Origin of the sequence: Leptotrichia hongkongensis, from assembly GCF_041538065.1 — a bacterium.
Classification (GTDB): domain Bacteria; phylum Fusobacteriota; class Fusobacteriia; order Fusobacteriales; family Leptotrichiaceae; genus Leptotrichia; species Leptotrichia hongkongensis.
This window is the reverse complement of record NZ_JBGORW010000007.1, coordinates 1-57,671: the sequence shown is the minus strand read 5'-3', so window position 1 is coordinate 57,671 and position 57,671 is coordinate 1. Positions and strand designations below refer to the sequence as shown.

Genomic DNA, 57,671 nt, shown 5'->3' with positions numbered 1-57,671 from the left:
ACTTTTATTCATTTTTCCTCCCTGTATTTAAATTTATGATAATTTTTATCACAGTTCAAATTATAACATAATTTCTAATTTTTTCAAAGTCAAAAAATTAAATTATTTGTTTAAGAAAAAGATTTTAAATTATACTCAAACCTACTTAAAATTAAACTACTAAAAATTATATAAATTTAGGGTTTGAGTAAAATAGTCATAACTTTTGAGTTTAGTTTTAAAGTAGTTTTACTATATATCTAAAATTCATCAACAATCTTCATTCCTCTCTCCCTCAGTTCTCCAGCATACTCCTGTGCCGTCCTGTAATCTGTAATAATCACAAGCTGATTCCCACTCTGAATCAATGTATCTCCTCGTGCGATACTGTCCTTCCCAGCTTTACGCACACTCACGATTAACAGATTTTCTGGTAATTTAAGCTCTTTTACCATCTTATTGTCAAATTCGGAATTTGCTCCGACAGGAATTAAAAGTGTTACTATCTTGTCTTTTACATTTTTTCCGTCTGGCTTTATACCAATTTCGATTTTTTTATTTTTCCACCATTTTTCCAATATTTCCAATCTTTTAGCACGTTTCTGTATTCTTCTCTTTTCCTTGTCTTCTTCTAAAATTTGCTTATGAAACATATTAAAATAAAGTCTTTCATAAATTGGCTCCATTTTAAGCAATTCTGTAAAAATATAAGTTATTGTACAGACAATTATTAGCATATAAAGATATGAAAAGTTACCTGTCATTTCCAAAATTAATGTAATCCCAGTTATTGGAGCTCTGACAACTGCTGTAAAATATGCAGCCATTCCAAGCAGCATAAAATGTACAATTATTTCATTTGGAACTGAAAAATAATTATTTAATATCTCACCATAAACTTTTCCTATCAAAGCTCCTACTACAAGCATTGGCAGGAAAATTCCTCCTGGTGCTCCTGTTGCATAACAAAACATTGTATAAAAGAATTTAAGAAGTAAAATTATAACGATTGTTTTTAACATTACATTTTTTCCAAACATTTCCTCTATAAGTTCATGTCCTCCGCCTGTAATATCTCTAAAAAATACTGCTACAATATACGCCATTATCATAAATATTGATATTTTTATATATTTATTCAATTTCAGATTTCTATAATGTTTTTGCGTTAAAAGCAGAAAATAGCTAAATGCTTTTCCAGTAACTGTAATTATAATGCAAAAAACAACTGTTATAATTGCAAATATATAATACGGTATACCTTCTGGAAGCACAAAATTGTATTGAAAAGAAGTTTGTGAGCCTAAAATCATTCTTGAAACATAATTTGAAGTTCCACTTGCTACAAGAGTACAGATTAATAGTAATGGCGAGAAAAATTTGTGAAGTTCCTCAAGAGAAAAAATCACTCCTGCAAGCGGTGCATTAAATGTTGAGGAAATTCCAGCACTTGCTCCACATGTTACCAAATACTTTTCTTCCACTTCAGAGCGTTTCGTAAGTTCCTTCACCCCAGAACCAACCAAAGATCCCAAATGCACTGAAGGCCCTTCACGGCCCATAGACATTCCTGCCCCTATTGCTAATATTCCTCCTACAAATTTTGTAATAAGTTCCCCAAACCATCTAAACTTTACCTTTTTCGTAAGCAGTCCGCTAACTTGCGGAATTCCACTTCCGCTAATTAATGGATATTTTGTAAGCATAAATTGTATAGCTAATCCCATAATAATAAAGATTGCTATTCCAATAGCTATTTTATAAAATTCTAGATTTGTTGTAAAAAATTCTCTAAAAATTGACATCTTTTTTAATATTAATGTATATGTCCCCACGATAATTCCAGAAAAAATTCCTACTAGAAAACACAGGAATATTAGTATTACATTATTTCTCCTTGACTTTAACGAATTTATATCTCTTAGCTCATGTAAAACATCTTTTGCCATTTTATTTCCTTCTTCCTTTTTTATTTTCCACAAAAATATTTTTCCATATTAAAATAAAATATCTTTCCTATATTATTAATCAAAAATCCTGAAATATCCATCTCTTTAGATAGTTTTTCCATAATTTCATAAAATTTTTGTGGTGTCTGATTATATAGTCCTGTCGAAATAATATCTCCAAAAAAAGCACTTTTTGTAATTACTCCAACTTGTTTATTTTGAGATGGAAATCCAGTTTTAGGACTTATAATGTGTCCGTATTTTTCGTTATTTATCAAAAGATATGTATTTTTCTGATTAGATGTGGAATAACTTGTATCTTTTATCTTTATTTCAAATAAATCATTATCTTTATTTTCTTTATTACATTCATATTTTGTTATTCTTACAGGCATTCCATTTATATTTCTTAATATTTCCTTCTCATCTTCAGGATTTTCAGCAATAATCCCCCATTCATTAATTGCAATAATACTGCTTCCGCCAGCATTTACAATTGCGTCCTTTATCCCGATTTTTTTCATTTCCTGAGCCATTTTTTCTATCGCATACGCCTTTATAAATGAACCTGTTATAATTTCCTGATTCTTTTCAATTTTTACCCGCTTTTTCTTTTTGTCAATAATTATCTTTTTATAATCCACAAGCCTTTTCGCTTTTTTTATTTTATCAAAAGATGGCAAAATGGGGGTTTGTTTATAAAAACCCCACAGTCTTATAAGAGGCATTATTGTAATGTCGTACTCTCCACCAATAATTTTTGATAAATGAATAATTTTATTCAAAATACTTATAGTTTCATTATTTACTTTTACAAAATGCCCACTATTTTTATTTATTTTATCAATATAAGAATTTTCAGCATAAGAATTATACTTTTCATTCACATCTTCTAAAATTCCAAATAACCTGTCAAAAACAGAATCATCATAGCTTTCAGGTATTTTAATTTTTATATCCGAATGAAATAAAAAACGTACTTGAACCTTATACATCATGTTTTCACCTAATTTCCACCTGATAAAGTTGCTTTTTCACTTGATTTACTTTCTTTCTTAGTTTTAGTCTCTTCTTTATTTTTTGTATTAAGCTTGTATTGGCTTTCTACATTTTTATTTGTTTTTAGACTATTATCCTCAGTTAATTTTTTATTATTTTTTAAATTTTGGTTTTTCCTATCTTGAGACGAATTTTCAGTTTTATCTTTGCTGATATTTTTCTCTCTGTCCTTTGTTTCTGAATTTTTATCAGATTTATTGTTTTTGGTATCATCTGTATTATTTTGAACTGCAGTTTTAGCTGGCTGAGGCTGCGGTACTGATTTTATTTCAGCCATAACTTCTGTATTCTGAACCTTTTGCGTTGGATTATTTCCTGCAGATAAAGTTGCTTTTTCACTGCTTTTACCTTCTTTATCCGCTTTACTTGACGAAGAAGACGCTTTCTCGCTAGATTTTCCTTCTACAACTGTTTTTTGCTTACTATTTTTTACAAATTGCTTATAATTTCCAAAAGCAATTAAAGAAACAGCACCTAAAAATAGCGCTATTTTTTTCTTATTATTCATAAATACTCCTTATTTTAATTATTTCCTTCACTTGATAAAATTTCAATCATACAACACACTAAACTTAATATTCTCTTCGGAATTTCCTTTAGTTTTAACAGTTTTATATCCTGACTTTCCAATGTTTTTTCATATTGAACTACTGGACTTCCTTTAAAGAATACTATTTTTTCGATTCTTAATTTTTTTGTATAATCTCCTGAAAAAAACGAATTTGTTAAAATGACAGCTGTTATATCTGTGTTTTTATCAATGTAATGAATTCCATATCCTTTTCCGTCATTTCCATAATTTATCTCAAAATCAAGTTTTGGACTTTCTTTCCGTAATGTCTTTACTAGAAACTCTTTTTCATTATAATCTAAAATTTCTATTTTTTCCTTTTTTTCTTCTGTAAGTTTGTAAAAAGGAATGTTTATTTGATTTATTGGCTGAAGTATTTTTTTATTATTAAAATACATTTTCCAGTATTCCCTCTCTTCTTCTTTTAATTCGGGAAAATATACAAGATTTACAAATTTATTTTGATTCAATTGATATTCCTTTTCATTAATTGATTCAAAAATATTATTTTCTGTATATCTAAAAGTACTTACAGTGTTATTTTTCTCATCTATTTCTTTCCAAAGAAGAAATATTGCAAATTTTTGCATAATTGGATTTTTTATAAAAATTTCCTTCCATTTTTCTGCTTTCCATTTTCTTTGTGTAAATAATGCCTTTAATAAATTATTTCTCTGAACTGATGATATTTCTTTCAACTGTTTTTTTATATACTTCAATTCTCTTTTATATTCTTCCAATATTTCATTGTCAATATTTCTTTTTTTACTCACTTTTGGAAATGATTTTATTTCTTTATTATTATTTTCATCATAAAGAATAACTTTCTGAGGAATTTTTGCAATATCAAGCTCAATTTTTATTCTCTTATCCCCATAAGTAAATATTTTTGTCCTATCCATCTCAAAGTTAAAATCTGGAACTAAAATGTCATTTAATTCATCACGTGTCATTCCTTGTTTTTGCGAAATCAGTTCCAATGCCTCGTTAGCCGCCATTTTTATTCTTTTATCTTTATAGTTTAATATGAAGCTGTTTAATAATATCCCCACTTGCTTAACTTCTTCACGTAACGATAAAACTCTTATTCCATAAGCTGCAACTGCAATCTTATTATACTCGCTCACAAGCATATCTACTATCTCTGTAACTTCATCAAGCTGTTTTACGCTAGCAGTTTTTATTAACGGTATAAAGATATTTTTATACTTTGGATTAAACATATGAACTTTCCATCTGTCAAAAATCTTTTTAACAAATTTTCTCAAATCTTTTTTCTGTACTATTTCCTCAATTTTATTACAAACTTCAATACTTCTGATATCTTTTGCGAGTATATATTCTGATACATAAAATTTCATTAATTTTGCAGGAATTTTTTTATCACTGTCCTTTATTCTTATCATTCCGTAATCTACTTCTCCACTAAATACTGCATTTTCCTCATGTTTTTCAAGGCAGATGCTATCAGCATATTCAAAGATTTCTTTTGAATCCATTAAATTTCTTAATCCCTTTTGAGCTTCCATATTATCCCAATATTTTACTAATCTTTCTGCAATATGTGAAGCAGGAAAAATTTGTTTTTCAATAATTTTTTCTATTTCATTTTTTGTGTCAAGCCTTCTTCTTAAAATTTTTTCAATCTGATGTCCTACATATTCATTTGCATTCAACAGTAATTTAGGTAATTCTGAATAATCAAATCCATTATCTTTTAAATATAAAATATTTACATAATTTTCGATTTCTTTTGATATTTCTACCCCTTTTTCAAAAATTTTATATAATTCTTTTTCATGCTCACGCAAAAATTCCATCCAAATTTTATTATTTTTATTATCAAAACCTTTTCTCTCAACATATTCAAAATACTTTCTGTTTATAAAATCTAATCTTAGCCCATAATTCCACATTTCATTTAATATATTTCTTAAGTCAGATATTCCATAAATTACATCGTATCTTAAAAATATATCTTTAAATAAATCAATCTTTTTTGTGCTATTTATAAGAAATTGAAAAACTTTTTTATATTTATCAGAATATTTAAAAAGCGAAAATATTATTTTATCCTTTTCTGCTAAAATATTTACTGGCTTATATCCCAAACATTCGACGGTAATACTTTCCCAGTCAATATTCTCTTTTTCCAAAAATCCAAGATTTCTAAATTTACTTGGATGCCATTTCCAGGCTTTTTCTTCAAACAGTTCTTTTAAATCTTTGATTAATATCTCTTCAGACATTGCTAATAATTTTTGCTGATCTTTTTTATTAATTAAATTTTCTCTTATAAAAAAATGTAGCAAAAATGAATATTCTAATTTATTTTCTTCAAGATTGTCATTTAAAAATTCTTTTGCACTTTCTAAATCTTCCTTTATTGTATCCAAAAATAAATAATACATCTTTTTAGAACGCTCAAAATTATTAAAAATAACATTAAGTCCATAGTTTACAAGTAAATAAAGTCTTTGCTTTTGTGAGAAATTATATTTTTTAAAATTTTTTTCCAATTTTTCAAACATTTTATTTCGATAATAATAATTGTTATTTGTTGAAGAAAATTCAATTTCAGAAAACATAATAAACAGTTCCATTCCTTCAGAAACAACTTCTGAAATCGCTTTATTTTCGCTCAAAATTTCAAAAAAACTTTTTTCCATGTATTTTCTTACTTTTTCAATATTTAAAATTTTCATATTTTGAAAATATCTTTTAAAATTTTTATTGTCGAGATGTTTTGAAAATATTTTATTAATTTTATATTTTTCAATTTTATCTGCAATATATCTTATAAAGATATTATCAAGTTTTTGTATTTCTTCTATATTTTCAGACTTTTTCTCACATTTTAATATAACATTTTTAACAGTTATCAAAATTCCTAATTTTATCAAAAAATTATCTGAATATGAATCGTAGTTTTTAATATAACTATCTGCCAAATTCTCAAAATATTTCAAAAAATACTTGCAATTATTCCAAAAAATATTCTTATTTTTAGTTTCCGAATTATTTTCAAAATCCTTTTTTACAAATTCATCTGAAAAACCTAAAAATTTATATATTTTGTATTTTAAAGGAAAATTTGAAAATTGATAACTAAGTTCATCAGGAAAATTATTATACATATACTCAAAATACTTTAATAATGTCTTCCCTGCCTCACTTTCCAAGAAGTCATCCCTTTTTATAAATTCTTTCATCTCAAAATTATTAATATATCGTAAATTCCTTTTATAAACATTATTAATCTTTTCTGTCTTTCCATTTAGGAAGTCTACTATTTCATTGTAAACAGACTTTATTTCTATTTTATCTGTAAGACTTTTTATTACTTCATTTTTAGTCATTTTACAAACCTCCTTTTATTTAGGCTTATCTTAAAAAACTATATTTAACCCCATTCGTTTAATTTCAAAATGATTCTATCATACAGTCTAGCTTAAAACAAAGTAAATGGATAAGTTCTCTACTAATCCAGTTCTTTTTACATATTTTTCTTGAGTTTTTAAGTGAACTAATTATAAATATATTTTCAATACATTTGACTATACATTTATATTATACAACATTTTTTATGTTTTTTCATTCATTAATTAAAAAAAATTTATTAAATTTATTCAATAAAAAAAGAGCTACTTCATTTATTGTGAAATAACTCTTTCTTAAAATATACTTTTTGTTTACAGATTTATGAATAAGAAATATAGATTAGTAGATTGCTCTAAATCCGATTCCACCTCTCACATTTTCACCTTTTGTATCATAACCTGCGTTTATTGTTACACCAAATCTTGTATTTTCAATTCCAAGGTTCAAATCAGCTTTTCCGTTTCCACGTCTGTCATCCTTTTCACCTCTTATATTAAACCAGTCAGCAGTTGTATAACGAACTCTTGCTTTATTGCTCACATCTCCAACCTTTCCTAGTTCATTTTCATAAGCAAGTCCCAACTTAGCAACAAATGTTGTTTTTACTGCCATTGGCTGTTTATATTTGAATTCCACTCCAACCTCAGGTTTTATAGAATAATAGTCATTCGCTTTTACTTCTAAACGCATTTGCCCAGTATCCTCTTTTATTCCATCAAATTTTCCATATTCAAATTTTAAACTTCCATAAGGTGAGATACTTGTTCTTTCACTTGTTCTGATGTTTTTTCTAAGTTCATTTTTCAATCCAAATCCATATGAACGGTACTCAGATTTTGCTTCAAATATATCATCAACAACAAGGAATTTTCTCTTCATTTCACCAGTTCCTACAAATCCTTCTGCTGAAATAGTCCAGTTCAAGCTATTGTTATGATCTTTTCCTATTGGCATTGATTTAAATACACCTGCTTTTACAATACTCTGATCTTCTTTAGATCTACCTATATCGCTAAAATCAAATCTATTTCTTACTGCCCCTGCATACCATCCTGTCGATTCTCCAAGTTTTACAGTTTCATTTTCATTCAAATATGCAAATCCATAGGCTTTATTTTTATAATCAATGATTCCCGCTGTATCTGTCTTGTATTCACCTTGCATTCCAAAGGCTTTTATTTTATTTGAATTTTTAGACTTCGTATCCCATTCATTTCTTAAATATGTAAATTCTTTATTCAGCAAGTTACCTGTTTCAAAAATTCTTTGTTGAACATTTGCATACTGATGTCCCATCATTTCATCAATTGCTTGAGCCAATAACGCTTCTTCACTATTTCCAATTGTATTCAATTTATTAAATATTTCTTTTTCTCTTGAATCTAAGCTATTAACGTCATATCTTTGTTCCAATCCATCAGTAAAATTGTATTCATTTGTTGTTTTATCTACAAAGGCTGTATAAGGAATCTTTGTCATAAGTACACGTGTAATCTGCTGTGTAGATGGGTCAACTTCAGGTGTTGCCATCCAAGTTAGCGAAGCAGAATACGGAGTAAAGTTAAATATTCCAGAATTTATCTGATTTAAGAACGGCTGTAATATTTGTTTCCCAATAATTACATTTTTTGCATTTGTAAGTACTGAAAATTCTGTTCCGATTAATAAATCACTGTTAATTCCAAGAGAATTTGCTCCATTTATGTTAATTGGACGTGTTCTTCCCAATGTATCCACATATACTCCAAAGTTTGAGAAAGCATAGTTTGTGTAAGGCGTAGTATAATCAATTGTCTGAACTTGACTGTCATCTAGTGTTACACCATTTCTCTGAATTGCAAGCCGTCCATTTGGCAATTGAACAATTCCCACTCCTCCAACAGTTTTACTTGGATCTGTTGGCGCATAATAATCTTTTGCTCCATTTCCAGAAGTAATGCTTCCCGCTCCAGAATTTAATGCTGGTAATACATTTCCAGGAGTTGCATTAGATGCTATTGGCAAATCTCCAGATACTCCTTGAGAATTTACATCATATCTTACTCCATAAGTTTTATAACCATTTATGTTGATTTCTCCATAATTTTTAATTATTGATTTATTATTTGCTGTACCTTTTATTAACACTCCATAACTGTTGTCTGCATCAATATTTATTGTTCCATAATTTTCCAAAGTACTTCCATTTAATACAGCAACTCCGACAATACCTTGAACATTGTCATTTCCACGATAAGAGCCAGCTGTAGTAATATTTCCAGTATTTACAAATTTTGCTCCATTATTTACAAATACTCCCATCATTGTTTGAATTTTATCAGAAGATGTTGCACTTGAAGCATCCAAGTATATATTTCCAGAGTTTCTTAATGTCGTCCCTCTGTCATCTCCGTACATTCCAATGCTTAGATGTCCTGAAACATAAATATCTCTTTCATTTGAAATATTTGCTCCTCCTACGGCTGCCATACCGATTCCATAAACAATGTTATTTGGATCAGATTTATCAGTTTTTCCGATTTTGATTGTTCCTCTGTTTACAGCATTAGATGCTCCTGTTACAAGAATTCCTTGATTTCCGATTCCTTGTGACAGATCAATTATTCCATTATTTACAATATTTGCTCCATCTTTTCCATAGATTGCAATAATTTTTTCATTTGTTCCAGATGTAATTGTTGCATTATTTGTTACTGATGATGCTCCTTCTGTATAAATGAAAGTCGACTCTTTTCCTAAAGTTACATTTGATGAAGCAGAATTTGAATAAACATTTGTTCTGCTCATACCTGGATTTGATAAAATTACCCCGTAAGACTTATCTCCAACAGTAAAGTTAGATGTAGTATCGTTAATTGAAACTCCACTTGTTCCATAAACTCCAACAGGTTCACTATTAGCATCTGTCGCAATATGATTGGCAACATTTATTGTTCCACCTAAGTTAACATTTCCACCTTTTTTATACACACCGATAGCCTTGTCTGCAACATTGATTACAGAACTTCCTGTTGTCTCCACATTTCCGTTTTCACTAAGCGAATAAACTCCAAATGAAGCCTCTCCAACATTTATTGTTCCACTATTTTTGATATTAATTGTTGATCCATTTTGTGCATAAATTCCAACAGTAGAGTCGTTTTTAACAGCGGTTGCAGTTTTATCTACATTTATTGTTCCGCTATTTTCAAATGTCTGATCCGATGTTCCTTCCAGATATGCTGCAATTGAACGTTTTCCAGTAATATCAATATTTCCACTATTTAAAATTGATTTTGCCACACCTGATTTATTTTGTGAGAAAATTCCAATTGAATCATCACTAGAAAACTTCATATCCGCTTTATTCGTAACATTTGAATTTATTGAAACAATTCCTTTTGCCTTGTCAGATGTACCTGTTATTTTCTTGCCATCTATCGTAGCATTTGAATTGTCTACATAAATTCCTGTAGAACCATTATTTAAAGTCATATTGTTCCATCCACCAAAAGAAGATGTTCCTGTCATATAAATTCCAGTTCCTTTTGAAGATACAATGATGTCATTATTATTCGTTTGTGCTTTACTATCCACAATATATAACATCGGCTCCGAAGAAGTTGTCAATGTTCCAGCATTATTATAATTTAACACTGCGTTATTTTCCAAGTATGCCAAACTTCCGTTATTTGCAAAATTGTAATTCCCTCCAGTTACGGTCAATGTAGAATCATTTCCATACAGTGCAAATCCTTTATTTCCAACTGTTATATCTCCAGAAGTAGTCAAGTTTGTTTTGTTTTTTACAAATATTCCAACTGAAGTAGATTCAACACTTCCACTAGGATTAAATGTAGAATCTCCAATTGTTATATTTCCACTATTTACAACTGTCGCATTTGAAGCATTCGAAGTTTCTGGTGCAATATAAATTCCTGCTGACCCTTTTCCTAAAGTGATGTTTCCTTCATTTACAACATCTATCACTTTACTGCTTGCAGCTGTATTTTTAGCATAGATTCCAACAGATTTATCTTTACCAGTTATTTCTCCCTTATTTTCAACTTTATCAAATCCAATTGCATAAATAGCAGAAGATTCATCTCCAACTGTTATTTTAGAACCAGCTGTTGTTGTAATTATACCTTTATTTTCAGTTCCTGCTGGTGCATTGCTATAAACTGGTGTTGAAGTTTTATAAATTCCATAAATTCCAGTTGATTTATTTCCTACAAGAATATCTTGTGAATTAAGTCCTCTTGATGATTCAAGATACATTGCTGTACTTGTTTTGGCATTTGATAAATCCAAAGTTCCTTTGTTTTCAGCATCATATCCAGCAGTTCCAGCCCAAGTTAATGCAGGATTGCTATTTCCATCTGCCATAAGTCCAATAATATTCTTAGTTGACGGTTTTGCCTCGACTGTTACTCCTGTTTGTATAATAGCTTCCCCATTTATAACGTGAGAAAGTATATTTCCAGTATCTAATGCATTTCCAAGTGCTACAGTTAGATTTTTTGAAGTTATGGAACTTCCTTCAGTAACTCTGGTTCTTTCTACAGAGTACCCATTAGTAACTAATGTTCCACCATTATCTACAATGTATCCTCCTTTTTGAGCAAAAATACCTACTCCATCTCCACCAAATTCAATTTTTGCACCACTTTCAAAATTAACTGTCGCTTTGCTAGTAACTATTGCTCCAACTCCATTTGCTCCGTTTAGCTTAATATCTGCACCATTATCAATTGTTACCGTTGAAGCTTTAGTTCCATCTCCACCATTTCCAATATAAATACCAGTTCCAGCTGTTGTGTTATCTCCTATATTCATAGTTCCTGTATATTTAATATGACTGCTATTTTCAGCAAATAATCCGACTCCATTTGCTCCTGTAGTTATTGATGTTGATATTGTTTTAGGGCTTCCAGATGCTCCTTGTCCATCAGTGTAAATTCCAATTGCATAAAGATCATTTGAGCCACCTAATACAGAGTTTCCTACTTTTACTCCCTGGTTATAACCCGAAATATCAGCAGTTGCTCCCTTCATAAGAAGTCCGATTATTCCATTACCAGTATTAGAACCCGTCGTGTAGTCTAATTTTGATGTGCTTGAATTTAACGTTCCTCCATCAAGATAAACTCCAACTCCATATCCGCTTATATTTCCAATATTTGATCCATTAATCTTTCCTGTATCAGAAGCACTTGTTCCTTTAATATAGTACGCAACTCTATTTTGATTTTTTGTACCTAAATTTATTGTTCCTGTAGTTGTATCAGTTACTGTTGCCTCGTCTTTTAGATAAACGGCTACTGATGAGTCCGCATCATCATTTAATGCTATTTTTCCTACTTTTGTTATGGTAGATTTTGGTGTATAGATTCCAACTGTGCTTTTTTGTTTTAGATTTATAGTTCCTTCATTTTTTATAGTTGAATCAGCCAAATTACCATTATTTTTTGTAAACATTCCTGTAGAGTTTTCAGATTCTACATTAACCACACCATCTGCTGTATTTGTCAAGCTGATTTTCTTCCCAGTGGCACTTGCCGAACCAAACATTCCAACTGAATTTTTAGAAGATGATGTTAAATTTATAGTTCCTGAATTTTCAGCTGTTGCATCATCTTTCGAGAATATTCCTGTTGACTTTTCACCAGTCAATTTAATAGTAGCATTCTTTGCATTTATAACTGCTGTCTCATCGTCTACACCATACATTCCAATTACTGATTCTGCTGTTCCTATTATTTCTTTGTTGTTTGTTATTTTAGCTTTATCAGTCGCAAGCATTCCTGTCGCTTTTTTACCTTTTACAGTAACAGTTCCTTCATTTATTCCTTCAGTAGCATTCGATGTGGCAGTATTTTTACCAGTAGCATAAATTCCTATCGCACTCTCTCCAGCTGATGATATTTCAATTGTAGCACCATTATGATTTTTTATTTCTGAACCATTTTTCCCATACATTCCAACTGATTCTTTGTTGTTTACTGCTATTTTGTTTTTATTATTTGTTACTGAATTATCTGAAAGCATTCCAACTGATTTTTCAGAATTTACTTCAATTTGACCTTTATTATCCGCTGTTAAATTTCCTCTGTTATTTGTAGCATTTGTAGAAAATATTCCAACTGATTCTTTCATGCTGACATCTATTTTATTTTTATTTTCTATAACCAATGTTTTAGTTGCAGCTGCTTCAAGTTCTCCATAAATTCCTGCACTTTTTACTTGCCCAGCTGTATTTTTTAAAGTAATTATTCCACTATTTTCTATTGTATTATTTTCTGTCGCATTTTTTGTAAATTTACCATAAATTCCCGCTGAAGCTCCTTTATGCACATCAATAGTGCCTGCTGATGCATTTACTGCATTACTGTCTTCAAGATAAATTCCTGCTGATTCTTCTTCTTTAATCTCTATTTTTTTATTATTAGTTACTTTTGATCCAGATTTACCATAAATTCCTGCTGATTTTTTGTCATTCATAATAATTGTTCCACTATTATCAACTGTGCTTTTTACAGCTGAAATTCCGATTGATTCTTCTGAATTTACTGTTATTACTCCATCAGAACTATTAATAACTTCTATTTTATCTACATTATTATTAACATCATTTAAAGCAAATATTCCAACTGATTCCGGGCTTCCATTAGCAATATTTATTTCTTTATTATTTTGTAATGTCAATTTTTTAGATGCCCCACTTACAGATTCACCATATATTCCAACATTCTTGATAACGTTTGTCAGATTTATTATTCCTTCATTTAAGATAGAATAGTCTTTTTGGGATGAGTTTGTTATTTTTCCATACATTGCTGCCGAACCGCTAGTCGCTCCAGCAGATCCTGTCAACGTTATTGTTCCATTAGCTGTATTTGTTGCATTTGAATCTGAAGCATACATTCCTGCTGAATTTTCGTGTGAAACATTTATTGTTTTTTCATTAGTTATGTTAGAGTCGTTACTCCCATACATTCCTGCTGAATTTTCTTTTTTTACATTTATTATATTTTTATTTTTTCCTGTAGCTTTATCAACAAAAATTCCAACTGTACTCTTAACATCCAAATCAATTTTTCCATTAGAAGCTTCATTTACTACAATTCCAGCATTATCTCCAGCATTATTTTTCAAATACATTGCAGCTGATTCTTCCTGACCAACAATTATATCCTTTTCATTTTGCAATGTTGTAGTTCCTGTTGCTGTACTCTTAATCTCTACATACATCCCTGCTGATGCTGTTTTACCAGTTCCTTTTAACTCAATTTTTCCAGTATTTGCGATAGTTCTTGAAACAGCATCTGAAATTTTTGCAAAAATTCCTGCTGATTTATTACTTTCAATACTTATTGTTCCTGCATTTGAAGGCGATGAGTCTTCTGCATAGATTCCTGCTGACTTATCTCCAGTTATTGTAATTTTTCCAGTTGTAGCATCATTTGAAATAGTCGCTCCATCTAAACCTAGCATTCCAGCAGAAGCTCCACCATTCATTTCTATATTCCCTTTATTTGTAGCACTTCCTTTATTTGCCAAAATTCCAACTGAAGCCGAAGCAGCTGTTGTATCAGTAAGTAAAATATCTCCGCTATTTTCGATTTCAGATTCTTTACCATAAATTCCAACTGATTTTTTCCCTTGTAATTTTATTTCAGAACCTGCGAAATTAGTCACTTTTGCTTTTTCTGACATTATCCCTATCGCATCTGAAGCCAAAGTATCTGAAGTTATTTTTTTCTTATTTTCAATTATAACATCAGCACCCTTACCATAGACACCAATCGAATTACCTATATGAATATTTATGTTTCCAGAATTTTCTACGTTTTGATTACCTTCTGCATAAATTCCAACATTTTGAGTTTCAGTCGAACTTGCCACTCCAACTTCTATAGTTCCTTTATTTTTAACATTTTTTGCAGATGTAGATGTTGAATAAATTCCTGCTGAACTTCCTTTTTTAGAAGTTATTTTCCCAGTTGTTTCATTTGTAACATCACTGTTATCTGCATAAATTCCTGCTGATCCCGTTTCTTCTGTAGTTATATTTCCAGAATTTTCAATTGTTGAATTTGTTATTCCATAAACTCCTGCCGATCCTGTTCCAGAAGTTGTTATTTCTCCACCAGAAGCATTACTTACTGTACTGCTATTTGCTAGTATCCCAACTGACGAAGTTCCAGAAGTTGTTATCTTTCCAGTACCACTATTTGTCAATGTTGAACTTTCTTTTCCATAAATTGCGATTGAACTGTTATTTGCAGTTGTTATTATATTATTATTTGTCACTTTTGAAGCATTGGAATAAATTCCTATAGCTCCATCTTTTCCTGTTAATGCAAGTTTTCCATCATTTGTTACAACAGCTCCATTTAATCCTGAAATTGTCGTTTTAAATTCAGAAGTCAAGATTTTTCCTGATTTAATATTAACTTTCCCAGCATCAGATACTAAAAATTGTGCAGAATCATCAATATTAGAAAATTTCGTACTGTCAGCCGTAATATTTCCATCAATATTTATAGTCGTATTTTTCGCACCATAAAATACAGCTGAATTTTCACCCATACTTGAAACTGTTAAATTTTGTAACGTTGTGTTTGTTATATCTACAGTATCATCTGCTGTATTCCCAGTATTTCCAAAGTAAGCGAACACAGATTTTTTACCAATCGAAGTACTAAGATTTGTCATTATAAAGGCTGTTCTAAAATCACTAGCCTTGGATGAATAAAGTCCAACTGTTCTTTCTCCCAAATTTAATACTGCATTTCCCTGAAAAGTAGTACTTGTAGTAGATCCATCAGAATATACTCCGATTCCAGTGCTAGTTCCAGAATCTCCAACTGTAACTGTACCTTCAACAGTTCCAGTAGAGCCACTAGTAAATATTGCAATTCCACCATTACTAGATTTTATTTCTCCATTACTTGCATTTGTAAAGGTTCCATTTTCTGAATATAACCCTACTTTTCCACCTGCTTCAACGGATACAACTCCAGCGTTTGTAAATGTTCCTGTATTTTGTACAACAGCATGATATGCAGCATTTGAAATAGTTGCTCCATTTTTATTTATTGCAACAGATCCATTTGAAAGATATAATCCAATAGAATCAGTACCAGTTGATGTTACTTCTATCTTTTTTTCATTCTCAAATGTCGCATTATTTAAGATTACACCATATACTTTATTTCCCGCAACTGTTATTGTTCCTTGATTTCCTGTAGTTCCAGTCGTTCCGTTAAAGTACATTCCAATATTTTCATTTGCTCCATTTACTTTAATTTTACCTTCATTAACAAACTTTGCTGAACTTGAATAAACTCCTATATTTTTTCCATCTGTACTATTAATAGTAATCGTACCTTCATTTTTCATATTCGTTGCCGAAGCATTTCCAACCCTTATCCCCATACTTCCTTGAGAGCCATTTTCAATATCAATATTTGCATCTTTAGTATTTTTTACATCAGAATCTACTTGTGAGTAAAGTCCAAATGAATTTTTAGCAGCTATTGTAATTGTTCCATTATTAATAGCTCCACCTTGAATTTTACCAAGTACTGTCATACCACCCGAATCATTTCCAGTAACATTAATTTTTCCATTATTCACAAAACTTGAATCAGGTCCTAAAGCATTTGTTGTTTTTGAAACAACCATACCGTGACTATTGTCTCCACTAATATTTACATTTCCATTGTTAATTGCAATAGTGCTTATATTTACACCATTCTTAAAATCACTAGTTGCAAATCCTGCTGAAATATTTCCGCTTAAACTGATTTCACCTTCATTTCTCAATGTATGTTTATTTGTAACACTGCTACCTGTCCCTTCATCTGTAAATAAAAGAGCTACCTGTAATGACTTATTTCCACTTATAAGCCCTGTTGAACCATTTATACCGGTAACTTGCGGATTATTCCATGTATCTGGCTGTACTTCAATTCCTGCTACTTCCATTACCTCTAAATATATTTTTCCTTTATTTTCAAATGAAAACGACGGATTATCTCGTCCCCCTCTACCTGAAGGAAGACCTGGATCTAACGTTATTGCTCTTTGCTTAGTTATATCTACATGCATCTCTGTATTTTCACCTGAATAAAAAGAACCGTTATTAGTCATGTATTCTCCAATTGCTTTACGATGACCAACAGGTGCCTGACTTAATGTATAACTAGAATTAAGCAAATTAGTATTAGCATTCATTGTATTATCAGCAGTTATACTATTTCCATATGAATCCAATCGTGGAATACTAAAAACTATAGGATTCGCTGTTGGATTTGGTGGTGTAACACTTGGAGCAGTAGGTTTAGTAACACTAATTGCACTAACTTCTGAAATATTTGGAGGAGTAATTGTCAATGTGTTTACAGTTGGAGTCGGTGCCGTTACATTCATACTTAGTGATGGCGGTGTTATATTTACAGATATTGTCGGTGCTGACAAATTCATACTGATGCTTGGAGCCGTTACTGTAGGCGGTGTAGCTGGCTCTTGTGGATTCGGCACTTCAATCGTAACAGGATTTAATGTAGGAAGTATAATTGTCGGTGCCGTTATTGGCGAAGTTACACTCAAATTAATTGCTGGACGTACTACAGCTCTTGGCATATCAATTTGTGGATTTATTGTGATTTCTTCTTTTGAAATAGATTTTGGACGTACATTTGCCATTATCTGAATTTCCACTTCAGGTTCTTGAACGTGTAACAATGATGCTAATCCGTAAGATTGTGAACCTACTGTAGAAGTGCTAATTGATGGTGTTATAAAATTTTTTCTTCTATTAGACAAAATTCCAGTCTCTCCCCAGTCACCTCTAGTAAATATGCCATTAAAGGGATATTTAACCGCCTTGTCTCCTCTTCCTTTATAAGCTCCGTTACTACTTGATGTAAAAGTATTGGCTCCAAATTGCCATGATGCCCATTTTGATTTTACAACCTGATCTCCTTGTTCCATTAATTGAACTAATTCCAAGTTCAAGTCTTCTACAGCTTCTTCGTTTGCTTTTTTCTTTTTCTTTATTGCAACCCTTGTTTTTTCAGCTGACATTACCAATTCTTTGTTCATACGCTCATAAAGCATATCTGAAGATGTATTTATCCCAATTGAAAATGTTATCATCCCTGTTATTAAGTACGAGAACAGCAATGATTCTGTATACTTTACGTTTTTTGCCCTTTTAGCAAAAGCCTTCAAGTCTTTTTTTGCCTGTTTTAAATTGTTACTCATATTTTTCTCCTTTTTACTTTGATTTTTTTACTATAAGATACAAAAACTCATAATTTTCGAATTATTTAACTCTCCTGTTAATTTTTTAAATACCGATTACTATATAATAGTTAAAATTTAAAATTTTTACATGATTACAGCTTATCATATTAAAATTATCTTTATATTTCAAATCTATTCAAAATTATAAAAAATAAAGAAATATTGATTTGGAATGGAGTAGAGCAGTATTGTTTACGAATTATTTTAAATTGATTGGCTTTCTAAATCATGTTATTTAGTTGGTGTATTCAGTTCACTTTAAAATATACCAATTTTTTAAGATTCTTAGAATTGAAATAAAATATACTCGAACCATAAATTATTTATATAAATATAAGGTTTGAGTACTCTAATTTATTAACTAAAATTTTATCTTTAAATAACTTTACTATATAATTAGAAATTTCAAATTTATTCTCAAAATATTTTTATGATTTAGTAAAAATGAACTATTGTATAATTTAAGATTAGTAGTTCCTTCTAGCATAATTTTAAAGTAATTTTAATTTCAAATCTAAATCTAAATTTTCTTTTCGTAGTATTATAACATTTTTTTATTTCCATTACAACAAAAAAATCTCTCTTTTTTATATAAATTTTAGAGAGATTTCTTTAAATACACTGTTTTTATATTATCTTTAAAATTATTTTTTAATTATAAAACTATTATTTTATAATTAATGTACTTCCATCCATTTCAGCTGGTTTTTCTAATCCTAATAAATCAAGCATTGTTGGAGTAATATCAGCCAGTTTTCCATCTGTTCTCAATTTTGCATCTTTCATATCATTTGTAATGAAAATGAATGGAACTGGATTTACAGTGTGTGCTGTATGAGGCTCTTTAGTTTCAGGATTTACTAATAAGTCAGCATTTCCGTGATCTGCTGTAATTAATACTGCACCATCAAGTTCCAATACTTTTCTTACAATTTGTCCTGTACAGTTGTCTACTGCTTGACAAGCTTGAATAACAGCGTCAACATTTCCTGTATGCCCAACCATGTCAGGATTTGCAAAGTTTAATACAACTGTGTCAACTTTTCCAGTATTTAATTCTTTAATTAGGTTTTCTTTAACTTCATAAGCGCTCATTTCAGGCTGTAAATCATAAGTTGCAACTTTTGGTGAATCAGACAATAATCTGATTTCCCCTGGATACGGCTCCTCTTTTCCACCATTGAAGAAGAATGTAACGTGTGCATATTTTTCAGTTTCTGCTGTTCTTACTTGAATTAATCCAGCTTTTGATACCACTTCCCCAAATCCATTTATAATTATTTCAGGCGGGAATGCCACTGGTGAACTGAATGTCGCATCATATTGAGCCATTGTAGCAAAGTTTACTTTAGGATAAACTTTTCTTGTAAATCCATTAAATTCAGGGTCAACAAATGTTCTAGTTAATTGTCTAGCTCTATCAGGTCTAAAGTTTGCGAAAATCACACCATCTCCATCTTTAATTAATCCATTGTCTTTTGAACCAATTTTAACAGGTTTTACAAATTTGTCTGTAATTCCTTCTGCATAAGAATTTCTGATTGCCTCATCAGCAGTAGCTGCCAAGTTTCCTTCTCCAGAAGTTAGGGCATTGTAGGCAAGTTCCACTCTGTCCCAGTTATTATCTCTATCCATTGCATAATATCTTCCTACAACTGTAGCAATTTTTCCTACACCAAGTTCATCCAATGCTTTTTGCAATTGAGCCAAGTATTCCACTCCACTTTCAGGAGCAGTATCTCTTCCATCCATAATCGCATGAACATAAACTTCTGTAAGCCCTTTTTTCTTAGCCATATCAACTAATCCAATCAAGTGGTCAATGTGACAGTGAACTCCACCATCAGAAGTTAATCCTGTAATATGTAAAGCTTTTCCATTAGCTTTTGTAGTTTCCATAATATCTGATAACACTTTATTTTCTAAAATTGTACCTTCTTTAATAGCTTTTGAGATTTTTGGCAACATTTGGTAAACAACTCTTCCAGCACCAATATTTGTATGTCCAACTTCAGAATTTCCAAACTGTCCTTCAGGCAGCCCAACAAATTCTCCATCTGCTCTCAATTCAGTATGAGGGTATTCTTTAAGATATTTGTTAAAATTAACTGGATGAGCCAATTTTACTCCATCAACTTCATTATCATGATGATTCATCCCCCATCCATCCAAAATTATTAAAACTACTGGTCTTTTTTTCATAATCTTTCTTCCTTCCATTTTTTAAATAACTTTCTTTTCCTATGTCTATTATACAGATTTTTTCTAAATTTATCAAGGAATTTGAATAAAAAATTTCTCTTTCTTTTTTTATATACCTATTGAAAAAATTATTGTTAATGGATTTTATTTATATAATTCATATATTTTTTCTTTAACAAAATTTTGCTTATTTTAAAACTTATAGAGTCTTTTTTTAAATTATAATTTTTAATCAAAATAGTTATTTATGATTAAATGAAAAATGTCGTGATTTTTTTGGAATGAAAACTACTGTTTGAGCTTTTTCAAAACATTTAAAAAATAAATATCTAAAGGGTCGGTATAACTTTTATTAAAAAGCGAGTTTAGTTTTCATTCAAAAAAAATGCTTAGACGAGCTGGGTTTGCAAAGGGGATAGCGACTGTTCCCCTTTGCTTTATAAAAAAAGAAAAAACATATAAATCACAAAAAAATATTTATTGATTAAAATAACCTAGTATCAAGACAATAGAAAAAAATTATTCTTTATATCTTGATTTTTATTGAAAAAAATGATAATATATTGTGTAATTTGCAATATATTTAACTATATAGCAATTTATTTTATAAGTAAAACTATTGAAAGGAGAAATAAATGGCACACTCAAAATCATCTAAAAAAAGAGTTTTTATTGGTGAAAGAAATGCAGCTAGAAATCAAGCTATCAGAAGCAGAACTAGAACTTTCGTAAAAAAAGTGCTTGCCGCTGTTGAAGCTAAAAATGTCGACGAAGCTAAATCAGCATTACAAGTAGCATATAAAGAATTAGATAAAGCTGTAACAAAAGGTGTTATTAAGAAAAACACTGCATCAAGAAAAAAATCTAGATTAACATTAAAAGTTAATTCATTGGCAAATTAATTTTTTGCTACTGATTGATTTTAAAAAAATTTTTTTAAGATTAACAAAAATAAAAGACTATCACAATCTAAGGATAGTCTTTTTTAGTTATACAATTTTAATTACTTTTTCTGAAAAGTTCTCTTACTCTCAAATTATTTTTTCTACCTTTTAAAATCCATGAAATTGTAGCTTGAAAAAAATACAGGCTTTTTAACCAGTTTGGATTTATATAAATATCCTCATCACTTTTTAAAGTTAGAATATTAGCAGAAAATTTATCTAACACTTTACCTAAATTTTTTAGCGGTCCTTGCCCCAATGGATATTTTTTCAAATGCGGCAACAATTCTCCTGCACCTACACCAATTCCTTGCCCCCATTTCGCATTAACCTTTTCACACCAATTTTTTATCTGTAAAATTGCTAACCGATTTTGTTTACCTTCATAAAATCCATTATTAACTATACAATAAACTCTAGTTGCTGGATTTACAACTTTTTCTTTCTCAAATTCTACAAATAACTTTAATAAATTAGACGGAATACCATCAACATATAATGGAAAAAGAAATATTAAAACATCACTATTATAGATTTCATTTTTATTTTCATCATTTAATCTAAAATAAATTGAATAATATTTTTTTATTTCATTTTCTTTAAGCAAGGATGATAAATAATTTCCCAATATTTCAGAATTGCTTTTAATTGCTTTTGGACTTCCGTTTATTATACTAATTTTCATATCTCATCATTCTCCTAATCTTCCAAAAAAGAAACCTTAAAAGTTTTCACATCTAAATTTACGCTATTAGCCTTTACTATTTCTTTAGCGGCTATCTTTTCATTTGATGACAAATTTTTTCCATAAAAATACACATTTAACCCAAATTTTGTTTTATTTCGTGGGATATGGTGCATCTCTTTATTTTTAAATTTAAAAAATGGTAATAAATATGGAATTGTCCTATCTAGCACATTTTTTACAAATGGACTGTAAGAACCATAGACACATTGACTTATAATCACAACTTTATCTGCTTTTGAATATAATTTTGCTAAACTTTCATATCCATCCCTAATTTTACACTTCCCAGGTGTTTTAATCCAGCATTCAAAACATCCCATACAGCTTTTAATTCTACCACTGTCACAAATTATAGACACATCTTCATCAACTATTATTTTCTTTTGAGTTATACTATCTTTTATTTTATCCATAATTTTTTCCTTTTTTTCAATTTTCCACTTTAAATTTTTCAATTTTTCATCGTCTAAATCGTGTATAATTAATTCCATATTTCTCACCTTCCATAGATATATTAAAATCTATCTAAAATTTAACTGCTAGATATTAATCAAATTTAAGATTACCTTGCTATACAAACTGATTTTATTATCTCCTCTATTTTTTCTTCCCAGCTTTCAGAATACTTTATATCATTTGTAATCATTATTGTTGTTAATCCTTGTACCAACGCCCACATCGCTATAATTTTATCTTGCATAGCCTGATTTGGCACTCCCATTTTTTCAAGTATTTTTATCGCCTCAATTTTTAATATACTAAAGGCTTTTTCGCTATTATTTTCTATTTCTGAAAACTTTGAAAATAAATCTATTTTCATATTTTTTCTTGAAATCATAAAATGATAATATCTGTGATTCTCACAAAAAAACATAACGTACGTTTTTCCTAATTTTACCAATAAATTCTCTTTATTTTCGTATTTTTTCCTTGTTCTATCAAGTTCCGTTGCCAATATTCCCCATATATAATCACTCATTGCGTAAAGTAAATCGCTTTTTTTCTTAAAATATGTATACGGTGCCGCATTACTTACCCCACACATTTTAGCTACTTTTCTTAAAGATAATTTTTCTTCTCCTTCTTCATTTATCACCTCTATCCCCTTTTCAATCAATTCTTCCCGTAAATTTCCATGATGGTAACTTTTTTTAGATTTTTCCATACTTAAATTTCCCCTAACTTTCATTATCTTATCACTGTAAAGATTATACAACTTAATCTTATCACTGTCAAGTTTGTTTTAAAATTTTATTACTACTTTTTAACTGGGATTATTATAAATTTACTATTTTTATAAAATTTATTGGGTAAAAAGTTGTTTTAAAAATTCAAATTATATGTAATATTAAAAAAATAACCGCTGCCTTTTACAACAACGGTTATTTAAAAATTCTAATTTTCTTATTTCAAATTATATTTCTTTACATAGTCTTCCATCATTTGTACTGCTATCGGTCTATTAGATCTTCTCGCAAATTCAATTACTGTTAGTCCCCATTTATCTTTTACTAAGAGAGGAAGTCCTGGTTGAGAAAATATCAGTTGGTATAACGGTAACATTTCTATTTCAGGAGTACCGATGTTAAACAACATTTTGAATGAAACTGTTTTCTCTTTCTTATGCATTACTGTTATATCTGCTCCTTTTTCCAATAACGTTTTACATAAAATTGTAGTTTTTACTATATCTTGTCGTCCATAAGAAAACAAAGGAAAAAACATACTCATTCCATCTTCTGTTATTATTTTAACATCAGCTCCTTTATTTATTAAAAAATTTGCTATTTTATATCTTTCTTTTGATTTTGTATTACATAACGCTGTGAAAAGTAAACTTCGTCCTGATGGACTTATTTCATTTTGATCTCTTTCTTTAAATATTTTTAAAAATTCTTCATATGTTCCCATTAATGTTGCTGAATAAATTGTCATAGCTTTTTATCCTTTCTTTATTTTATAGGTATTTTCATTTCTTGTTTTTGAATTATATTTTGTATATTATTTATATAATCTGGCTTATATTCTAATAATGGTACTGTTTTGTATTCTAATTGGAGTGTCCCCCAAAATTTAGACTATTTTTAAGCAATTTCTTTGTTTTCTTATGCTTTCTTCGTATTCATTCGGACTTGTAAATCCTATTTTACTGTGTATTCTACTGTTATTATACCACACTTCTTTATAATTGTATATTTCTGCTTTATGTTTCTAGATTTTCAAACCTTTACTGCAATATAAGGTTTTGTGGCAATAAGCAATCCTATGAAAGTAAAAAAGAAAAAATATAGTAATATGAAAAAATATTTATCAATCAAAATATCTAAAAAATTATTTAGTTAAATGGTTATAAATCAATTATCAAACAACCTTATTATAAAAAATTATCCCTATTTTTAAATAGGATTTAGTATAAAAATCCTTATAAAATAAAAAAGAGAGCGTCTAAATGCACCCTCTTTCATTATTTTCTGACAATAATCAGTTTATATTAAAACTTAATTTCACAATAAGTTTTATTTCTTTACTTTTTCCGCCTCATCTTTCTTCTTTAAATCTTTATCTCTTTCCTTATCTTCCTCCTGTTTTACTCCCCACGCTTCTGGCTTAGGCACACAAATTGGACGTCCTTCTGGCAACATATCCCATATTTTTTTTAATATTCCCATTAGAAATACACCTCTTTTATGTTTACTTTCAAATTTTATTCGTATTCTTTAATTTTTTTGTTGAAATTCTATCAGTTGCAGTTAAAATAGCTTTTAAGCAATCTATTTATAAATCAATTATTTAAACATCTTTGTTCGATGTTTATATTTATTCATATTTTAGGATTTCTAAAATTATTTTTTTCTAAATAATGAGCAAATTTCCATAATTAACATTTCCACTCCTGTTTCCATTTCTATTTTACCAGTCTTTATATCCTTTTCTATTTCCCAGCATCTAAAAACTAATTTTTTTAAACTGGTATTTGTGTAGTTTTGTTCCAATTCTATTTTTTTGAAAATTACATAGGAATTTGGGATTCTGTTATTGGATTTAAAAATTTCCTTTATTTCTTCAAATTCAATTTTAAAAGTGTTGTAATTTTTACTGAATTTTCGCCCTTTCATTTTTAACGAGCTTATTTTGTACATTATTTCAAGTTCATTGTAAAGAGAATACAAGATTCCCATATATTCTTTTTTTTGCTCCAAGTATCTCATTACATCCGCTGGATTGTTTAACAATATGTTTCGGGTCATTTCATAAATTTGATAATCTTTTTCAATAGATACAATATTTTTAATTTTTTCAATATCAAACTTTTTTCCATCCAGAAAAATCTTAATTTTTGCAACTTCATTTCTGACCTTAAACGGATTGCTTCCTATCATTTCAAGAAGCATTGCCACATCCCTTGCGTTTATATCCAATTCATTTGCAACATAAGCCCGTATTTCCTCTTCTGTTTCCTTTTGAAATAAAAAAACTTCCATTTGCTTATTTTTACTAAATTCATCCAGCAGCTTTTTTAATTTTACTCCAAATTTCCCGTCTTCCTTGTCATAATCAATAATAATTTCCTTATTTACTATCTCAAGGTTTGCTACGTATTTCAAAATTTCCTCAATATTTTTAAGCTTTTCTGCTCTTTTCAATACAACCAGTTCCTGACTTGAAAATATGGAATTAATATTTATTTTTTCCAAAAATTTTTCATTTTCCTTCAAATCCACGTCAAAAAAACTTTCACTAATTCCAATATTTTTTTTCCGAATTTTCTCCAAAAGTTCAAAATACTTAAATTCTCTTTGCTTTTTTCCTCCAATAAAATAAATCATTTATTTCCTCACGTCTATAATTATTTTTATTTCTTGAGAAAATTATATCAAATTTTTTGTATAATTTGAACTTTAAAACAAAAAACAAATAAAATTTGTAAAAATTATATTCTATATTTTTCTCTTATTTGATTTTTATATGTTTCAGCCTGAGTTCCGTACACTACTTGAATTCCTTTTCCAGAACGAATTACACCTTTTGCTTGCAATTCTTTCCATCTCGCATCATCAGCAACTATAGAAGCATCTTTTACAGTAACTCTAAGTCTTGTAATGCAGGCATCTATATTTTCTATATTTTCTGCTCCACCTAATGAAACTACTATATTGTCTATAAGTTCTGTATTTTCTTTAGCTTCGTTATAATCTTTTCTTGTGTAAAGTTTATTTTCAGAATCTCCTCTACCTGGTGTAAGAATATTAAATTTCAAAATTAATGTTTTGAACACAAAATAATATACAAGTGCATATACAGGGCCTAATATTAGTATCCAGTAATATGAAGTCTTTGCATTTCCTTGTAAAAGTCCAAAGAAAGTGAAATCTATAATTCCTCTTGAAAATGTAATTCCTACTGCCACATTAAGCACATACATTAGCATATAGGCAAGTCCTTCAAGCACTGCATGAATTACGTATAATACAGGTGCTACAAATAAGAAAGTAAATTCTATCGGTTCAGTTATTCCTGTAAGGAATGATGTCAATGCGGCTGATAGCAATATTCCTTTTATAGCCGCTTTATTCTTGTCATCTGCAGTTCTGTACATTGCAAGGGCTGCTGCAGGTAATCCAAACATCATAGGTAAAAATCCACCTGTCATTGTTTTTGTCGCTGCTGCACTAAAATGTTTTACTGACGGATCTGCAAGCTGTGCAAAGAATATATTTTGCCCTCCTGCTACCATCTGTCCTCCCACTTCCTGATAACCTCCAAGCTGAGTATACCAGAACAGAGGGTATATCGCATGGTGTAATCCAAATACATTTAACAATCTCATTGTAAATCCATAGAAGAATGTTCCTATAGCCCCTGTAGCTGCAAACATTTCTCCAGCTTTTACAATTCCCATAAAGATTGTAGGCCAAACAAACGGAAATATTGCTGCCAAAGGAATAAATAAAATAATTGTCATAACAGGCACAAATCTATTTCCGCTGAAAAATGCCAAATAATCAGGTAATTTTTTATCTGAAAACTTGTTTGTAATTGCCGAAGCCACAATACCACACACGATACCGCCAAATACACCTGTCTGTAATGTAAATATTCCAAGTTCCTTCGCATATAATGCCGCTGTCCCCCTTGCCGCAGCTTCACTCAAACCTTTTCCAATAAGAGCATCATAAGTTACTGAATCAGGAGTTATTCCTTTAAAACTGAGTATTGTTCCTATTATAGTATGAAAAAGCAAAAATCCTAAAACAGCTGATAAAGCGGCAGTTTCTTTATTTTTATTTGCAAGCCCTATAGCTACACCAACCGCAAACAGTAAAGGTAAATTTGCAAAAACAAATAATCCTGTGTTAGAAAACAGCTGCATAAGGTAATTCAACGGAGTTCCCGGTTCAAGAAAAGTTAAATTATACGTTTTTATAAGGACGGGATTTGTAAAAGAACCTCCCACTCCTAAAAGTATTCCTGCCATTGGCAAAACTGCAATAGGAAGCATAAAAGCCCTTCCTATTTTCTGTAATACTGCAAAAATTCCATTATTTTTCATAGCATATACCCTATCGAAACCATTTAAAATATTAAATTATTCTCCTTTCCTGTGTTATAAAATAGTTTCAATAATTTCCTTTCTATAATATTTATTTTTAATTACTAATTTTTTATTTCTTCATTTCCCTGACAAATCTTTGAGCTATTTCAAGGGGTCTTGTTATAGCACCTCCGACAACTACTGCAAATGCACCCAATTCCAGCATTTTTTTTGCCTGCTTCGGCTCGTGTATTTTTCCTTCTGCTATTACTGGAATATGAATTGTTTTAGCAAGATTTTCTACTAATTCAAAGTCAGGCCCTTCTGATTTTTTACTATAGGGAGTATAGCCACTAAGTGTTGTTCCTACAAAATCTACACCAGCTTTCTCAGCATTCACACCTTCTTCGAATGTTGAAATATCTGCCATTAATAGCACATCAGGATATTTTTCCCTAATTTTTTTTATAAATTCATTTATTGTTTTTGCTTCAGGGCGTTCTCTCATTGTACAGTCTAGTGCAATTATATCGGCTTTAGCTTTCACTAAATCATCTATTTCCTTCATCGTTACAGTTATATGCTGAGGAAATCCTTCATATTGCTTTTTGATTAATCCTATAACAGGTAAATCTAAGTTTTTTTTGATTTCTTCAATATCTCTTATTCCATTTGTTCTTATTCCTGCTGCTCCAGCCTGTTCTGCCGCAATAGCCATAAGATGCATTATAGTCCCATTTTCTATATAAAGAGGTTCTCCAGGCAATGCCTGGCACGAAACAATCAATTTCCCTTTTAATTTTTCCAATAATTTTTCTTTACTCATAATTACACCTTCTTTTATCCTTCAATTAATATTTCTTATATTCCTATGTTACCCCATTTTTTTAATTTGTCAATAGAAAAACTTTTTAATTTTTTATTATAAAAAAAATTTTTTTTTAATCTTTTTCAAATTATAGTCAATCTACTTAAAAATTGAAATAAAAATAACAAATTATACTAACCCCCGTTTAAAAAATAAAAATTATATCTTAAATTATTTGAAAATATTAGATTTATATCTTTTATTAGAAAAGTTTATAATAAATCCGTTATTTAAATGGGGTTAGTATTAGCTATTTTTACATCTTAGTTTTATTGCATTTCTATTAAAAATTTTCAAAAAAAAAGACTGAACATTTTGTCCAGTCCCATATAATCTATTTTTGTTCCACATCTTTATCTTTTTTAGCAAGTTCCGAAAATGCGGTAACCATTCCAGCCAGATTTTGCAGCTCGCTTGGAATAATAATTTTTGTGGCTTTTCCATCTGCCACTTTTTCAAATGTTTCCATTCCTTTTAGTGACAATACCTCTTTTGTTGGTGCTGCTTCGTTTAACAGTTTCAACGCTTCTGCTTGTGCTTTTTGAATTGATAAAATTGCTTCTGCACGCCCTTCTGCTTCTTTTATCTGCTGTTCCTTTTTAGCTTCTGCTCTTAAAATTGCAGCCTGTTTTTCTCCTTCTGCAACCAAGATTGCCGCTTCTCTTTTTGCTTGTGCTTCCAGAATGTTTGCCCTTTTTTCACGCTCTGCTTTCATTTCCTTTTCCATTGCTACACGAATGTCAGATGGTGGCAAAATGCTTTTCAATTCCACACGGTTTACTTTTATTCCCCAAGGATCTGTGGCATCATCCAGTTCTTGACGCATTTTTGTGTTGATAATGTCTCTTGAAGTCAATGTCTGGTCAACTGTCATATCTCCAATAATATTTCTCAAAGTTGTTGCTGTCAAATTTTCAATTGCCGAAAGTGGACGCTCTACTCCATAAGTGTACAACTTTGGGTCAGTTATCTGAAAATAAACAACTGTATCAATTTGCATTGTAGCGTTATCCTTTGTAATAACAGGCTGAGGTGGGAAATCCACAACTTGTTCTTTTAAAGACACACTTCTTGCAACTCTGTCAAAAAATGGATTCAGAAAACTAAGTCCTGAATTTAAAGATCTGTCGTATTTTCCCAATTTTTCAATTATAAGTACACGTGATTCCGGTACAATCTTTATTGATTTAAAAATGTAAATTAATGCTATTACAATAAGAATAACTATTAATGGTAAAGTCCAGTACATAATAATATTACCTCCTATTTTTATTTAAAAAATTATTACTTTCTTTCAAGAATTATCTTGTTGCCTTTAAAACCTTTAATTTTAACAATTTCTCCATTTGACAATATTTCCTCACTTACTCCTGTCCAAATGGATCCTTTAAATTTTACTTCATATTCCTTTTCAGCTTGTTTAGTATCGACTACTTTTTCAATTTTTACATCAGTCCCTTTCATGCTCGCATCAAAATTTGTCTTTCTTTGCGATTCAATATATTTTCTCAAGACTGGACGTGTGAAAATTAGGAAAATTACTGAAAGCACAGCGAATATTAAAAACTGTATTAGCGAATCTTCTATAAAATTTGCAAGAAACATTACAATTAAAGCTGAAAGTGCAAACCAAATTGTTACAAGTCCTGGAATAATTATTTCCAGAATTGCTGTTATTCCTGACAAAATTGCCCAAAATAATGCTCCCATTTTTCTCTCTCCTTTTTTATCTGATAAATACTTTAGCTACAAAATCTTAAAGTCCTGAAACACCCACTCCAACATGAATCGAATTTGTCCCTTTTCCAGTACTGCTGCAAGCCACAAGCGTGAACAAAATCATAATCAAAATCATTAGTTTTTTCATTTCATCTCACCTCTTAAAAAATTTTTTTCATTTAGGTAGCTTGAAATCTAGAAATAAACTCCAACTCCACCATGCAATCCACCTGGTCCAACACCTACATTAGCTGATAAGCACGAACTTAAAGCCAAAGTCAATAAGACCAATATCAAAAGCTTTCTCATATTTCCTCCATTTTAAATTTATTTTGTTTAATGTATTTTACAATTATAATCTTAATTTTTCAAGTTTTTTATTCATTAAACTTGTCTGATAGCTTAAATCCCAATACTATTTATACAAATTCATTGATTCCTTAAACTTAGCAATTTTGTTTTCAAGCTCTTCTTTTATTCTTCTTTCTTTTTCCACAGCTTCAGGTTTTGCTTTTGCAACAAAATTTTCATTAGATAATTTTTTCAATACTTTATCCAGTTCAACTTGAGTTTTTTCAATGCTTTTCTCCAATTTTTCAATTTCCTTGTCTAAATCAATTAACTCTGCTAACGGAACAAAAATCTCAGTTGTGTCAACCAATCTAAATCCTACAAGTTTTGGAATTTCCACATTAAATTCATATTTTTCAACATTTGCCAGTTTATCCAGTATTTTGGCATTATTTTGTAAAATATTTATTGCATTTTCATCAGCTGTCTTGAAAATAACTTCAATTTTCTTAGATGGCGAAACATTTGCTTCTCCACGGATATTTCTAATTGCTGAAATAATTTCCTTCAGATAGTCAAATTCCTTTTCAGCATCAATATTTATAAACTCTTTTTCTTCTTTTGGAAAATCTGATAACATAATTGTTTCTTCGCCAGTCTGCAATTTTTGCCAAATTTCTTCAGTAATAAACGGCATAAATGGATGCAGCATTTTAAGCCCTTTATCAAGAACGTGTCTTAATACCCACTGAGCCACAACTTTATCACTGCCTTCCTGTCCATAAACACGTGTTTTGGCAATTTCTACATACCAGTCACAGAAATCTCCACGGAAAAATTCGTATGCCAATTTTGCAGCGGCGTCCAGTTCATATTTTTCCATATTTTCATTAATCAATTTTGAAGCAGTCTGCAATTTGGATAAAATCCATTTATCTTCAAGTTTAAATTCTGAATTATCCACAGTTGTTGAAACATCAAAATCTTCCAGATTTGACAACACAAATCTTGATGCATTCCACACTTTATTAGCAAAAGCTGAACCCATTTCAAGCAGTTTTTCTGAAAAATGAATGTCCTGTCCTTGTGAAGTATTGTATAAAAAGCTGAATCTTATTGCATCTGCACCATATTTTGCTATCAAGTCAAGCGGGTCAGGAGAGTTTCCTAGAGATTTACTCATTTTTCTACCTTTTTCATCCCGTATAATTCCATGCAGATAAACATAATTAAATGGAATTTCATCTTTTATATAAAGGCTCATCATTACCATTCTTGCTACCCAGAAGAACAATATGTCTGCACCTGTAACAAGTGCATTTGTTGGAAAGAATTTTTTCAAGTCTTCAGTTTCATTTGGCCAGCCTAATGTTGAAAATGGCCATAATGCTGATGAAAACCAAGTATCAAGCACATCTGTTTCTTCTGTCAAATTCACATCTTTTCCAAATTTTTCACGTGCCTGCACTTTTGCCTCTTCCAGACTTTTTGCCACAAAAACTGTTCCGTCTTCTGCATAATAGGCAGGTATTCTGTGTCCCCACCAGATTTGACGTGAAATTGTCCAGTCCCTTATGTTTTCCAGCCAGTTGTAATAAACTTTTTCCCATCTTTTTGGCGTAATTTGAATTTTTCCATTTTTTACAACTTCCAATGCTCTTTTTGCAAGTGGCTCCATTTTTACAAACCATTGAGTAGAAACTCTTGGCTCGATAATTGAATTACATCTGTAGCAATGCCCTACAGCATTCTTATGATCTTTTACTCCAACTAGCAGTCCCTGCTCTTCCAAATCAGCAAGTATAGCCTTTCTAGCTGCAAATCTTTCTAACCCTTGATATTTCCCACCATTTTCATTTACATGCGCATCTTCTGTAAAAATATTTAAAAATGCAAGTCCAGTTCTTTTTGCCACTTCAAAGTCGTTAGGATCGTGTGACGGAGTCATCTTAACTACCCCAGTCCCAAATTCCATATCTACATATTCATCTGCCACAATTGGAATTTCTCTGTTCATAAGAGGTAAAATTACAGTTTTTCCAATCAGATGCTTGTATCTTTCATCATTTGGATTTACTGCAACTCCTGTATCTCCAAGCATTGTTTCAGGACGAGTTGTAGCAATTACAAATTCTTCATCGCTATCTTTAATCGGGTATCTGATTTCCCAGATTTTTCCATTTTTATCCTCGTGATTTACCTCATCATCAGCAAGTGCTGTCTTGTCGTGCGGACACCAGTTTACAATGTATTCTCCACGATAAATAAGCCCATCATTGTAAAGTTTGATAAACACTTCCTTTACAGCTTCTGAAAGCCCTTCATCCATAGTAAATCTCTCTCTTGTCCAGTCCAGCGAAACTCCCAGTTTTCTAAGCTGCTTTGTAATCAGCCCGCCATGTTTTTCCTTCCATTCCCAAGTTCTTCTCAAAAACTCATCATACCCAATTTCTTCTTTAGAAGTTCCTTCATCAGCCAGCATTCTCTCAACTTTATTTTGCGTAGCAATCCCAGCATGATCCATCCCTGGAATCCAAAGTGTATCAAATCCGCTCATTCTCTTATATCTAATAATTGCATCCTGTATCGAGTTGTTAAGCATATGACCCATATGCAAAATCCCTGTAACATTTGGTGGTGGAATAGCAATTGAATATCCTGGCTTTTCTGCATTATGCTGTGCATTAAAATATCCTTTTTCTTCCCATATTTTATACCATTTATCTTCTATCTCATTTGGTGAATAAACTTTATTCAGTTCATTTGGCATTATTTTTCCTCCTATTTTAATTTCATATAATCAACTCACTTAAAAACTAGAGCAAAAATATATAAAAACAATGAATTGGCTAATAACTATAGCCCAATCCTCCACTCTCATTTTAAACTAGAATTGCTATATTTTTTTATTTTACAGATCAATTAAATTATATTGTATATTTTATCACAAAGCTGATTTTTTTTCTACTTTTATAAAGAAATTATGAAAAAAAAGCTCATAAAAATGATTGATTATCATTCAAATGAACTTCACAATAAATTTTTAAAATTAAATTGTCTAAAATGCCGTGATTGTTGCAAGTAGTCCAAAGATTACTCCTGGCAAGTTTGCTGCTGACAGCGGATAATCTTTTTTCTCTTTTAAAAGACCATAACTTGTCCATATCGTACAGTTAATTGTAGCTGCTGAAGGCTGTAGGAAAAATGTTTTATTCCCATGTAAATTCCCCATTATTTGTGGAACATAAGACACATACATTATTACAGAAAGTAATGTTCCAAGCCATCCTAAGATTTTTAAATTTTTTTCGCTCACTTTGTTCTCGAATCTTTTAAATTTCAATAAAATTAACAAGTATTAATAATAAAAGTATATCACAAAGTCTTTTGAAAAAACAACAAAAAATCAAATTAAATTTTCCTTGACATTACAATAAAAATTCGATATAATATTTTTGTAAATTTTGCCGCTTTAGCTCATCTGGTAGAGCAACTGACTTGTAATCAGTAGGTGGTTGGTTCGAGTCCGACAAGCGGCACCACTTTATAAAAATCACTCATATTATAATTTTAGAACTATTTTATTAAAATAAAATAGTTTTTTTTTGAAAATATCAACTTTAACTTTTGGTATTAAATCATAAAATATTTTATAACTCAAAAAGAACAGTAATCATAAAAATTTATAATATACTCGAACCTATTTAAAATTGAACTGATAAAAATTATATAATTTAAGGTTTGAGTAAAATAGTCATAATTTTTGAGTTCTATTTTTAACTAGTTTTACTATAATATTTCTTTAAATATATTTGATATTTATTTATTTATAAATCTTGATTCTTTATATTCCAAATCATTTAAAATGATTTCAATTCTTCTATTATTATATCTTCCTTCTACAGTTTCATTTGTATCCTTAGGTTCTTCCCCACCTTTTCCTATAATTTTCACAATGGAAAATCTTTTATCTAATCCATATTCCCGCAATAATTTAGCTGCATTTACTGCCCTTTCCAAAGATAATTTTCGATTATGTTTTTTTGAACCAGTTGAATCTGTATACCCTATAATTTCAAGATAACCTTTTTCTATATGGGTATTAAGCATATTTGCAATGTATTTCAAATCATAACTTTCAGATTCATTCATTTTTTCTCCATCCACCTTAAATCCACGAACTACACATTTTCCATATGTCAAATCACAAGGTGGAAAACCGCAAATTATCTGAGTTGACTTTGGGGGTTCTGGAATATAATCAGTATTTCCCGTATTAATTTTTTCTTCTTTTTTTCTAATTTCCTCTGCCTGTACACTCATACCTATTACTATCATCAAAAGTATAATTAATTTTTTCATAATCTTTTTTCCTTTAAAATCATAATTTTACTTGTTTTCTTGAGTTTCAAATTCTACATTATTCAAAAGAATTTCAACCCTTCGGTTATTGTATCTGCCTTCAACTCTGTCATCTGTATCTACAGGCGAATTTGCTCCTTCACCTTTTATTTTTCCAAAGGAAAATCTTTTATCCAGCCCAAATTCCCTCATTAATCTTGCAAAGTTTTTTGCCCTTGTTTCTGATAATTTTAAATTATGTTTTTGTGAACCTGTAGAATCTGTATGTCCTATAACATCAATTGTTCCAGATTTGCCATATTTATTCAATATATCAACAATCTCCATAATACTAGAAGCTTCTGATTCATTCAGAATATTTCCATCTACCTTGAATCCTCTTATAACACATTTTTTCTCACTTACAGAACAAGGTCCTCCTAAATGTGCCATTGCATTTATTCCAACTGCCATTACTAAAAATATAACTGCTTTTTTCATTACTATCACTCCTTAATACTTTTTTCACTAGAATTATACCATATTTTTGTAAAAAAAAAGAAAAATCTGATAAAATCAAATCTTTCTTTCATAAATTAATTTTAATTATTATTTTTTAATTTTTTTCGCTAATAATTTGTTGTGTTCCTTTATTACTTCATTGAAGTTTGCAAGTACATTTTCTGGTGTTCCTTCCTCAGTCTGTGCAAAGAAACTATCACTTACAGATGAATGTGAGGCTTTTTCCTTTTTCTCTATTCTTTGGATAAATACATTTACAGATTGCTTAAATTTATTTGCTTTCTGAATAAATTCACTATGATCTCCAGGATTATATCCTTCTTTTTCAAGCTGTTTTGTATTTTTTATAGATTTTTCAAATTTTATGAAGGCTTTATCCATTTTTTCTTCTAATTTTTTGAATTTTTTTGCATTCCCTTTTGCAGTAAAGTCACTCGCATCAAGCCCTTGCTTATGTATTTCCTTTATAATCTGGTCGCCTTCCTCGATGAACATAAATTGATTATATGTAATATACTGCTTTCTCTTATCATAATCTTTTATCATCAGCTTTTTAATTTCATCTGATTTTTTTTCAAATACTTCTTTATAACTTTTTGTAACTTGATTATATTTATCTAAAGTTGCAAGTAATTGCGTATGTAAATCTTGCGCTTTCGCATAATTATCCTGCAAATATTGCTTATTTTTATAATATGTTCTCATTTCATCGGTAATCGGCAACATTTTTTCAAGTACTGGAAGCATAGCTATCGCTTTTTTATCCAATTCATCTTTTTTTTCTTTACTTTCAGATAATTCTTTTAATTTATCAATAAAGTTTTTATCAATTGCAATATCAGCTGTAATTTCTTCATTTTGAATATTTTTAAACTTCTTATCCATTCCAGCATCTTCAAAATAATACAGTAGTCCCTTATCAATATTAAGAATTCTATTGTAAAAACGTATATGCTTGTTATATTTATCTTTATTCTTCTCTAATACAGCCTGCTCCTTAGAGACTCCGCTTAATGATTTTTTCTCTATTTTCCCCGTTCTTGTTGACAAAAATACTATAACCAGCATTATTATTAGTATTATCCCAATTTTTTTCATATAATATTTTCAATCCTCCTCTATTTTACTGCAAAAATAATTTTTAAACTTCTTTGAATTTTATTTAAAATTTATTTTATCTCTGTAGTATAATTATAATAATTTTTATAAATAATGTCAAATAAAAATAATATATTTTTTACAAAAAAATCAAATAAAATTTTTTTTACATATTCAAAAAAATATTATATAATATAACAAAATTTATTGACAGAAAGAAGGGAAAAAAATGAAAAAATTATTAGTTATTATTTCAATGTTTATGGTATTTTTAATAGGATACGGAAAAGATAAGGGTCTTGATGTGAATATGGAAGTTGGAGCCAAAATTCCTAGTTTTGAATTAAGAGATTTTAATGGAAAGTATACAAAAAGTAATAAAATATTCAATAATAAAAAACCTACATTATTAGTTTTCGCAGCAGAATGGTGTCCTTATTGCCGTATGGAATTGCCAGATGTCCAAAAATTTTATGATGAAAACAAAGATAACATAAATGTAGTAGTTGTATTCACGAGAAGAAAAACTAACTTATCATCAACTAAAAAATATGTAGAGGAAAATAAATTTACTTTCCCAGTTTATTTTGACGCTGATGATTCGATAATGAAAGGCTTCAAAATAAATAGTATTCCATACAACATAAAAATTGAAAATTCAACAATTGAAAATCTTTTAGGCGGAACAATGAAGTATGATAATATAAAATCAGCATTTTATCTTAAATAAAACAAGAAGGATTTAGAGCTTTTACACTTTAAATCCTTTTTTTTACCAAAAATATAAAAAATCAAAACAAATGACTTTTAGTAAATAAACATTGAATCTCCAAAACTATAAAATCTATACTTTTCTTCAACTGCCTTCTTATATGCATCAAAAACAAATTCTTTTCCACCAAATGCTGAAATTAACATAATTAATGTAGATTTTGGCAAATGAAAATTTGTAATTATTGCATCTACAATTTTAAATTTATAATCTCCATAAATAAAGATATTTGTATCTCCCTCGGAAGCTATTAATTTTCCATTCTCATCAACAGAAGATTCCAATGTTCTTACTGATGTTGTTCCTACTGCAATTATACGATTCCCATTTTTTTTAGCCTCATTGATAATTTTGGCAGTTTCTTCGGGTATTCGATATTTTTCACTGTGCATTTTATGATCTAGCACATTTTCCACCTGTACTGGACGAAATGTCCCAAGTCCCACATCTAGAAATACTTCTGCAATAATAACTCCCTTTTCACGAATTTTTTCCAAAAGTTCATTTGTAAAATGAAGTCCCGCAGTTGGAGCGGCTACTGATTCACCTTCCTTAGCATAGACAGTTTGATATCTATTTTTGTCCTCCAATTTTTCCATAATATATGGCGGAAGTGGCATTTCTCCCAATTTATCCAAAATTTCCTCGAATCTGCCTTCAAAATCAAATTTTATAACTCTATTCCCATCTTCTTTAATTTCTAAAAGTTCCGCCTCCAAAACTCCTTCCAAAAATATGAGCTTTTGTCCAATTTTTAACTTTTTAGCAGGCTTTAGCAAAACTTCCCATGTATACATATCATATCTTTTTAAAAGAAAGCATTCTAAGACAACTCCATTTTCCTTATGTCCAAACAATCTTGCTGGAATAACTTTCGTACGGTTAATTACAAGAACATCATCTTTTTTCAAATAATCTATAATATTATAAAATTTTTTATGTTCCAATGTTTTTTCTTTTTTATTTAACACTAATAATTTTGAATGGTCTCTAGGATTTATAGCATGCTGTGCTATCAGTTCCTCAGGCAGTTCAAAATCAAAATCTGAAATTTTCATTTGATTTATTTCTCCTATTTCTATATTTTTATTATTTTTAAAGGAAACAGGGAATTTAATAATTCCCTGCCATAATCATTATTCAATTAATATGCTCTTCCAATTTCAAAAGTTTTGTATGTGTCTACTCTATTATACCATCCTTGTAGCCATCTTCTCTCATTTCTTGGAGCATTTCTTACACGTCTTGCTAATACATCTTTGGCAGAATTACTAAATTCTACTAATGCACTTTGTCCTACTGCTGTTCCTTTCATGTTTTCAAGTACTTGTCTTAATCCCCAAGCTATATTATTGTATGAAGAAACACCTTTTAATCCTTCACCCTTAAAGTTTACGTAGTCAATCAAGGCATAAAGTCCATTAGGAGTATTTACCATTCTTTCAAACTGATTTCTTAAATTTTCTTTGTTTGAAGATGCTTCAAGCATTTTATCAAGTGAACCTTTTAATCTTTCGTAAATAAACATTACCTGAATATCTCTTGTGTTATCAAAAAATGCTATCAATTCCTGAATATCCTTATCACCATTAGCTTTTTTAGCCATTAATTCTGACTTACTGTTCCAAGGTGAATATCTAAATTCAGAAAGTAATTTTGGCAATTGAATCCCTTGTTGTTTATAGTAAGCAATCATATCAGGTAAACTATCTCCAAATCCACTTCTTCCACCACTTGCTTTAAACCAAGTAAAATGTCCTATACCAAGTGAAGGGAAATTCTCTCCGTCATTCCAGTCTACTAGATTATTTCTAACTCCACCTGTTTCATTTTGAAAAATTCTTTCCGCTACAGCCAGCAATTGCTCTTTTGATAATTTCATATCTGGAGTTCCTTGCTGAGTTTTTCTATTTGCTGTGTAAGTATTTACATTTGGACGCTCATAACTTCCGCTATCACGCATATTTCTCAAACTTGTATTTACATTTAAGTCAATACTTTTATTGTTATACTGATTTTTAATTAACTTTTCCAGCTGAGAATTATTTGTTTTTGATGATGCGACTAATTTTGGCTCAGATTTTGGCATATTTACATTTTCAATATTTTCTGATGATGAAACTGCTTCTTTAATATTCTCACTTCCAAATGATATTATTGAATATGTTAATCCTAACAATAACGCTCCTGTCTTTTTAAAAATTCTCCTATCACTAACCATTGATTCATCTCCATTCCTTTTATTAGATAATTTTTAATTTTCAAAATAAATATTTAAAAATCTAAAATTATTTAATATTTTTTGTTAATTTTCAATTTTATTTATAATTTTCTGCCCTACGACAACCCTATCCAATCCAGCTAAATCTTTTATAACTTCAACATTTTTAAAACCTGAGCTTGTCATAATTTCAGCAACATTTTTTCCCTGTTTATAGCCAATCTCAAACAATAAATAACCAAAATCAGCTAAATAATCAGATGCCTTCTGACAAATCTCATAATAAAAATATAATCCGTCATTTTCTGCAAAAAGTGCTTCACTCGGCTCGTGTAATAAAGTGTCATCTGACATAATACCTATTTCATTAGGGGAAATATACGGTGGATTTGACACTATCATATCAAATTGATTAAATTCAATATTTTCAAACAAATCTGATTTTAAAAATTTTATATTTGGAACTTTTAAAAGTTCTTTGTTTTTTTCAGCAGTATTAAGTGCTTTTTCAGAAATATCCACACCTAGTACATAAGAATTTTCTACTTCTAATGCAGCAGTTATTCCTATTATACCGCTTCCAACGCCAATATCAAGTATTTTAGGATGAATTTTTGAATTTTGATTTTTTGTAATATCATTTTTCAAAATATCAATCATTTTTTCAACTAAAACTTCTGTATCCTGACGTGGAATTAAAACTCCCTTGTCAACGTAAAATTTTCTTCCATAAAATTCCTGCTCATTTAGCAAATACTGAACTGGAAATTTTTCACGTCCAATTTTTTGAATAAAATATCTGATTTTTTCAATTTTTTCATTTTCAATTTCATCTCTGTACTTTGTAAAAAGCATCATTCTATCAACATTTAAAACATGTGAAAATACAATTTCTGCAATTAACTTACTTTCATCAATATTATTTTTTTCAAGATATGAAATGCTTTTATCAAGCAGCGATTTTAATTGTTTTTCAGATTTTTCATTTTTTTCAAAATTATTATTATCAGATATTTTTTTATCATTATTTGTTATATCGTTTAGTTTTTCTCTAATTTTTTTTAAGTCATCTTCTGATAACATACGCTCAAATTCAGCATAGAGCATAATTCTTTCCATTCCCATTACTTCTGAAATGATACTTTCTGCTGTCAATCTGGCATTTTTTATACCTTTTTTTTCTAAATAATTAACCGATTTATTCAATATATCCAGTAAATTATTCATTTCCACTTCCAACTTCTTTTAACAATTCAGCCTGTTCATAAGCAATTAAGGCATCTATCATTTCATCTAAATCTCCATCTAGAACACCATCTAGCCTATGAAGTGTCAATTTAATTCTATGATCAGTAACTCTTCCTTGAGGAAAATTATATGTTCTGATTTTTTCTGATCTATCTCCACTTCCAACTTGTGAACGTCTTTCATTTTCAACTGCACTTCTTTGTTTTTCATATTCCATTTCATACAACTTAGAAGCTAGTACTTTCATTGCAGCTTCTCTATTTTTTATTTGCGAACGTCCGTCTTGTGAAGTTACTACAAGTCCAGTTGGCAAGTGAGTAATTCTTACAGCAGAATCTGTAGTATTTACGTGCTGTCCACCCGCTCCACTTGATCTGTATGTGTCAATCTTCAAATCACTTGGATTAATTTCAACTTCACTTACATCGTCTATTTCTGGCAGTACTGCAACTGTAATTGTAGATGTGTGAACTCTTCCAGAAGATTCAGTAGCTGGAACTCTTTGTACACGATGAACTCCACTTTCAAATTTTAATCTTGAATACGCTCCATTTCCTTTGATTAAGAATGTTACTTCCTTCAATCCACCAACACCGATTTCACTTTTATCAATGATTTCAGTTTTCCAACGGTTTCTTTCTGCATATCTTGTAAACATTCTGAAAATATCAGCTGCAAATAATGCCGCTTCATCTCCACCCGCTCCAGCACGGATTTCCATGATAACATTTTTATCATCATTAGGATCTTTTGGAAGTAAAAGAATTTTTAATTCTTCTTCAAGATGGGGAATTTCTTCTTCAATTGAATGAATTTCCTCAAGCATCATTTCTTTCATTTCTGAATCTTTTTCAGATTTCAAGTCTTCTTTTAGGCCTTCCATTTCCTCTTTACGATTTTTGTAATATGTATACTTTTGAACAACTTCATCAATGCTGTTTAAAGCCTTATTATACTCCATAATTTTCTTTGGGTCTGAAACAACTTCAGGATCCATAAGCATTTCTGTAAGTTCTTTATGCTTTAAGACAACATCGTCTAATTTTTGAAACATAATTTATTTTTCAACTCCTAAATTTTCCTATTTTTTATATTATATTTGAACTTTTTAAAAATCAGATTTGATAAAACTGATTGAAATCTAAAATCCATATAACTAATTATAATTATAGGTTTTAGGCCCAAATTTAAAGCGGTATTTTTATAAAATTATTTTATTATAATAATATTTACCAACAGTTATTATAACACATTTTTTAACTTTTTTCAATTTTTAATTATATAAAATTCCAAATTTCATCATTACAAACAATATAATAAACGAAACTGAAAAACCTAGCAATCCTCCAGCCAGTACTTCTCTAATACTGTGAATTCCAGACTTAACCCTGCTCTGTGCAACTAACGCAGCCATAAAGAAGCCTAATATTAATATTCTCACATCTGAAGTCATAAATAAAAGTATTCCAAATGCTGAAAAAGCTATTGCACTATGTCCGCTTGGCATCCCACCTTCAAGTGGTGTTCCCTTTTGAAAAAACGATTTAAGAACAATCACAAGGATTGCAACTAGAATTAATATTAAAATCAAGATATTACCTTTTCTTCCTGCAATAACATGCAATTTATTTGTGCCGTCAAAAATATCCAGTAATTTATCATAAAATAACAGATAACCTACACAAAGTGCATTAATCGCAGCAATTAAAACTGCTCCAGCCGCCACATCCTTAGCTAATTTTGCAAGAGGGTGACGTTCAGGAGAAATCAAATCCACAAGTGCTTCAACCGCTGTATTTATAAGTTCTGTAATTATTACAAATGACACTGACAGTGAAATTATAAGTATTTCTACCTTGCTTGCATTTATAAGAATTGCTAAAATTACAATAACAATTGCAGCAAGTATATGTACTTTCATGTGTTTTTCATTCTGCAATGCCGAAATCATACCATCAATTGCAAAATTAAAACTGTCCACAAGCCTTTTATCTCTTGCCCTCTCTTTTTTTATATCCCAATTGTATCTGTCTTTTTTATGAAATAGCCCAAAAATTGATTTTTTCTCTTTTTTATTTTTTTCTCCCAAAATCTTCACTCCTTTCTAATTTCAATAAATTTTAATTTAAGCATTAATTTTTTTATTTTTGCAAGATTATTCATTGCTATAAATAAAAATTACGTTTACTTATTAAAATTAAAAAATAACATTTTAACTTTTTAGAGATACTAGTTTTTTATTCTTTATTTAAATTAGATTTTATATAAAATTATCATCTATTATAGTTAAATTTACTCAAAATTTCTTCTTCTCTTCTTCTCATAACAACTTTATCTTCTTCTTCAATATGATCATATCCCAGTAAATGCAGCATTCCATGACATAATACATAGTAAAATTCCCGCTCATCAGAATGTCCGTATTCGCTAGACTGCTCCTTTACACGCTCAATTGAGATTACAATATCACCTAACATATTTACTGCTCCAAAGTTTTCAGTTTCATTATAGGCAAAGGAAATTACATCAGTTGGAGTATCTTTTTGGCGATACTCACGGTTTATTTTCTGGATTTCATCATTTGTTGTAATTAGTAATGAAAGATAGTATTCATTTTTGTCAAATTCTTCTTTATATTCATTTTTTAGAATATAGCTCACAAATTCATTTATTTTAGGCTCATCAAAAAAATTGTCAATTTTTTCAATATCATAAGTTATATCTACTTCTACCATAATTTTCTCCATTTTATATTTTTAATTTTTTTTAGTTTTTTCATCCATTTTTGGATATTTTATTCTCTCATGATAAACACCTTGCAGTGTATTTATAAATGACTGTACTACAGTTTCTATCTCTCCCAAAGTCAAGTCGGAGTCACTTAATTGCTTGTCTTCAATTTTAGATTTTACCAGATATCTGATAAAGTTTTCAATTCCTTCCTTGCTTTTATTTTCAAGCGTTCTTGTTGCTGCTTCTACCGTATCTGCTAGAAGGATTATTCCTGATTCTTTTGTTTTCGGCTTAGGCCCACTGTATCTAAAATTACTTTCCACAACTTCTTCTCCACTTTCCAGTGCTTTGTAGTAAAAATATTGTGTTAGCGTTGTACCGTGATGTTGCAGTATTACATCCAATATTTCTTTTGGCAGTTTATTCTCTTTTCCCATAATATATCCATCTTTTGTATGCGAAGTCAATATTAATGCACTTAATGATGGTTTTATCTTATTATGGGGGTTAACTCCATCCCGTTGATTTTCCACAAAAAACTCTGGACGCTTCATTTTTCCAATATCATGATAATATGAGGCAATTCTTGCAAAAGTAGCATTTGCCCCTATGCTTTCAGCAGCCCCTTCCGCAAGAGCTCCAACCATTATACTATGATGAAATGTTCCTGGTGCTTTCATAAGAAGCTGTCTAAGCAAGGTATGTGAAAAATCACTTAATTCTAGTAATTTCATTGTCGTCAGAATTTCAAAGTAATCTTCAAAATATGGCAGAACCGCAAGCGACACCATTCCAGTTAAAATTCCTGAAAATACTGAAAACACTATCATTAGCATAATTAATCCAAAACTTAACTGATTTACTAATCCATAGCTAAATGCCATCAATGCCTGAAATATCCCTAAAAAGAAACTCAATTTTACAATATCGCTTCTGCTCACAAGATTTGCAGCCTTATAAACTGCAACCAGCGAAACCGCTATTGTAACTAAAAACCACGATTCTTCCCTTGACAAGATTACCATATTTGAAAATGTCAAAATAATCGCATACGTTTTATTTCCCAAAATTGTTGTGATAATGGGAAGCATTGCGAATGGAAGTAAATAAATAAAAAACTCGTTGTTTAAAAATAAAATATAGAAAACATTTACAAATACTATTGTAATAAGTGTCGGATAGAATGCCTTTGATTCTACAATTTTTTTTACATTTTTTCTAAGTAAATAGTAAATTAGTATCATAAGAAGCGAGAATGTAGAAGCAAGTCCGACTATTTTTCTCAATTTATCTCTATTTCTTACTAAATTTAATTTCTCAAGCTTTAAAAGTGCATCTGAATCAATTGTTTCTCCCTTTTTTACAATAATGTCTCCTTTATAAATTTTAATTTCCTTATCCCTTAACGACATCATATTATCTGCAATTTTTTTCTTTGTAGCCTCTTCATTAATAACTAGATTTGGTTTTATAAAATTTTGCAGCACTTTCATATCCAGATTATCTGCTTTTATATCTTTTTTTCGTATTATTTTTGACAGGTTTTCCATTTTATAAATTCCTGTACTGTAAATTTCAGATATAATTTCGGTAAGATTTACCGAATATTCAACGTTTTCTGTTCTTGCTGCTATTTCACGAATATCCTTTGTGCTAAATGTATATTTATTTTCTTTTATATATTTTTCAATAACAGCATCATCAGATACTCGCATATTCCGTACATCTCGTAAAAATTTATTAAGTGAAATTACTGTTTCTCTGTTTACATCTTTCAGTTTATCAAATTCAGGCTGTGTTGTCTTCATTATTTTTTCCTCAATACTGTCATCTAGGATATCTACAAAATATGATATATTTTTGTATGCCACAATATCAGATTTTGCAATGCTTCCAACAACATAGTTTACATTCAGCCTTGACATTTCTATAATTATTCCAAAGATCATGAATGTAACTACTAAAATAATAAATCTGAACATAAATTTATTCTTGACATTAAATTGGTATTCGTTATCTTTTTTATTTTTTTCTTTTACTTCAAAAACAAATTCACATCCTAGTATATTTACTCTCATTTTCCCTTTCCTTTCCTAAATTTTATAAAACTCCCTTTTTGCTTTTACAATACTCTATTACTCCATCTTTTTTAAAATTTCACTTTTACTTTCAACTACCTTGTTTCTTGGCAAAGCCGATAAAAATTTTTTTCCATACATTTTTTTTATTATTCTGTTATCTAGAATTATAATATTTCCGCTATCAGTCTTGCTTCTAATAAGTCTTCCAACTCCCTGTTTAAACTTAATTACAGCTTGCGGAACTTGATAGTCATTAAATGGGTTCTGTCCATTTTTTCTAATGTTTTCAATAATTGCCTCAGTTACAGGGTCATTTGGCACTTTAAACGGCAGTTTTGTGATAATTACTGATTGCAGCTGTTCCCCCTGTACATCTACACCTTCCCAAAAACTGTCTGTCCCAAATAATATTGGATTTTTAGAATTTTTAAATATTTCTATCATTTCATGCCTTGGAAAATCATTTTGCTTTATAAGCGTATATTCCTTTTCTGAAAACCGTGATTTTAACTGATTATACAAAAAGTTCAACGCACTATATGAAGTAAATAATAAAAAACAATGCCCTTTCGTATTTTTTATTACACCCTCAATAAATTCTTCCAAATCCCTTAAAAATTCGATATTTGTTGGATCAAGTGCATCTTCTGGAATATAAACTTTCATTTGTTTTTCGTAATCAAATGGCGATTTTACAATCCTTTCGTCTATTTTCCTACGATTTTCCTTCATAAGCCCAATACTTTTTTTATAATAATCAAATTTATTGTCAACAGCAAGTGTCGCTGAAGTAAAAACCATTCTATCCATTTTTGTAAACAAATTATCGTTCAGTTCATCCGAAATATCAAAAGGAGTAGCATATAATTTTACATTTGGACGAATTGTAGTAACATTAGCCCAGTAAACGTAGCCTTCTTCTTTTCCTTCCAGAATAAACTCAAATTTCTTATAATACTGCTTCAACCTTTCATAATATCTTGAAAATTCAAATAAAAATCCCTCTTTGTCTTCTAAATTATAATTGCTCACAGTATTTAAAAACTTGTTAATTCTTATAACTAAATTTCCATAACTTTCCTTAAATTGAGTATTAATTTCCATAACTTCACGAAAAGCCTTATTACTTTGCATTTTATGCTTATCAATTTTTATTTTGATTTCCCTGTTGTTATTATTTTCTGAAAAAAGATAAATCAATTTATCAAAAATATCTATTCCCTTATCATAAAATACATTCAATTCTGCAATAGCATCTTCCTTCAATTCATCGACTTTCTCATATTCTTCACTTGAAAGACTTTCGTTCAGATAAGTCATTAATCTTACAATAGCCCCACCATTGCTGGAATTTACAACACGTCTATTATAAATGTTCCCCATAAGCCGTCCAAATGATATTTTTGACGTTTCAAAAGTAAAATAATTCCGAGCTGTATCTTCTATATTATGAGCCTCATCAAAAACAACAATATCATAATTTGGCAAAATTGAATAATTTGTATAAAACCCTGTCTGATTTCTAATTGCCAAATCAGCAAAGAACATATGATGATTAACAATAAGAAGTGTAGCATCTGCAACATTTTTTCTAGCTTTAAAAAAATGGCATTTTGAATAATGCGGACATTTTACACCTTTGCACATGTCCACTTCACTGTTCACTTTTTCCCATATACTATTTGAAATCTCATATTTCAGTTCATTCCTGTCACCTGTTCTCGTAACATTTTTATCCCAGTCAATAAGATTTCTTATAATATTTTTTTCAGTTTTTTCCTCTTCCGTATCTGTTTCTTTCTCTGTAACATCTATATTATAAAGTTTTCTCTTGCAAAGATAATTTCCACGCCCTTTCACAATCTGATAATTAAAATCTTCATTAATAATTTTTTTTAAAAGCGGAATGTCCTTATTAACAAGCTGTTCCTGCAAATTAATCGTATTTGTGGAAACTATCACTTTCAGATTATTTTCAATAGCATAAAGTAACGTAGGTAATAAATAGGCTATTGTCTTTCCTGTACCAGTTCCTGCCTCAACTATCAGCTTCTTATTCTCATTCATACTATTTTCAATTAATTTTGCCATTTCATACTGTTCACGCCGCACCTCAAATTTACCAAAATTCTTATGAATAACTCCATTCTCCCCAAAATATTCATCTATATCTATCTTTATAAATTCTTTTAAAGGCACAATTACATAAATATCATCCACAGCATTATTCACAATGTATGAAGCTCCCCCAACTTCCCCATACATGCTGGAAATACTCACATCCTCATCTGATGGGATTAGCACTCCAGATGGGTGATTATGTATTATAACTTCATTTTTTCTCATCATATTTAATAATGCAGCAACAGAACTGGAATTTCCTCTTGCAATAACTTCTACTTCAGAAACTATTCCCTCTCCATCAGGAATCCCACGAAAAAATACTTCATTTCCACCAGATTCGCTAATTTCAAGACGCATATGCTCCATTGCTTTCGCACTAATAAATTCAGCAATTTTCATCTTTCCTCCTATAGTAAAGATTTTACTATATAATAGGCTTTTTTTCAACTTTTCTTTTTAAAAATATAGAAAAAAGCCATTTAATATAATTTATAAAATTATATAAACAGCTTTTTAAATTTAGTTTTTAATTGTTAATTTTTATTTTTCAGGCTTTATTCATTAATTGAACCATGTCCTGAATTTTGAAGGGTACAACTTTTGTCTTTTCCATTTTCAGTATAGACAGCATCGTTACCTTTCATGTGAATTGAGATATTTCCGTCTGAATATTTTTCTCCACTACCAGATGTTGCTGAACTTAAAGTATGAACTCCTCCATAACCGTCAGCTACTTTTACTTTGTCTGTTGAAAGATTTTCAACTGTTATGTCTTGATAACCATCACAGCTAAATTTTCTTAGCAAATTGTTACTAGAACTTTGATTGTTGCTAGTTGAACTGTCACTTGCTGTCATAGAGCAGCTTTCTTCGCTTCCATTTTTTGTGAAGACTGCATCATTTCCTTTTATGTGAATTGAAACTCCTCCGCCTTTATATTCTTCTCCACTACCAGATTTTGTTAATTTCAGATTGTAAACTTTTCCATTTGCATCTGTCAATTTTACTCTGTCTGTTGAAAGATTTTGTACTGTTACTTCTTTGTTGCTGCAACTAAACTTTCTTGATAAATTTGATGCTTTTTTTGAAGATTTTGCTGCTGCGGCTGAAAAACCAATAGAACTAATAGCTAAAACTCCAACTAAAGCTGTTAAAATCATTTTTTTTGTTGATTTCATAACACTCACTCTCTTTTCTTCAATTTATTTTTTATTATATGCTCAAACTCCTAAAAATGAAACATATAAATTCTGTTTGAGAATAGCCCAAACTGTATCCATTTTAAAGTAATCTGGCTATAACAATTACATTTTTTGAAATTTTTGAATCCCTTCTCAAATTTCAATATGAGTATACCTTACTTTACTTTGATTTCAATATTTAATAGATTATATTTTTAATAGATTTCTAATATAATAATCCTATAAAAAAACAACTCTATCACCTGTGTAATCTACGTTTAAACTCTTCTTTATAAGACTTATACGCATATCTTAACATTATACTCAAAATAAATAACGGAATAGATGAAAATATACTCCAAGTCATCTTTTTACTTATAATCAGTTCCAAAATCAAAAGAAATATTCCAACAAAAAAAATAAAAAAATTTAGTATCTTTAATCTGTCACTCTTATGCTTATCCCAGACATATGAAAAAACAAGACTAATAAGATAAAGAGCAATAACAATAGGAATTCCACGCTTTATACTCCAAGTCAACTTTTTATCTCCAAAATCAAGCAATAAAAAATAACTCGTAAATCCACTTAACAATAAAAATAGATTTGTTCTCATTCTATATGAATCCAAAAAAACAAACAATCCTAAATCAAATATTAAAATAGATGGAATTGCATAATAACCCCATTCCAATTTTCCATACATTATCAAATTTTGAAAAAGAACTTCTAGAATCGAAATTATTGATATTGTAAAAAATGATAAAAAAACAGCCTTTTTAACTTTCTTCATTTTCATTTCATACAAATTTATATTAATCATCGGATATTCCTTTACAAATTCCCTTTCTTCCAGCCCCTTTATCTCAGGAACAGGCGTTTCACACAATGGACATCTTTTCGCACCGTCTTCCAGCTCTACTCCACATTTTATACAATACATATTTATCCTCTTTTTCTAAATAATTTTACTTTAAAACTAATCTCAAAAGTTGTGCTATCCATTTTAAAACATAATTTTTATTCGTATTAATTTGTTAAACACTTAAAAATAATTAGTAATAATCTTGGATTTTATTCCTCTCTTTCTTAAATAAACAAAAAAATCTCTCTCAATATTATAATTTGCAGTTAAATTTCCAAAATTTACATAAACCTTTTTACAATCACTTACAACTCCCATCTTGATTTTGCACCTTTTGCTTGGTGGTGGTAAAAATCGAAATCCCTTTAGATATTTTTCATACTTTTTATTAACTTTAAGAATTCCTAAATTTGAAAATCCTGTTGTATAGCCCCGTTCTCCGTAATAATCAAATATAAATGGGAAAAACATGCGTTTTATCAAATATGGAACAGACTTTATTATTATATTTTGCATTGGATTCATTGCCTTGTATATACTTTTGTAAAATTCTTTTTTTGTAATTTTTAAGGCAAAATAGTTATCCAGATAGGTTATGATTTCAGAGAGGGAATATGCACCAAGACTTGCATCCACGCTAGGAGTTATGTTTATAAAAAAATTTCTGTATGTAGTTTCTTCAAAAATTTTTCGTAAATCAACCGGTACTCCAATCACAATTGGATTTTTGGCTTGTGAATATCTATCCAGCAAAATTTTGAAATATACTGAAAGAAGATATTTTCCAATAGTAGTTCCGTATTTTTTACTCTCCTCCTTCAGACTTTCCACATCAATTTCTCCAGTTGTGATATGGTACTGCCCTTTTTCCAGTATCTTCATTGGCAAGTGAAATGCTGACTTTATCGTAGTTTCCTTGCTCACTTTTCTCATATATTTTTCATAAAGGTCGACATACTCGTTTTTTTGAGAATTTTTCAATCCATTGTCATTTCCCAGCAATTCTCTTGTTTTTTCAAAAAAGTTTTTTTCAGATTTTTTATTTTCAAAATCTTTTTCATTTTTATTTATCTTTTTCCCAAAATTAATTATTTTATTTATCTTTCCAATTTCTATTTCATTCTTTTTTTCAGTCTTGTCATTTAAATTATTCTCTTTATCTTTTTCAAAATTTTCCAAAAAATACTTTTTTTCCAAATATTCTTCAATCAAATCCTTAAAAAATAATGCCGCACCTTTTCCATCGGTCAAAAAATGTGCTATTTCTATCGACAATTTATTATTAAAATAAATGATTCTAAGCGGATTATCCTTCTGTATATCCGTACAAGGATAAGTTTTCTCCTCTTCAATCATAAAATGAGTCTTTTTCTGCTGCAAATAATTCCAAAAAATTCCCTTTTTCAGTTCTGAATTATAAAATGGATATTTCTTCTCAAGCGAAATTACAACTTTTTCCAATATTTCCAAATCAATATTTTCAGAAAACAATGCTGAAATTCGAAAACAAGTTGTTCTTCCCTCACTGATTATCGAAGAATATGTTTTTGCAAAAGCATCTAGCTCATACCATATTTTTTCATTTTTCACTTTTATCCTCTTCTATTTTATTTATTTTTTACTTCCAAAGCATTATTTAAACAAACTTGCTCAAAACTTTCCTTTTACAAATTCAATTCTTATTTATAAATGCTCAAGACCAAGTAATCAAAAAATTATTACTCTTCCAGATATTTTTTCAAATTTTCATAATTTTTTTTCGCTGTTTCATAGCCGATACTATACACTTCCAAAAGTTTCTTCTTATTTTTCTCAATTCTCCCAAGTGTCAGTTCCACTTCTGGACGAATCACAAAAATCTCTCCTTTTGCCTCCAACTCATCAATATAGTCAAGCACTTTATTATACCGGCTATATCTTGTATTCATAAGTTCTACAAATTTAGGAAACTTTTTATATCTTATCCCAGTAATTTTACCCAATGCACTTTGTTTTTTTCTATAATTTTTATCACGTGTCAAAACAACTACATTTTTTGTATTTCCATTTTCCATAGATTTTTTTATCGGTATTGAATCAGAAACTCCGCCATCCAGATAAACATTCCCATTAATATTAACCATTCTGGCAAGCAACGGCAAAGAGCTTGAAGCCCTTACATAAACAGTATCCTTGTCAAAGTCTTTAACTTCCGGATATTCCGCTTCTCCAGTCTCGCAATTTGTAATTACTACCTGAAATTTTGTCTTATTTTTCATAAACGCCTCATTGTCAATTGGATTCAATTTATTCGGAATCTCATCGTAAACAAAATCTACTCCAAACAAATCTCCAGTAGTAATCAAGCTGTATAAACTGCAATATCTTTTATCATCCAAATAATCTACTGACACATTAAACGCTCTTTTATACTGTTTTGCTAAATAACTGCAGGCATGACAAGCCCCAGCAGATACGCCTATGCAACTATCAAATTCAATATTTTTTTCCAAAAAGAAATCCAGCACTCCTGCCGTAAATATCCCCCGAAGTCCTCCGCCTTCCAATACTAACCCTGTTTTTTCTTTCATTAATTTCATCCCTTTCAATATTAATTTTTTTGTTTTCTCCTATTATACACCCTTTGATTACATTTTTCTACTTTTTTAATAATTTAATTTTTACTATTCAAATTTTTGAAATAAATTATTAGAAAAAATTGATTTTTATTAATTGTCAAGGTATAATTAAAACGTAGGTTTGCAAGTATTATACTAAAATTTAAAAAAATGTGTTGACAACCTAACTATATTTTGGTACAATGAATTTGTAATTATTACAAATATATAAATGTTATAAATTAAGGAGTGATAAAAATGTCAAAAACAGTTGAAAAATTAAATCTTTACTTAGCTAACTTGAACGTACTTTACAGAAAGGTTCAAAATTACCACTGGAATATTGTTGGTGCTGGATTCTTTTCTGTTCATGAAAAATTGGAAGAATATTATGATGCAATAAATGAACAAATTGATGACGTTGCAGAAAGAATTTTATCAATAGGAGGTCGTCCTCTAGGAACATTAAAAGACTATTTAGCAGTTACAACTATTAAGGAAGCTGAAAATAGAGAAATTTCTATTCCAGAAGCAGTAGCTGATGTAAAAAAAGAATTTGAAGCAATGTTAAAATTAGTGAAAGAAGTAAAAGAAGCGGCTGATGAAGAAAATGACTACGGAACATCTGCATTAGTTGATGAATATATCAGTACATACGAAAAAAACTTATGGATGTTAAACGCATACTTAAAATAATAGTTATAATTAAAAATCTTTACAAAGTCATTAAAATTACCTATTACATATATTTAGAGAAAATCTGTAAAAAGATTTTCTCTTTTTTATTTACAAAATATATAAAAAATGTTATAATTAATTATTAATAAAAAATTAAAAAGGTGGGGTTATGGCAATAAGTTTATTTAGTTGCAGCTATATGGGTGTAGATACTTATGTTGTGGAAGTAGAGGTTGATTTATCCAGAGGGCTGCCTGTATTTAATATAGTTGGAATGGGAGATCAGGCGATTTCTGAAAGCAAGGAGCGAATTAGGAGTTGTTTTAAGAATGTGGGGTTTGAATTTCCTGTCAGACGTGTGCTGGTGAATTTATCACCTGCAAATATCAGAAAAAAAGGCAGTCATTTCGACTTAAGCATATTTTTGGGAATACTTGCTAATACAGGGCATATTTCAAATATAGAAATATTAAAAAAGTATCTAATTTTAGGAGAAATTTCCCTAAATGGAAAGATAAAATCAATAAATGGAGCAATAAACGCCACAATTTTAGCAAAAGAAACAGATTTTAAAGGTGTTGTTGTCCCAATGGAAAATTATAATGAAGCAAAATTAATTTCAGGTGTGGAAATTATCCCTGTTGATGAAATAGCAGAATTGCTAGATTTTCTGGAGGGAAAAACTGATGTGGAAACATTGTGTAAAAAAGCTGTCGAGATGAATACTTCAAAATTGGAAAAAGATGAAAACTTAGACGAGACTATTGATTTTTCAGATGTAAAAGGGCAATTACTTGCAAAAAGGGCTTTAGAAATTGCAGCCGCTGGTGGACACAATGTATTTCTAATAGGCGATCCTGGTTCAGGTAAATCAATGCTTGCAAAAAGATTTAACACAATTTTACCTGACATGACCGAAGAAGAAATAATCGAAACAACAAAAATTTACAGTATTTCAGGGATGTTAAGCCAAAGTGAACCAATAATACGTAACCGTCCATTTAGAGCTCCACACTATTCAGCTACACAAGTGGCTCTAGTAGGTGGTGCAAATAGAGTCGGAGAAATTACGCTGGCATTAAATGGGATATTATTTTTAGATGAAATTGGAGAGTTTGAAGGAAAAACATTGGAAACGTTAAGACAGCCTTTGGAAGATGGAAAAATCGTTATTTCAAGAGCAAACCTAAGTGTAACCTATCCAGTAAAAAATATTACAATAACTGCTTCAAATCCTACTCCAAGCGGATATTTCCCTGATAACCCACTATGTAACGACAGTCTAAAAGAAATTAAACGTTATCAGAAAAAATTTTCAGGTCCACTTCTCGACAGAATGGATTTATACGTAGAAATGCATCAGTTAAAAAAAGATGAAATTTTTGATGAATCTCTATCAGAAAAATCCAAAGAAATTCAAAAAAGAGTTATAAAAGCTCGTGAAGTACAAAAACAACGTTTTAATTCAAATACTCTAAATAGAGATATGAATAAGAAACAGTTAAATAAATATTGCAAAATAGATGAAGAAAGCGAAGAAATTATGAAATCTGCCATTGATAATTTAAAATTGTCAGTCAGAATGTTTGATAAAATCTTGAAGGTATCCAGAACAATAGCAGATTTAGATGGTGAAGAAAATATAAAAAAAGAACATTTATTGGAGGCACTAAATTATCGCCGAAAATAAATAGCACTAAACTTATTAAAAAGAATTTTTCAATAATAAGCAGTCTTAATACTTGTAAAATAGCATAGTAAAACTAGTTTAAAACAAAACTCAAAAATTATGACTATTTTATTCAAACCCTAAATTATATAATTTCTAGCAGTTCAATTTTAAATGGGTTCGAGTATAAAATCAGAAAATTTATGAAATTAAATTTATTTTCTGTAAAATTACAAAAGTTTTTAAAATGGATACTTAAAAATTAAATTTGATTTTTTTTACAATTTGGCAAAACAAAAAATGTGTAACTATTCAAATAAAACTGAGTAATTACACATTTTTATATCTCTTTGTTTTCTTATTTTTTCTCATTAATCCGTTCTTCTATGAAATCAAGCAACTCTTTTCTTCCAGTATTTTTTAATGAAGAATAAAAAAATACATCTTCATTTTTAAATACAAGTTTTTTCCTGATTTCCTTTAACTGCTTAAATTTTTCATTGTTTGACAATTTATCAGCTTTTGTAAATATTATATAATATTCAATTTCAAAATGTTCTAACCATTTTAACATTTCCATATCCTCATTTGATGGAACTCTACGCAAATCCAGCAATAAAAAAACTACTTTTTCACGATTTGAAACAAGATAGCTTTCTATTGTTTTCCCCCAATTCCTTTTCACAGCCTCAGGCACTTTAGCAAATCCGTATCCTGGCAAATCTACAAAATGAATCTTGTTATTTATCAAAAAATAATTGATTAACTGTGTTCTTCCTGGCGTTTTACTCGTTCTTGCCAAATTTTTTCTTTTTGTAAGTGAATTTATTAGTGAAGATTTTCCCACATTTGATCTTCCAATAAAAGAAAATTCCACAGTGTTATTGAATTCCGGATAATCTTTTTCCACAACTGCTGATTTCACAAATTCTGACTTGCTTATTTCCATGCTTCACCTCTTTTTTATTTTTCTAATTTTTAAACTCATTTTTTGCATTTTCCAACGAAGTTTCTTCAGGAATAAAGTACCAGATTCTATTAATCATTCTTCCATCCCCAGTTATTTCATACTGCTCAATTTTTTTGTTTAGTAAAAATGCTGGCAATACTGATAATCCTTTAATTGGATTTACTGCAATATCCATCTTTTCTTTTGCATATCCATAAACTTCTGGAATATATTTCCATCCGGATGGTGCGACTAATTTTTTCACAATTCCCTGAATAACCTGTCTTTGACGTTCATCACGCTTAAAGGCTGTATCACTTTTTCTATGTCTTGTATAGGCAAGTGCCATTCTCCCTCTTAAATTATAAACTTGACCTTGATTAAAATGAAATACTTCCTGATCAAAATAGTCTTGATCAAAAGTGTGATTTGAAACAACATCGACTCCATCAATCAAATTAGTCAAATTCATAACATCTTCAAATCTAAATCTTACATGATAATTAATTTTAGTATCAAGAAAGTTTTCCACAGCATCAATTGTACATTGCACACCGCCAAAGTGATGTGAATGCGTGATTTTATCCTGCTTATAATTTTCACAAGGAATCTCTGCATATGTGTCACGCGGAATCGAAATCATTTTTACCTGTGCCAGATAAGGCACAACCCTTATAACAACTAGCCCATCGCTCCGAGAACCTTCTGTTGGCTGATTAGCATACGCATCTACTCCTATGACAAGAATATTAAATGGTACAGAAAGCCAACCTATAAGCACCACTAAAAATATCCCCAATATTATAAATACTTTTTTCATTTTTTCACCTCTTAATTTTTAAATTATTTATACTTTTACAAATTTTGAATAATATATTTAAAATAAATTTATTTAATACTAATACCCCATTTAAAAATGAGAATAAATTTTTATAATAGGGTTTTTCAATAGTTATTGTAAAACTGGTTTAAAACAGAACTCAAAAATTATGACTATTTTACTCAAATCCTAAATTATATAATTTCTATCAGTTCAATTTTAAATGGGTTCGAGTATAATTCATAATCATTCAATTTTTTCCATTTTATTTTCAAATTCTATTTTTTTCAAAAATCCATCAATTTTTCTTTCCAAATCTTGAATATTTCCGTCATTTTCAATAACATAGTCACTTATTTTCTTTTTTTCATCCAAAGGCATTTGTGAATTTATAATACTCAAAGCCTCTTCTTTACTACGCTTATCCCTAGATAAAATGCGTTTAATCTGCGTTTCTTTTTCTGCACTTACTAGCAAAATGTAATCAAATTCCTTTTCCCATTGAACTTCAAAAAGAAGCTGAATTTCCACAAAAATAATTTTATTTTCTTTTTTACATTCCAGAATTTTTTCTCGCATGATATGTAAAATCTCTGGATGCATAATAGAATTTAAAATAACTCTTTTTTCTCTATTTCCAAAAATAACTCTTCCTAATTTTTCACGTGAAATAATCCAATTTCCAGTATTATTATATTCTAAGACTTCTTTACCAAAATTTTCTACAATTTTTTCCACAACCTTAGGAAATTTAATAACTTCATGAGAAATTACGTCTAAATCAATAACTGGAAAATTTTTTTCTTTTAAAATTTGACTAACTGTACTTTTTCCTGTTCCAATTCCACCTGTAAGCCCAATAACTACTTTCTTCATTTTTTCCTTCCCACAAAAATCCACTTCAAAATCCAATTTAAATTCAAAATTTATTCAATTTTACAAAAGTGTGGATATATTTTATACCTTTTTTCATTTATTTGCAACAATTTTTATTTTTCAAATTCAATATAATCCCTAAATAAAACAATATAAGTCAAGATTATATTAATTTATCAATACAGAAAATAATTTTTTTATATAATAAAATTTCAAAAAAAATATGGTATAATAAAAACAGAACTAAGAAAAGAATGTTGTGAGATAATACATATGTGACAAGCATATACAAAAAAAGAAAGGTTTCTGATATAATGTAAATCTACCAAACCACATTAAGGAGAAACCTTTCAT

41 protein-coding genes and 1 tRNA gene (1 of these 42 running past the window's edge) are annotated in these 57,671 nt (G+C 29.6%); 5 read left to right on the top strand and 37 right to left on the bottom strand.

Features of this window, described 5'->3' with window-relative positions:
- From ACEG17_RS06520 to gpmI, 7 genes are all read right to left on the bottom strand, one after another.
- Window positions 1-12, bottom strand: partial view of a SemiSWEET family transporter gene (locus tag ACEG17_RS06520; protein WP_372583039.1) — the 5' end (the start) only. The gene continues 252 nt to the left of window position 1, outside the view; the window shows 12 of its 264 coding nt (coding positions 1-12); it begins with the start codon at window positions 10-12; its stop codon lies off the left edge, out of view.
- A 227-nt stretch (window positions 13-239) separates the two neighbouring features.
- Window positions 240-1,928, bottom strand: a complete 1,689-nt coding sequence (locus ACEG17_RS06515) for a ClC family H(+)/Cl(-) exchange transporter (protein WP_372583038.1) — start codon at window positions 1,926-1,928, stop codon at window positions 240-242.
- Between the two features lie 20 nt (window positions 1,929-1,948).
- Window positions 1,949-2,923, bottom strand: coding sequence for an FAD:protein FMN transferase (locus ACEG17_RS06510; protein WP_372583037.1), 975 nt, complete (start codon window positions 2,921-2,923; stop codon window positions 1,949-1,951).
- 11 nt (window positions 2,924-2,934) lie between these two features.
- Complete coding sequence (locus ACEG17_RS06505; protein ID WP_147005876.1) at window positions 2,935-3,495, bottom strand: hypothetical protein; 561 nt, start codon at window positions 3,493-3,495, stop codon at window positions 2,935-2,937.
- 14 nt (window positions 3,496-3,509) lie between these two features.
- Window positions 3,510-6,917, bottom strand: coding sequence for a DUF4132 domain-containing protein (locus ACEG17_RS06500; protein WP_372583036.1), 3,408 nt, complete (start codon window positions 6,915-6,917; stop codon window positions 3,510-3,512).
- Between the two features lie 361 nt (window positions 6,918-7,278).
- Window positions 7,279-18,195 carry an autotransporter-associated N-terminal domain-containing protein gene (locus tag ACEG17_RS06495; protein WP_372583035.1) on the bottom strand — a complete coding sequence of 3,639 codons (10,917 nt, stop codon included), beginning with the start codon at window positions 18,193-18,195 and terminating at the stop codon, window positions 7,279-7,281.
- 708 nt (window positions 18,196-18,903) lie between these two features.
- Window positions 18,904-20,439 carry a 2,3-bisphosphoglycerate-independent phosphoglycerate mutase gene (gpmI, locus tag ACEG17_RS06490; RefSeq protein WP_372583034.1) on the bottom strand — a complete coding sequence of 512 codons (1,536 nt, stop codon included), beginning with the start codon at window positions 20,437-20,439 and terminating at the stop codon, window positions 18,904-18,906.
- Between the two features lie 635 nt (window positions 20,440-21,074).
- On the opposite strand from gpmI, the gene rpsT reads away from it, so the two are divergent.
- A complete protein-coding gene (rpsT, locus tag ACEG17_RS06485; RefSeq protein ID WP_006804906.1) occupies window positions 21,075-21,341 on the top strand; it encodes a 30S ribosomal protein S20 in 267 nt (88 codons plus the stop codon).
- A 97-nt stretch (window positions 21,342-21,438) separates the two neighbouring features.
- Here rpsT and ACEG17_RS06480 read toward each other — a convergent pair whose 3' ends face one another.
- The 12 genes from ACEG17_RS06480 to ACEG17_RS06420 form a co-directional block, all read right to left on the bottom strand.
- Complete coding sequence (locus tag ACEG17_RS06480; protein ID WP_372583033.1) at window positions 21,439-22,068, bottom strand: NADPH-dependent FMN reductase family protein; 630 nt, start codon at window positions 22,066-22,068, stop codon at window positions 21,439-21,441.
- A 14-nt stretch (window positions 22,069-22,082) separates the two neighbouring features.
- Window positions 22,083-22,622 (bottom strand): flavodoxin family protein, encoded by a 540-nt coding sequence (locus ACEG17_RS06475; protein WP_372583032.1) that lies wholly within the window; start codon window positions 22,620-22,622, stop codon window positions 22,083-22,085.
- A gap of 71 nt (window positions 22,623-22,693) precedes the next feature.
- On the bottom strand, window positions 22,694-23,296 hold the full coding sequence (locus tag ACEG17_RS06470) for a TetR/AcrR family transcriptional regulator (RefSeq protein ID WP_372583031.1): 603 nt from the start codon (window positions 23,294-23,296) through the stop codon (window positions 22,694-22,696).
- 239 nt (window positions 23,297-23,535) lie between these two features.
- The gene (locus tag ACEG17_RS06465) at window positions 23,536-24,066 is read right to left on the bottom strand and encodes an ankyrin repeat domain-containing protein (RefSeq protein WP_372583030.1); all 531 of its coding nucleotides are present in this window, start codon (window positions 24,064-24,066) and stop codon (window positions 23,536-23,538) included.
- Window positions 24,067-24,647: 581 nt separating this feature from the next.
- On the bottom strand, window positions 24,648-24,800 hold the full coding sequence (locus ACEG17_RS06455; RefSeq protein WP_006804911.1) for a hypothetical protein: 153 nt from the start codon (window positions 24,798-24,800) through the stop codon (window positions 24,648-24,650).
- A gap of 174 nt (window positions 24,801-24,974) precedes the next feature.
- Window positions 24,975-25,958 (bottom strand): DNA polymerase III subunit delta, encoded by a 984-nt coding sequence (holA, locus tag ACEG17_RS06450; protein WP_372583029.1) that lies wholly within the window; start codon window positions 25,956-25,958, stop codon window positions 24,975-24,977.
- Window positions 25,959-26,062: 104 nt separating this feature from the next.
- Complete coding sequence (locus tag ACEG17_RS06445) at window positions 26,063-27,682, bottom strand: PTS transporter subunit EIIC (RefSeq protein ID WP_372583028.1); 1,620 nt, start codon at window positions 27,680-27,682, stop codon at window positions 26,063-26,065.
- Between the two features lie 112 nt (window positions 27,683-27,794).
- Window positions 27,795-28,490 carry an N-acetylmannosamine-6-phosphate 2-epimerase gene (locus ACEG17_RS06440; protein ID WP_372583027.1) on the bottom strand — a complete coding sequence of 232 codons (696 nt, stop codon included), beginning with the start codon at window positions 28,488-28,490 and terminating at the stop codon, window positions 27,795-27,797.
- A 376-nt stretch (window positions 28,491-28,866) separates the two neighbouring features.
- Window positions 28,867-29,781 carry an SPFH domain-containing protein gene (locus tag ACEG17_RS06435; protein ID WP_372583026.1) on the bottom strand — a complete coding sequence of 305 codons (915 nt, stop codon included), beginning with the start codon at window positions 29,779-29,781 and terminating at the stop codon, window positions 28,867-28,869.
- Window positions 29,782-29,816: 35 nt separating this feature from the next.
- Window positions 29,817-30,242 (bottom strand): NfeD family protein, encoded by a 426-nt coding sequence (locus ACEG17_RS06430; RefSeq protein WP_147005889.1) that lies wholly within the window; start codon window positions 30,240-30,242, stop codon window positions 29,817-29,819.
- Window positions 30,243-30,666: 424 nt separating this feature from the next.
- A complete protein-coding gene (locus tag ACEG17_RS06425; RefSeq protein WP_372583025.1) occupies window positions 30,667-33,312 on the bottom strand; it encodes a valine--tRNA ligase in 2,646 nt (881 codons plus the stop codon).
- Window positions 33,313-33,600: 288 nt separating this feature from the next.
- Window positions 33,601-33,858 (bottom strand): SemiSWEET family transporter, encoded by a 258-nt coding sequence (locus ACEG17_RS06420; RefSeq protein WP_372583024.1) that lies wholly within the window; start codon window positions 33,856-33,858, stop codon window positions 33,601-33,603.
- 150 nt (window positions 33,859-34,008) lie between these two features.
- Between ACEG17_RS06420 and ACEG17_RS06415 the strand changes: the two genes are divergently transcribed.
- Window positions 34,009-34,084 (top strand) — tRNA-Thr (locus ACEG17_RS06415).
- 277 nt (window positions 34,085-34,361) lie between these two features.
- On the opposite strand, the gene ACEG17_RS06410 is transcribed toward ACEG17_RS06415, so the two are convergent.
- The 3 genes from ACEG17_RS06410 to ACEG17_RS06400 all read right to left on the bottom strand — a co-directional run bounded on the left by ACEG17_RS06410 (window position 34,362) and on the right by ACEG17_RS06400 (window position 36,503).
- Window positions 34,362-34,904 (bottom strand): OmpA family protein, encoded by a 543-nt coding sequence (locus ACEG17_RS06410; protein WP_372583023.1) that lies wholly within the window; start codon window positions 34,902-34,904, stop codon window positions 34,362-34,364.
- Between the two features lie 27 nt (window positions 34,905-34,931).
- Complete coding sequence (locus tag ACEG17_RS06405; protein WP_299573734.1) at window positions 34,932-35,384, bottom strand: OmpA family protein; 453 nt, start codon at window positions 35,382-35,384, stop codon at window positions 34,932-34,934.
- A 108-nt stretch (window positions 35,385-35,492) separates the two neighbouring features.
- Entirely contained in the window at window positions 35,493-36,503 is a 1,011-nt protein-coding gene (locus ACEG17_RS06400) for a YiiG family protein (RefSeq protein WP_299573736.1), read from the bottom strand.
- 229 nt (window positions 36,504-36,732) lie between these two features.
- Here ACEG17_RS06400 and ACEG17_RS06395 point away from each other — a divergent pair, with 229 nt between their 5' ends.
- Window positions 36,733-37,233 (top strand): TlpA family protein disulfide reductase, encoded by a 501-nt coding sequence (locus ACEG17_RS06395; protein ID WP_372583022.1) that lies wholly within the window; start codon window positions 36,733-36,735, stop codon window positions 37,231-37,233.
- A 77-nt stretch (window positions 37,234-37,310) separates the two neighbouring features.
- Here ACEG17_RS06395 and queA read toward each other — a convergent pair whose 3' ends face one another.
- From queA to ACEG17_RS06335, 12 genes are all read right to left on the bottom strand, one after another.
- On the bottom strand, window positions 37,311-38,333 hold the full coding sequence (queA, locus tag ACEG17_RS06390) for a tRNA preQ1(34) S-adenosylmethionine ribosyltransferase-isomerase QueA (protein ID WP_372583021.1): 1,023 nt from the start codon (window positions 38,331-38,333) through the stop codon (window positions 37,311-37,313).
- Between the two features lie 86 nt (window positions 38,334-38,419).
- Window positions 38,420-39,496 carry a hypothetical protein gene (locus ACEG17_RS06385; RefSeq protein WP_372583020.1) on the bottom strand — a complete coding sequence of 359 codons (1,077 nt, stop codon included), beginning with the start codon at window positions 39,494-39,496 and terminating at the stop codon, window positions 38,420-38,422.
- An 84-nt stretch (window positions 39,497-39,580) separates the two neighbouring features.
- Window positions 39,581-40,723: a peptide chain release factor N(5)-glutamine methyltransferase gene (gene prmC, locus ACEG17_RS06380; RefSeq protein WP_372583019.1), complete on the bottom strand. Its 1,143-nt coding sequence runs from the start codon at window positions 40,721-40,723 to the stop codon at window positions 39,581-39,583.
- Entirely contained in the window at window positions 40,716-41,798 is a 1,083-nt protein-coding gene (gene prfA / locus ACEG17_RS06375; RefSeq protein ID WP_299575610.1) for a peptide chain release factor 1, read from the bottom strand. Before prfA ends, prmC begins: the two co-directional genes overlap by 8 nt.
- A 219-nt stretch (window positions 41,799-42,017) precedes the next feature.
- Window positions 42,018-42,833, bottom strand: a complete 816-nt coding sequence (locus tag ACEG17_RS06370) for a diacylglycerol kinase (protein WP_372583018.1) — start codon at window positions 42,831-42,833, stop codon at window positions 42,018-42,020.
- A 184-nt stretch (window positions 42,834-43,017) separates the two neighbouring features.
- On the bottom strand, window positions 43,018-43,479 hold the full coding sequence (gene ybeY, locus ACEG17_RS06365; protein WP_372583017.1) for an rRNA maturation RNase YbeY: 462 nt from the start codon (window positions 43,477-43,479) through the stop codon (window positions 43,018-43,020).
- A 21-nt stretch (window positions 43,480-43,500) separates the two neighbouring features.
- Window positions 43,501-45,555 (bottom strand): HD family phosphohydrolase, encoded by a 2,055-nt coding sequence (locus ACEG17_RS06360; protein ID WP_372583016.1) that lies wholly within the window; start codon window positions 45,553-45,555, stop codon window positions 43,501-43,503.
- 57 nt (window positions 45,556-45,612) lie between these two features.
- Window positions 45,613-48,081 carry a helicase C-terminal domain-containing protein gene (locus tag ACEG17_RS06355; RefSeq protein ID WP_372583015.1) on the bottom strand — a complete coding sequence of 823 codons (2,469 nt, stop codon included), beginning with the start codon at window positions 48,079-48,081 and terminating at the stop codon, window positions 45,613-45,615.
- A 155-nt stretch (window positions 48,082-48,236) separates the two neighbouring features.
- Entirely contained in the window at window positions 48,237-48,860 is a 624-nt protein-coding gene (locus tag ACEG17_RS06350; protein ID WP_372583014.1) for an MliC family protein, read from the bottom strand.
- 262 nt (window positions 48,861-49,122) lie between these two features.
- A complete protein-coding gene (locus tag ACEG17_RS06345; RefSeq protein ID WP_372583013.1) occupies window positions 49,123-49,806 on the bottom strand; it encodes a DUF6320 domain-containing protein in 684 nt (227 codons plus the stop codon).
- Between the two features lie 102 nt (window positions 49,807-49,908).
- Entirely contained in the window at window positions 49,909-51,318 is a 1,410-nt protein-coding gene (locus ACEG17_RS06340; protein WP_372583012.1) for an alcohol acetyltransferase, read from the bottom strand.
- A gap of 128 nt (window positions 51,319-51,446) precedes the next feature.
- Window positions 51,447-52,298: a patatin-like phospholipase family protein gene (locus ACEG17_RS06335; RefSeq protein ID WP_372583011.1), complete on the bottom strand. Its 852-nt coding sequence runs from the start codon at window positions 52,296-52,298 to the stop codon at window positions 51,447-51,449.
- 285 nt (window positions 52,299-52,583) lie between these two features.
- Here ACEG17_RS06335 and ACEG17_RS06330 point away from each other — a divergent pair, with 285 nt between their 5' ends.
- Window positions 52,584-53,021 carry a Dps family protein gene (locus ACEG17_RS06330; RefSeq protein ID WP_372583010.1) on the top strand — a complete coding sequence of 146 codons (438 nt, stop codon included), beginning with the start codon at window positions 52,584-52,586 and terminating at the stop codon, window positions 53,019-53,021.
- A gap of 151 nt (window positions 53,022-53,172) precedes the next feature.
- Complete coding sequence (locus tag ACEG17_RS06325) at window positions 53,173-54,693, top strand: YifB family Mg chelatase-like AAA ATPase (RefSeq protein ID WP_372583009.1); 1,521 nt, start codon at window positions 53,173-53,175, stop codon at window positions 54,691-54,693.
- 337 nt (window positions 54,694-55,030) lie between these two features.
- Here the strand turns inward: ACEG17_RS06325 and yihA are convergent, their stop codons facing one another.
- From yihA to coaE, 3 genes are all read right to left on the bottom strand, one after another.
- On the bottom strand, window positions 55,031-55,621 hold the full coding sequence (gene yihA, locus ACEG17_RS06320) for a ribosome biogenesis GTP-binding protein YihA/YsxC (protein ID WP_006805833.1): 591 nt from the start codon (window positions 55,619-55,621) through the stop codon (window positions 55,031-55,033).
- Window positions 55,622-55,643: 22 nt separating this feature from the next.
- Entirely contained in the window at window positions 55,644-56,441 is a 798-nt protein-coding gene (locus ACEG17_RS06315; protein ID WP_372583008.1) for an LCP family protein, read from the bottom strand.
- A gap of 246 nt (window positions 56,442-56,687) precedes the next feature.
- Entirely contained in the window at window positions 56,688-57,317 is a 630-nt protein-coding gene (coaE, locus tag ACEG17_RS06310) for a dephospho-CoA kinase (RefSeq protein ID WP_372583007.1), read from the bottom strand.
- Between the last annotated feature and the right edge of the window lie 354 nt (window positions 57,318-57,671).

Excerpts from the sequence above, each read along its gene's own strand:
- ACEG17_RS06400 (WP_299573736.1), bottom strand. The coding sequence starts at position 36,503 with ATGAAAAAAATTGGGATAATACTAATAATAATGCTGGTTATAGTATTT.
- ACEG17_RS06350 (WP_372583014.1), bottom strand. The coding sequence starts at position 48,860 with ATGAAATCAACAAAAAAAATGATTTTAACAGCTTTAGTTGGAGTTTTA.
- ACEG17_RS06430 (WP_147005889.1), bottom strand. The coding sequence starts at position 30,242 with ATGGGAGCATTATTTTGGGCAATTTTGTCAGGAATAACAGCAATTCTG.
- ACEG17_RS06315 (WP_372583008.1), bottom strand. The coding sequence starts at position 56,441 with ATGAAAAAAGTATTTATAATATTGGGGATATTTTTAGTGGTGCTTATA.
- ACEG17_RS06405 (WP_299573734.1), bottom strand. The coding sequence starts at position 35,384 with ATGAAAAAAGCAGTTATATTTTTAGTAATGGCAGTTGGAATAAATGCA.
- queA (WP_372583021.1), bottom strand. The coding sequence starts at position 38,333 with ATGAAAATTTCAGATTTTGATTTTGAACTGCCTGAGGAACTGATAGCA.
- ACEG17_RS06330 (WP_372583010.1), top strand. The coding sequence starts at position 52,584 with ATGTCAAAAACAGTTGAAAAATTAAATCTTTACTTAGCTAACTTGAAC.
- prmC (WP_372583019.1), bottom strand. The coding sequence starts at position 40,723 with ATGAATAATTTACTGGATATATTGAATAAATCGGTTAATTATTTAGAA.
- ACEG17_RS06445 (WP_372583028.1), bottom strand. The coding sequence starts at position 27,682 with ATGAAAAATAATGGAATTTTTGCAGTATTACAGAAAATAGGAAGGGCT.
- ACEG17_RS06455 (WP_006804911.1), bottom strand. The coding sequence starts at position 24,800 with ATGGGAATATTAAAAAAAATATGGGATATGTTGCCAGAAGGACGTCCA.
- ACEG17_RS06355 (WP_372583015.1), bottom strand. The coding sequence starts at position 48,081 with ATGAAAATTGCTGAATTTATTAGTGCGAAAGCAATGGAGCATATGCGT.
- ACEG17_RS06385 (WP_372583020.1), bottom strand. The coding sequence starts at position 39,496 with ATGGTTAGTGATAGGAGAATTTTTAAAAAGACAGGAGCGTTATTGTTA.
- coaE (WP_372583007.1), bottom strand. The coding sequence starts at position 57,317 with ATGAAGAAAGTAGTTATTGGGCTTACAGGTGGAATTGGAACAGGAAAA.
- ACEG17_RS06505 (WP_147005876.1), bottom strand. The coding sequence starts at position 3,495 with ATGAATAATAAGAAAAAAATAGCGCTATTTTTAGGTGCTGTTTCTTTA.
- ACEG17_RS06470 (WP_372583031.1), bottom strand. The coding sequence starts at position 23,296 with ATGGAAAAATCTAAAAAAAGTTACCATCATGGAAATTTACGGGAAGAA.
- ACEG17_RS06475 (WP_372583032.1), bottom strand. The coding sequence starts at position 22,622 with ATGGAATTAATTATACACGATTTAGACGATGAAAAATTGAAAAATTTA.
- gpmI (WP_372583034.1), bottom strand. The coding sequence starts at position 20,439 with ATGAAAAAAAGACCAGTAGTTTTAATAATTTTGGATGGATGGGGGATG.
- rpsT (WP_006804906.1), top strand. The coding sequence starts at position 21,075 with ATGGCACACTCAAAATCATCTAAAAAAAGAGTTTTTATTGGTGAAAGA.
- ACEG17_RS06325 (WP_372583009.1), top strand. The coding sequence starts at position 53,173 with ATGGCAATAAGTTTATTTAGTTGCAGCTATATGGGTGTAGATACTTAT.
- ACEG17_RS06495 (WP_372583035.1), bottom strand. The coding sequence starts at position 18,195 with ATGAGTAACAATTTAAAACAGGCAAAAAAAGACTTGAAGGCTTTTGCT.
- ybeY (WP_372583017.1), bottom strand. The coding sequence starts at position 43,479 with ATGGTAGAAGTAGATATAACTTATGATATTGAAAAAATTGACAATTTT.
- yihA (WP_006805833.1), bottom strand. The coding sequence starts at position 55,621 with ATGGAAATAAGCAAGTCAGAATTTGTGAAATCAGCAGTTGTGGAAAAA.
- ACEG17_RS06500 (WP_372583036.1), bottom strand. The coding sequence starts at position 6,917 with ATGACTAAAAATGAAGTAATAAAAAGTCTTACAGATAAAATAGAAATA.
- ACEG17_RS06510 (WP_372583037.1), bottom strand. The coding sequence starts at position 2,923 with ATGTATAAGGTTCAAGTACGTTTTTTATTTCATTCGGATATAAAAATT.
- ACEG17_RS06410 (WP_372583023.1), bottom strand. The coding sequence starts at position 34,904 with ATGAAAAAATTAATTATACTTTTGATGATAGTAATAGGTATGAGTGTA.
- ACEG17_RS06360 (WP_372583016.1), bottom strand. The coding sequence starts at position 45,555 with ATGAGAGTAAATATACTAGGATGTGAATTTGTTTTTGAAGTAAAAGAA.
- ACEG17_RS06440 (WP_372583027.1), bottom strand. The coding sequence starts at position 28,490 with ATGAGTAAAGAAAAATTATTGGAAAAATTAAAAGGGAAATTGATTGTT.
- holA (WP_372583029.1), bottom strand. The coding sequence starts at position 25,958 with ATGATTTATTTTATTGGAGGAAAAAAGCAAAGAGAATTTAAGTATTTT.
- ACEG17_RS06515 (WP_372583038.1), bottom strand. The coding sequence starts at position 1,928 with ATGGCAAAAGATGTTTTACATGAGCTAAGAGATATAAATTCGTTAAAG.
- ACEG17_RS06395 (WP_372583022.1), top strand. The coding sequence starts at position 36,733 with ATGAAAAAATTATTAGTTATTATTTCAATGTTTATGGTATTTTTAATA.
- prfA (WP_299575610.1), bottom strand. The coding sequence starts at position 41,798 with ATGTTTCAAAAATTAGACGATGTTGTCTTAAAGCATAAAGAACTTACA.
- ACEG17_RS06345 (WP_372583013.1), bottom strand. The coding sequence starts at position 49,806 with ATGTATTGTATAAAATGTGGAGTAGAGCTGGAAGACGGTGCGAAAAGA.
- ACEG17_RS06435 (WP_372583026.1), bottom strand. The coding sequence starts at position 29,781 with ATGTACTGGACTTTACCATTAATAGTTATTCTTATTGTAATAGCATTA.
- ACEG17_RS06335 (WP_372583011.1), bottom strand. The coding sequence starts at position 52,298 with ATGAAAGAAAAAACAGGGTTAGTATTGGAAGGCGGAGGACTTCGGGGG.
- ACEG17_RS06480 (WP_372583033.1), bottom strand. The coding sequence starts at position 22,068 with ATGAAAATTAGTATAATAAACGGAAGTCCAAAAGCAATTAAAAGCAAT.
- ACEG17_RS06465 (WP_372583030.1), bottom strand. The coding sequence starts at position 24,066 with ATGACAATTTATTCAGCAACATTAATGGGAACATATGAAGAATTTTTA.
- ACEG17_RS06425 (WP_372583025.1), bottom strand. The coding sequence starts at position 33,312 with ATGCCAAATGAACTGAATAAAGTTTATTCACCAAATGAGATAGAAGAT.